This is a genomic window from Methylobacterium sp. Gmos1 (assembly GCF_053764715.1).
Window position 1 is genome coordinate 56,059 of the sequence record NZ_JBSNCC010000020.1, and the last position, 40,419, is coordinate 96,477.

At 71.4% G+C, this 40,419-nt stretch carries 41 protein-coding genes and 1 tRNA gene (1 of these 42 only partly in view); 24 read left to right on the forward strand and 18 right to left on the reverse strand.

Going from position 1 to position 40,419, the window contains the following annotated elements; genetic code table 11:
• Positions 1 to 214 carry the beginning of a pyridoxal kinase PdxY gene (gene pdxY, locus ACS5PV_RS27035; RefSeq protein ID WP_455398427.1) on the reverse strand. It extends 635 nt beyond the left edge of the window, so only the first 214 of its 849 coding nucleotides appear in the window; it begins with the start codon at positions 212 to 214; its stop codon lies off the left edge, out of view.
• A gap of 199 nt (positions 215 to 413) precedes the next feature.
• Here pdxY and ACS5PV_RS27040 point away from each other — a divergent pair, with 199 nt between their 5' ends.
• A complete protein-coding gene (locus ACS5PV_RS27040) occupies positions 414 to 938 on the forward strand; it encodes a DedA family protein (RefSeq protein WP_455398428.1) in 525 nt (174 codons plus the stop codon).
• A 153-nt stretch (positions 939 to 1,091) separates the two neighbouring features.
• Entirely contained in the window at positions 1,092 to 2,252 is a 1,161-nt protein-coding gene (locus ACS5PV_RS27045; RefSeq protein ID WP_455398429.1) for a diguanylate cyclase domain-containing protein, read from the forward strand.
• A 113-nt stretch (positions 2,253 to 2,365) separates the two neighbouring features.
• Here the strand turns inward: ACS5PV_RS27045 and ACS5PV_RS27050 are convergent, their stop codons facing one another.
• From ACS5PV_RS27050 to ACS5PV_RS27060, 3 genes are read right to left on the reverse strand one after another with little or no spacing between them, the layout of a single operon-like run.
• Positions 2,366 to 3,370 carry an ABC transporter substrate-binding protein gene (locus tag ACS5PV_RS27050; protein WP_455398430.1) on the reverse strand — a complete coding sequence of 335 codons (1,005 nt, stop codon included), beginning with the start codon at positions 3,368 to 3,370 and terminating at the stop codon, positions 2,366 to 2,368.
• Positions 3,371 to 3,399: 29 nt separating this feature from the next.
• Positions 3,400 to 4,185: an ABC transporter permease gene (locus ACS5PV_RS27055; RefSeq protein WP_455398431.1), complete on the reverse strand. Its 786-nt coding sequence runs from the start codon at positions 4,183 to 4,185 to the stop codon at positions 3,400 to 3,402.
• A 22-nt stretch (positions 4,186 to 4,207) separates the two neighbouring features.
• Positions 4,208 to 5,035: an ABC transporter ATP-binding protein gene (locus tag ACS5PV_RS27060; protein WP_455398475.1), complete on the reverse strand. Its 828-nt coding sequence runs from the start codon at positions 5,033 to 5,035 to the stop codon at positions 4,208 to 4,210.
• A 294-nt stretch (positions 5,036 to 5,329) separates the two neighbouring features.
• Here ACS5PV_RS27060 and ACS5PV_RS27065 point away from each other — a divergent pair, with 294 nt between their 5' ends.
• Positions 5,330 to 5,812 (forward strand): MmcB family DNA repair protein, encoded by a 483-nt coding sequence (locus ACS5PV_RS27065; protein ID WP_455398432.1) that lies wholly within the window; start codon positions 5,330 to 5,332, stop codon positions 5,810 to 5,812.
• Positions 5,813 to 5,879: 67 nt separating this feature from the next.
• Here ACS5PV_RS27065 and ACS5PV_RS27070 read toward each other — a convergent pair whose 3' ends face one another.
• On the reverse strand, positions 5,880 to 6,539 hold the full coding sequence (locus ACS5PV_RS27070; protein ID WP_455398433.1) for a PilZ domain-containing protein: 660 nt from the start codon (positions 6,537 to 6,539) through the stop codon (positions 5,880 to 5,882).
• Between the two features lie 221 nt (positions 6,540 to 6,760).
• On the opposite strand from ACS5PV_RS27070, the gene ACS5PV_RS27075 reads away from it, so the two are divergent.
• Together ACS5PV_RS27075 and fhuF are read left to right on the forward strand one after the other, a co-directional pair.
• Positions 6,761 to 7,999: an MFS transporter gene (locus tag ACS5PV_RS27075; protein WP_455398434.1), complete on the forward strand. Its 1,239-nt coding sequence runs from the start codon at positions 6,761 to 6,763 to the stop codon at positions 7,997 to 7,999.
• Positions 7,996 to 8,697 (forward strand): siderophore-iron reductase FhuF, encoded by a 702-nt coding sequence (gene fhuF / locus ACS5PV_RS27080; protein WP_455398435.1) that lies wholly within the window; start codon positions 7,996 to 7,998, stop codon positions 8,695 to 8,697. Before ACS5PV_RS27075 ends, fhuF begins: the two co-directional genes overlap by 4 nt.
• A 108-nt stretch (positions 8,698 to 8,805) precedes the next feature.
• Here fhuF and ACS5PV_RS27085 read toward each other — a convergent pair whose 3' ends face one another.
• Complete coding sequence (locus ACS5PV_RS27085) at positions 8,806 to 9,021, reverse strand: hypothetical protein (RefSeq protein ID WP_455398436.1); 216 nt, start codon at positions 9,019 to 9,021, stop codon at positions 8,806 to 8,808.
• A 191-nt stretch (positions 9,022 to 9,212) separates the two neighbouring features.
• Between ACS5PV_RS27085 and ACS5PV_RS27090 the strand changes: the two genes are divergently transcribed.
• Entirely contained in the window at positions 9,213 to 10,160 is a 948-nt protein-coding gene (locus ACS5PV_RS27090; RefSeq protein WP_455398437.1) for a glycine--tRNA ligase subunit alpha, read from the forward strand.
• A 92-nt stretch (positions 10,161 to 10,252) separates the two neighbouring features.
• Complete coding sequence (gene glyS / locus ACS5PV_RS27095) at positions 10,253 to 12,367, forward strand: glycine--tRNA ligase subunit beta (protein WP_455398438.1); 2,115 nt, start codon at positions 10,253 to 10,255, stop codon at positions 12,365 to 12,367.
• Positions 12,368 to 12,771: 404 nt separating this feature from the next.
• Here the strand turns inward: glyS and ACS5PV_RS27100 are convergent, their stop codons facing one another.
• Entirely contained in the window at positions 12,772 to 12,990 is a 219-nt protein-coding gene (locus ACS5PV_RS27100; RefSeq protein WP_455398439.1) for a DUF6894 family protein, read from the reverse strand.
• A gap of 222 nt (positions 12,991 to 13,212) precedes the next feature.
• Between ACS5PV_RS27100 and ACS5PV_RS27105 the strand changes: the two genes are divergently transcribed.
• Entirely contained in the window at positions 13,213 to 13,440 is a 228-nt protein-coding gene (locus ACS5PV_RS27105) for a hypothetical protein (RefSeq protein WP_455398440.1), read from the forward strand.
• A 116-nt stretch (positions 13,441 to 13,556) separates the two neighbouring features.
• Positions 13,557 to 13,691 (forward strand): hypothetical protein, encoded by a 135-nt coding sequence (locus tag ACS5PV_RS27110; protein ID WP_455398441.1) that lies wholly within the window; start codon positions 13,557 to 13,559, stop codon positions 13,689 to 13,691.
• Positions 13,692 to 13,843: 152 nt separating this feature from the next.
• On the opposite strand, the gene ACS5PV_RS27115 is transcribed toward ACS5PV_RS27110, so the two are convergent.
• Positions 13,844 to 14,215 (reverse strand): type II toxin-antitoxin system HicB family antitoxin, encoded by a 372-nt coding sequence (locus tag ACS5PV_RS27115; RefSeq protein WP_455398442.1) that lies wholly within the window; start codon positions 14,213 to 14,215, stop codon positions 13,844 to 13,846.
• Positions 14,216 to 14,450: 235 nt separating this feature from the next.
• Here ACS5PV_RS27115 and ACS5PV_RS27120 point away from each other — a divergent pair, with 235 nt between their 5' ends.
• The gene (locus ACS5PV_RS27120) at positions 14,451 to 14,684 is read left to right on the forward strand and encodes a hypothetical protein (protein WP_455398443.1); all 234 of its coding nucleotides are present in this window, start codon (positions 14,451 to 14,453) and stop codon (positions 14,682 to 14,684) included.
• A gap of 26 nt (positions 14,685 to 14,710) precedes the next feature.
• Here the strand turns inward: ACS5PV_RS27120 and ACS5PV_RS27125 are convergent, their stop codons facing one another.
• Together ACS5PV_RS27125 and ACS5PV_RS27130 are read right to left on the reverse strand one after the other, a co-directional pair.
• Positions 14,711 to 17,260 (reverse strand): PBP1A family penicillin-binding protein, encoded by a 2,550-nt coding sequence (locus ACS5PV_RS27125; protein WP_455398444.1) that lies wholly within the window; start codon positions 17,258 to 17,260, stop codon positions 14,711 to 14,713.
• A gap of 3 nt (positions 17,261 to 17,263) precedes the next feature.
• Entirely contained in the window at positions 17,264 to 17,623 is a 360-nt protein-coding gene (locus ACS5PV_RS27130; RefSeq protein ID WP_455398445.1) for a hypothetical protein, read from the reverse strand.
• A gap of 224 nt (positions 17,624 to 17,847) precedes the next feature.
• On the opposite strand from ACS5PV_RS27130, the gene ACS5PV_RS27135 reads away from it, so the two are divergent.
• Both ACS5PV_RS27135 and ACS5PV_RS27140 read left to right on the forward strand, forming a co-directional pair.
• Entirely contained in the window at positions 17,848 to 18,282 is a 435-nt protein-coding gene (locus ACS5PV_RS27135) for a hypothetical protein (protein ID WP_455398446.1), read from the forward strand.
• A gap of 77 nt (positions 18,283 to 18,359) precedes the next feature.
• Positions 18,360 to 18,435, forward strand: a tRNA-Asn gene (locus tag ACS5PV_RS27140).
• 70 nt (positions 18,436 to 18,505) lie between these two features.
• Here the strand turns inward: ACS5PV_RS27140 and ACS5PV_RS27145 are convergent.
• Positions 18,506 to 19,411 carry a helix-turn-helix domain-containing protein gene (locus tag ACS5PV_RS27145; protein WP_455398447.1) on the reverse strand — a complete coding sequence of 302 codons (906 nt, stop codon included), beginning with the start codon at positions 19,409 to 19,411 and terminating at the stop codon, positions 18,506 to 18,508.
• Positions 19,412 to 19,741: 330 nt separating this feature from the next.
• Here ACS5PV_RS27145 and ACS5PV_RS27150 point away from each other — a divergent pair, with 330 nt between their 5' ends.
• The 5 genes from ACS5PV_RS27150 to ACS5PV_RS27170 all read left to right on the forward strand — a co-directional run bounded on the left by ACS5PV_RS27150 (position 19,742) and on the right by ACS5PV_RS27170 (position 24,614).
• Positions 19,742 to 20,821, forward strand: a complete 1,080-nt coding sequence (locus ACS5PV_RS27150) for an aromatic ring-hydroxylating dioxygenase subunit alpha (RefSeq protein WP_455398448.1) — start codon at positions 19,742 to 19,744, stop codon at positions 20,819 to 20,821.
• Between the two features lie 4 nt (positions 20,822 to 20,825).
• The gene (locus tag ACS5PV_RS27155) at positions 20,826 to 21,797 is read left to right on the forward strand and encodes a PDR/VanB family oxidoreductase (protein WP_455398449.1); all 972 of its coding nucleotides are present in this window, start codon (positions 20,826 to 20,828) and stop codon (positions 21,795 to 21,797) included.
• Positions 21,798 to 22,212: 415 nt separating this feature from the next.
• The gene (locus ACS5PV_RS27160) at positions 22,213 to 23,562 is read left to right on the forward strand and encodes an MFS transporter (RefSeq protein WP_455398450.1); all 1,350 of its coding nucleotides are present in this window, start codon (positions 22,213 to 22,215) and stop codon (positions 23,560 to 23,562) included.
• 87 nt (positions 23,563 to 23,649) lie between these two features.
• Positions 23,650 to 24,171 (forward strand): hypothetical protein, encoded by a 522-nt coding sequence (locus ACS5PV_RS27165; RefSeq protein ID WP_455398451.1) that lies wholly within the window; start codon positions 23,650 to 23,652, stop codon positions 24,169 to 24,171.
• A gap of 2 nt (positions 24,172 to 24,173) precedes the next feature.
• A complete protein-coding gene (locus tag ACS5PV_RS27170; RefSeq protein WP_455398452.1) occupies positions 24,174 to 24,614 on the forward strand; it encodes a DUF421 domain-containing protein in 441 nt (146 codons plus the stop codon).
• Between the two features lie 4 nt (positions 24,615 to 24,618).
• On the opposite strand, the gene ACS5PV_RS27175 is transcribed toward ACS5PV_RS27170, so the two are convergent.
• Positions 24,619 to 25,245 (reverse strand): DsbA family protein, encoded by a 627-nt coding sequence (locus ACS5PV_RS27175; RefSeq protein WP_455398453.1) that lies wholly within the window; start codon positions 25,243 to 25,245, stop codon positions 24,619 to 24,621.
• A gap of 188 nt (positions 25,246 to 25,433) precedes the next feature.
• Between ACS5PV_RS27175 and ACS5PV_RS27180 the strand changes: the two genes are divergently transcribed.
• Positions 25,434 to 26,675 (forward strand): argininosuccinate synthase, encoded by a 1,242-nt coding sequence (locus tag ACS5PV_RS27180; protein WP_455398454.1) that lies wholly within the window; start codon positions 25,434 to 25,436, stop codon positions 26,673 to 26,675.
• Positions 26,676 to 26,758: 83 nt separating this feature from the next.
• On the opposite strand, the gene ACS5PV_RS27185 is transcribed toward ACS5PV_RS27180, so the two are convergent.
• The 3 genes from ACS5PV_RS27185 to mtgA form a co-directional block, all read right to left on the reverse strand.
• Entirely contained in the window at positions 26,759 to 27,100 is a 342-nt protein-coding gene (locus ACS5PV_RS27185; protein WP_455398455.1) for a hypothetical protein, read from the reverse strand.
• 150 nt (positions 27,101 to 27,250) lie between these two features.
• A complete protein-coding gene (locus tag ACS5PV_RS27190) occupies positions 27,251 to 28,252 on the reverse strand; it encodes a DUF4424 domain-containing protein (RefSeq protein WP_455398456.1) in 1,002 nt (333 codons plus the stop codon).
• 328 nt (positions 28,253 to 28,580) lie between these two features.
• Entirely contained in the window at positions 28,581 to 29,300 is a 720-nt protein-coding gene (gene mtgA / locus ACS5PV_RS27195; RefSeq protein ID WP_455398457.1) for a monofunctional biosynthetic peptidoglycan transglycosylase, read from the reverse strand.
• A 134-nt stretch (positions 29,301 to 29,434) separates the two neighbouring features.
• Between mtgA and ACS5PV_RS27200 the strand changes: the two genes are divergently transcribed.
• From ACS5PV_RS27200 to ACS5PV_RS27210, 3 genes are all read left to right on the forward strand, one after another.
• The gene (locus tag ACS5PV_RS27200; RefSeq protein ID WP_455398458.1) at positions 29,435 to 30,376 is read left to right on the forward strand and encodes a polyprenyl synthetase family protein; all 942 of its coding nucleotides are present in this window, start codon (positions 29,435 to 29,437) and stop codon (positions 30,374 to 30,376) included.
• A gap of 64 nt (positions 30,377 to 30,440) precedes the next feature.
• Positions 30,441 to 31,547 (forward strand): 3-isopropylmalate dehydrogenase, encoded by a 1,107-nt coding sequence (gene leuB, locus ACS5PV_RS27205; protein WP_455398459.1) that lies wholly within the window; start codon positions 30,441 to 30,443, stop codon positions 31,545 to 31,547.
• A gap of 217 nt (positions 31,548 to 31,764) precedes the next feature.
• Entirely contained in the window at positions 31,765 to 32,343 is a 579-nt protein-coding gene (locus ACS5PV_RS27210) for an LOG family protein (RefSeq protein WP_455398460.1), read from the forward strand.
• 278 nt (positions 32,344 to 32,621) lie between these two features.
• On the opposite strand, the gene ACS5PV_RS27215 is transcribed toward ACS5PV_RS27210, so the two are convergent.
• Both ACS5PV_RS27215 and ACS5PV_RS27220 read right to left on the reverse strand, forming a co-directional pair.
• Complete coding sequence (locus tag ACS5PV_RS27215) at positions 32,622 to 33,035, reverse strand: hypothetical protein (protein WP_455398461.1); 414 nt, start codon at positions 33,033 to 33,035, stop codon at positions 32,622 to 32,624.
• 97 nt (positions 33,036 to 33,132) lie between these two features.
• Positions 33,133 to 34,023, reverse strand: coding sequence for a hypothetical protein (locus ACS5PV_RS27220; RefSeq protein WP_455398462.1), 891 nt, complete (start codon positions 34,021 to 34,023; stop codon positions 33,133 to 33,135).
• A 430-nt stretch (positions 34,024 to 34,453) separates the two neighbouring features.
• On the opposite strand from ACS5PV_RS27220, the gene ACS5PV_RS27225 reads away from it, so the two are divergent.
• Positions 34,454 to 35,488 (forward strand): aspartate-semialdehyde dehydrogenase, encoded by a 1,035-nt coding sequence (locus tag ACS5PV_RS27225; RefSeq protein ID WP_455398463.1) that lies wholly within the window; start codon positions 34,454 to 34,456, stop codon positions 35,486 to 35,488.
• A gap of 106 nt (positions 35,489 to 35,594) precedes the next feature.
• Positions 35,595 to 37,124, forward strand: a complete 1,530-nt coding sequence (gene amaB, locus ACS5PV_RS27230; RefSeq protein ID WP_455398464.1) for an L-piperidine-6-carboxylate dehydrogenase — start codon at positions 35,595 to 35,597, stop codon at positions 37,122 to 37,124.
• A gap of 110 nt (positions 37,125 to 37,234) precedes the next feature.
• Here the strand turns inward: amaB and ACS5PV_RS27235 are convergent, their stop codons facing one another.
• Positions 37,235 to 38,404 (reverse strand): M20 aminoacylase family protein, encoded by a 1,170-nt coding sequence (locus tag ACS5PV_RS27235; protein WP_455398465.1) that lies wholly within the window; start codon positions 38,402 to 38,404, stop codon positions 37,235 to 37,237.
• Between the two features lie 301 nt (positions 38,405 to 38,705).
• Between ACS5PV_RS27235 and ACS5PV_RS27240 the strand changes: the two genes are divergently transcribed.
• The gene (locus tag ACS5PV_RS27240) at positions 38,706 to 40,313 is read left to right on the forward strand and encodes an ABC transporter substrate-binding protein (protein ID WP_455398466.1); all 1,608 of its coding nucleotides are present in this window, start codon (positions 38,706 to 38,708) and stop codon (positions 40,311 to 40,313) included.
• The last annotated feature ends 106 nt before the right edge of the window (positions 40,314 to 40,419 follow it).

The window sequence follows — 40,419 nt, forward strand, 5'->3', positions numbered from 1 at the left end:
GCAGCGCCCCGCGCTCGGCGATGCCCTCGACCAGTTCCTCGATCGCCGGCCCGTCGAACACCCGGCCGCGCCAGGCGCCGTAGCCGGTGTGGTTGGAGAACTGCACCGTGTGCACCGCCCAGACCTCGACCCCGAGCCGCTGCATCGGGAAGACCGCCGAGGCGTTGCCGACATGGCCGTAGGCGACGTGGGACTGGATCGACAGGACGTTCATCGCGACACGAACCTCGCGCGGAGGGCACCTGGGACCCACGATTCCCGGAACCGGACGCGTCTGGCAACCGCCTTGGGCTCCCGAAAGCGTGCGCCCGCGAATTCACGCGACGCTCACACGTCCCATGTAACGGAAGGGGAACGCCCGCCCGGCACCCCGACTTGTCCCGCCGTCCCGCCCCCTCACGCCCAAGGCTGCCATGGATTTCGAGAGCTTGCGCACCACGGTGCTCGACTTCCTGCGCGACCACCAGGCCTGGGCGCCGGTGATCACCGGGATCATCGCCTTCTGCGAATCGCTCGCGGTGCTCTCGCTCCTGGTGCCGGCGACCGTGATCCTGATCGGGATCGGGGCGCTGATCGGCTCGGGCGCGATCCCGTTCCTGCCGGTGATGATCGGGGCGGCGATCGGGGCGATCCTCGGCGACTGGGTCTCCTACGAGATCGGCCGCTACTACAAGGACGGCGCCAAGCGGATCTGGCCGCTCAGCCGCTATCCCGAGATGGTGCGGAAGGGCGAGACCTTCTGCCAGCGCTGGGGCGCCTGGGCGATCTTCATCGGCCGGTTCATCGGGCCGGCCCGGGCGGTGGTGCCGCTCGTCGCCGGGGTGGCGCTGCTGCCGCGGTTCTGGTTCCAGCTCGCCAACCTGACCTCGGCCTTCGTCTGGGCCTTCGTCTGGCTGGCGCCCGGCGCCGGCCTGATCGACTGGCTGCGGCGCGCCTGACAACCCAGCTGCCTAAATCTAGGACGAGAGTCCGGCTGCCGAACACTTAACCGACATCTCGGGAACCCTGCCGAAACATCATGAAATGTTAAGTCGCGGTCGCAAAATGAGGCGGTGCGGTCCCGAACGGGACCGCTCTTCGGAAGCGGTTCCATGTCCGACGCGACGCCGACCTACTCACTGCCGCGCGCCGCGCCCCTGCGCTGGCTCGTGGATCCGAGCCTCGACCTGCCGGCGGAGCTGCGGGTCCGCCTGCTCGCGACGCTGATGGCGTCGCCGGGCTCGCTGGTGCTCGGCGCGGTGGCGATGGTGATGATCGAGGTGATGGCGGTGCTCCGCCACCCCGGGCCGGCCTTTGCCGCCATGCTGGCGGCGGATCTCGGCCTGCTCGGCCTGCGGCTGGTCCTGCTCCGGCGCGGCCAGCGCGCCGCGGCGGCCGGGCGTCCGGCGCCGACCGACCTCCTCATCGCCAGCAGCCTCGCCTGGGCCGGCCTCGTCGGCCTCGCCACGGTCCTGTGCGTCGTGAGCGGCGATCCGGTGCTCCAGGTCCTGGCGCCGCTGACCATGATGGGCATCCTGGCCGGCATCGTCACCCGCAACTACGCCGCGCCGCGCCACGCCCTGGCGATGATCGTGCTGTGCGACCTGCCGCTGAAGCTGATGCTGCCGCTCCATTACGGCAACCCCTGGTTCCTGGTCGGGGCGGTGCAGGGCCTGCTCTTCGTGGTCGCGATGTACGTCACCACGGTGCGGCTCAACCGCACCTACGTCGAGGTGCTGCTCGCCAGGCGCGAGGACCAGCGCCGGGCCACCCACGACGCCCTCACGGGCCTGCGCAACCGCACCGGCCTGATGGAGGACCTCGTCGCCCGGCTGCGGAGCGGCACCGACGGCCTCGCCCTGCTCTACCTCGACCTCGACGGCTTCAAGGCGGTGAACGACTGCCTCGGCCACGCCGCCGGCGACGCCCTGCTGGTGGAGGTGGCCGCCCGGATCACCGCCGGGATCCCCGGGGAGTGGCAGGCGGCCCGGCTCGGCGGCGACGAGTTCGTGATCCTGGCCGGGGGCGGGCGGGCCCGCGAGGCGGCTGTCGTCGCGGCCCGCCTGATCGAGGCCGTGAAGGCTCCCTACGCCATCGGGGTCGGCGTCGGCCTCAGCGTCGGGATCGGCTGGGCCACCCCGGGGATGACCGCCGAGGCGCTCCTTGCCGAGGCGGACGCGGCGCTCTACCGCGCCAAGGCCGCCGGCAAGGGCCGGCTGATGACCGCGGGTGCGCCCGGGCCGCGCGAGGCGGCCCGGGTCGGGTGGGCGTAGGATCGAGCATCATTCCGCCGGCCGTGCCGGCCGGTGCCGAAGTGGCTACCGGTTCGGCGGCGAAAATGATGCAATAGCAAGAAGCTAAGTAGAGCTGCACCTTGCAGCTCTACTTAGCCCATCGCCTTCCTGACGAACCGGTCCTCGACGGTGGTCGCGAGGTCGATCTTGGCGCCCTGCAACTCGGGATCGAGGGTGCGCACCAGCTCGAGCACGCTCGCCATCCCCTCCTGGGTCGGGATGCCGGTGCGGGAATAGCTCTCGAGCGAGTTCTTCACCGCCTGCACGTAGAGCGGCTTGTCGCCGAAGTGGTAGGCCGGCGGCACCGTGTCGGCGATCTCCTCGGGCGAGGCGGCGACGATCCACTTCAGCGCCTTGGCGAAGGCGTTGACGACCTTCTGGGTTCCGGCGGCGTGGCGCTCGATCCAGTCCTGCTTGGTGTAGACCACCGCCGCCGGGTTGGGACCGCCGAACAGCGCCCGGGTGCCGGCCTCGGTGCGGGTGTCGATGATGACCTTGATGTCGCCGTCGGCCTCGAGCTTGGCGATCACCGGATCGAGGTGCGAGATGGCGTCGATCTCGCCCTTCTTCATCGCCGCGATGGCGCCGGCCCCGCCGCCGACCCCGATCAGCGCCGCGTCGCTGGCCTTCAGCCCGGCCTTGATCATCGCGTATTGCGCGGTCAGCGACGTCGAGGAGCCCGGCGCCGTGACGCCGATCTTGCGGCCCTTGAGCTCGGCGGCCGACTTCACCGTGTCGGCGAGGTCCTTGCGCACCCCGATCACGATGGCGGGGAAGCGGCCGAGCTCGCACACCGCGCGCACGTCCTGGCCCTTGGCCTGCATCCGGATCGTATGCTCGTAGGCCCCCGTCACCACGTCGACCGAGCCGCCGATCAGCGCCTGGAGCGAGCGCGCGCCGCCGCCGAAATCGTTGATCTCGGCCTCGACCCCCTCCTCCTTGAAGAAGCCCTTCCGCTCGGCGATCGTCAGCGGCAGGTAGTAGAGGAGCGGCTTGCCGCCGACGCCGATGCGCACCTTCACGGTGTCGGCCCGGGCCGGGACCGCGGGGCTGAGCGCCAGGGCGGCGGCGCCGGCGAGGAAGCTGCGGCGTTGCATGGGTGTTGTCCTCCCGTAACTCTGTTCTCTCACCCCTGGCCGCCGGCTTGCGGGCGCCAGACGAGGAGGCGGTTCTCGATCAGGGTGACGACCGTGTCGATCACGATGACGAACACGGTCAGGATCAGCATGCCGGCGAACACGCCGGTGACGTCGAACACGCTCTCGGCCTCGTGGATCTTGTAGCCGAGCCCGGCCGAGGAGCCGAGGTACTCGCCCACCACCGCGCCCACGAGCGCGAAGCCGACCGCCGTGTGGAGCGAGGAGAACATCCAGGTCAGCGCCGAGGGCCAGTAGACGTGGCGGAGGAGGCCGCGCTCGCTCATCCCGAGCATCCGGGCGTTGTTGAGCACCACCGGGCTCACCTCGCGCACGCCCTGGTAGACGTTGAAGAACACGATGAAGAACACCAGCGTGAAGCCGAGCGCCACCTTCGACCAGATGCCGAGCCCGAACCACAGGGCGAAGATCGGCGCCAGCACCACCCGCGGCAGGGCGTTCGCCGCCTTGATGTAGGGGTCGAACACCGCGGCGAGCAGCGCGTTGCGGGCGAACAGGAAGCCGAAGGCGATGCCGCCGGCCGCGCCGAAGACGAAGGCCAGCACCGTCTCCTGCAGCGTGATCCACAGGTGGCCCCAGATCTCCGGGTTCGTCATCTCCATCCAGGTGCGCTTGAGCACATCGACCGGGGTCGAGAAGAAGAACTGGATCTGCTTGGGCGCGCCGAGGATCGGGTACACGGTCAGAACGTGCCAGATCGCGAAGCCGACGAGGCCGACGAGGATCTGCAGGGCGAGGAGGCCGAGGCGGTTCACGGGGTCGCTGTCTCCGAAGGAATCACGCGGGACCGCCCGCATAGGCGCGGGAGACCTCGACCCGCAGGCACGACCAGATCTCCTTGTAGAGGGCGTGGAAGTGCGGCTCGAGGCGGATCTCGCTGATGTCGCGCGGACGCGCCAGATCGACCGTGAACTGGCCGACGATGCGGGCGGCGGGCCCGGCCGAGAGGACCACCACCCGGTCGGCGAGCGCGATCGCCTCCTCGAGGTCGTGGGTGACGAACATCACCGCCTTGCGGTTGGCCGCCCACAGCTCCAGCAGGAGGTTGCCCATGATCTGCCGGGTCTGCGCGTCGAGCGGCCCGAACGGCTCGTCCATCAGCAGGATCTCGGGATCGCGGATCAGCATCTGGGCGAGCGCGACGCGCTTGCGCTGGCCGCCCGAGAGCATGTGCGGATAGCGGTCGACGAAGGCCGAGAGCCCGACCTTGGCCAGCCAGTCGCGGGCCCGCGCCAGCGCCTCGGCGCGCGGGACCCGCTGCGGCTCCAGCGCCACCGCGACGTTGTCGAGGGCGGTCTTCCACGGCATCAGGGCGTCGGCCTGGAACAGGTAGCCGGCGCGGGCATTCAGCCCCGACAGCGCCGAGGAGAACACCGTGACGCTGCCGGAGGCCGGCTTCAGCAGGCCGGCGGCGGCGTTGAGCAGCGTCGACTTGCCCGAGCCGGTCGGCCCGACCACCGCCACGAACTCGCCGGGGCTCACCCCGAGGTCGATGCCCTCGACGGCGACGTAGCGTTTGCCGCCCTTCAGGGTGAAGGCGATGCTGACGTCGGCGAGCCGCACCGCGTCGCCGTGGGCGAGCGCCGTGCCGCCGACGAGGCGCATGCCGGCCCGACCGGCCTTCTTTCCCTCGGCGGCGCTCTGCCCCACCATGCCTCTCCCTCCCGTCGCCCGGCCGTCTCGCGGAAGGACTCGGGCGCGGCCGACCATCGGCGAGCGCGCGCGCGAGATCAACCGCTACGTCCGTCGCGCCGGCCGGTTTCGCGCTGCCCGCGACGCCCGTCGACGCGGCTGCGCCGCCTGCGACACGGGCCGCAGGTGACAACGCGGGCGTGAGCTGGTCCGATGGCGTTCCCGATTCGGTCCCGTGCAACCTGTCAGAAGCGCCCGTCCACAGCCTTGTCCGCCGCCCTCGCCCTCTCGCTTCCCGTCGACCGCCGCCAATCGCCGACCGCGCTCTCCGTGCAGCGGGGCGTGCGGCGCCTCTTCGCCGAGCTCGGATTCGTCACGATCCCGGAATTCACCCTGGCCAACGGGCGGCGCGCCGACCTGATCGCGCTCGGCGGTTGCGGCAAGCTGACGATCATCGAGATCAAGTCGAGCGTCGCGGATTTCCGCGCCGACCGGAAATGGCCCGACTACCGCGACTTCTGCGACCGGTTCTACTTCGCGGTGCCGGAGACCCTGCCGGTGGAGATCCTGCCCGAGGAGACCGGGCTGATCGTCGCCGACGCCTTCGGGGCCGAGATCCTGCGCGAGCCGCCGGAGCATCCCCTCGCCGGCGCCCGCCGCAAGGCCGTGACCCTGCGCTTCGCCCACGCGGCGGCGGGCCTGCTCCACGCGCTCGCCGATCCGGGCTCGATCCGCGAGGGCGCGCTGTAGATCTCTGATCGTGCCGCATACCTTCGACGAACCGGTATCCCCTTCGTCGGACAATGCCCCGGGGGCGCTACAGAACCAGGGTCTCGTCGAACCGGTCCGGCGACAGCGGCAGCCGGAACTCGACCGCGACGCCGCCCCTGAACCGGCGCACCACCCGGGCGGGGGTGCGGCCGACGGTGAGGGCGGATTCGAGCGGCAGCTCGATCTCGCAGGCGAGCGCCGCGCCGGAGAGCGAGACGTCGATGAGGCGGGCCATGACCTCGCGCCCGTCCTCGAGCCGCAGGGTGGCGGCGGCCTGGCGCGGCACCACCCGCTCGTGCCGGCGGTCCTCCGGCAGGCCGAGCGCCGCCCGGTTGGCGAGCCAGGTCAGCTGCGAGGCGATCTTGTCGCGCTTGCGCGCCGTGGCGGCGATCTCGACCGCGACGCCGTCCGGCAGCACCCGGGCGATCGTGCCCTCGATGCGCCCGACATGCTCGAGATAGATCACGATGCGCTCGCCGACCGCACCACCTCCTGCGCAGGCGAGGCGCACCCCGCCGGGGGAGATGTCGACGGTCCGGCACGGGTATTCCTGCCGGTCGGCGAGCATGTAGCGCCCGAGCAGGGCCACGGCCACGCGGTGGTGCCGGCGCTGGTCCGGCGCCGGCCGTCGGGCGAGGGCCCGTACGCCCGAGAGCACGGCGCGGCCCGCCGCGCTCGCGGGTTCGCCGGCCAGTTCCCCCGCCATGACGCTCGACCCTCCCGGCGCTCAACGGACCGCCCGCGGCAGCCTGCATGGGAACGGTTAAGCAATCGCCGTTTAGGCACCGCCCGCCCCGGCTGTGGCGGGCGCCGGCCTTGCGCGCCAGGCCTCCTCCCCGTAAGCTCAAGCCCCTGAACATAAAGATGAATTAGTTTGATTCCAAAGTACCGTCCAGCCGCCGCGGCCGGCCCGGGCACGCCCCCGCCGTGACGCAGGCCGTCGCGCTCGGGAGCGCCCGCGGGCTCCTCGCGGCGTCGCGCCCGCTCCTCCCGTTCTTCTGCCTGTACGTGACCTTCGGGGCCACGCTCGGCTTCCTGTCGGGCGGGGCGCCGCTGATCCTGCGGGCGCGGGGCCTCGACCTCGCCGAGGTCGGGCTGTTGCAGCTCATCAACCTGCCGGTCGGGCTGACCTTCCTGTGGGCGGCCCTGCTCGACCGGGTGCGCCTGCCGTTCCTCGGCCGCCGTCTCGGCTGGATCGTCGCGGCGCAGGGCGCGACGGTCGCGCTGCTGGCGACCTTGAGCCTCGGCGAGCACTGGCCGCTCCCGGCGCTGCTGGCGCTCGCCATCGCCACCTGCGCCTGCACCGCCACGATGGACATCGCGCTGGAGGCCCTGGTGGTCGAGACGGTGCCGGCGGAGCGGCGGGCCTTCGTCGCCTCGGCCAAGCTCTGCGGCGCCTCGCTCGGCGGCATCCTGGGGGTCGGCGTGCTGGTCGGCTCCTACGACGCCCTCGGCTGGCCGGCGGCGCTGCTCGCCTGCGCCGGGCTCGACGCGCTCTGCCTGCTGCCGATCCTCGCCTATCCGGAGGCGCGGCTCCAGGGGGCCGGCGGCGTGCCGGAGCGCTGGTCGGGGTCGCTCGCGCGGCTGCGGGCGCTGGCGGGCCGGATCGGGGCGCTCGGCGCCTACTTCGCCGCCGCCTACCTCATCGCCGGTCCCAACACCCTGGCGCTGCTCGATCTCGGGGTGCCGCTCGGCCGGGTCGGCTTCCTCACCGGCACCGTCCTGCCGGCGGTCAACCTGGTGATGGCGCTGATGGCCGGCGGCCTGGCGGCGCGGTTCGGCACCGTGCGGCTGATCGGGATCGGCGGGACCGGGGTGCTCCTCGCCGGCGGCCTGATGGCGGCGGCCTGCCTCGTTCGCGCCGAGGGGCTGGCCGTGGCCGCCACGGTCCTGAACTACGTCTTCGGCGGCTTCCTCGGGGTGCCGGTGTTCAACATGATCTATCGCTGGGCTGAAGGACCGCGGCCCGCCACCGACTACGCGCTCCTGTTCGGCGCCGCCTTCTTCGCGGCGATGCCGCTGCGGGTCGCATCACCCGCGCTCGCCGGCTGGGCCGGCTGGCCGGGCTACTTCACGGCGGCGATGCCGCTCTACGCCGCGGCGCTCGCCTGGCTGGCGCTCCAGGTCGCCCGCACCTTGCGGGCCGATCGCGCGAGGCCGCGATGATCCCCGATCTCGCCTCCCACGTACCGGATTCGCTCGGCACCTATCGCGACGGCGTGGCGGCGGGGAGCGGCGGGGCGGCGACGCCCCTCGTCGCCCTGCGCGATCCCGCGGTGTTCGACGCCACGCTTTCGGCCTTCGCGGCCGGGCTCGGCGTGAGCCCCGGCACCGCCGACCGGCGGGCGCTGGTCTCGTACTGGAGCCAGTTCTACCTTGCGCCGCTCGCCACCCCGGCGATGACGGCGCTGGTGCGCCTCGGGCGGCCCCTGCCGCTCGCCTTCGCGACGACGAGCCTCGAACTCGACGCGGCCGGCCGCCCGGCTCGCTTCCTGGTGTGTCCCGGGGCGCAGGAGGGAGCCTGCGCCGGGCTGTCCGGCCTCGTCGAGGACCACCTGCGGCCCTTCGTCGAGCTGTGCTGCGCGCAATGCGGCATCGCCCCCCGGGTGATCTGGGGCAACGCGGCGGTGATCCTCGACTACGTCGCGCGCGAACTCGGCGAGCCCGAGACCCTGGCCCGCCCCGAGGTCGCGACCTGCCTCGGCTGGTGCGCCGAGGTCGCCTGCCCCCTCAGCCCGCTGGCGCAGGCGCTGCGCGACCGGCGCCGGCGCACCTGCTGCCTGCGCCAGCGCCTGCCGGGGGTGGCCTCCTGCGGGGATCTGTGCCCGCTCCGGGAGGACGGGCGATGCTGCGGGGCCGCCTAAGCAGATGTCGCCGAAGTGGTTACCGGTTCGGCGCCAAGAATCTGCGACGAAGCAAGAACCTGAGCGGCGTCCAATAGCCGTTGCGACCTGGGACGCCCCGGGACGGCCTCACCGCCCGCAAGCGGGGGCCGCGTAGCCCGCATAGACCACCCGCACCGACCGGCAGGCCGGGGCCGGCGCCTCGGCGGCGGCCGGCGTCGCGACCGCCGCGACGGCGGGCACCGACTCGGCCTGCGGCGCGCCCGAACCCGCCCGCACCACCAGCGGGGTCGCGACCAGGGACAGGAGCGCGGCGGCGGCGACCAAGGTCAGGCGGTGGGTCACGGACAGTCTCCCTCAAGTCTTGCGCCCCGGCGGGCGTCGCGATGCTCCGATCTGTACTGTCAACGAGCTTGACCGTTTTTCGGTTCCGGCCCCGCTTGGGGTTCGTGCGCGGACGCACCCGCGCTTGACTCGGGCGCCGCCGGTTCCCAAGGGTCGCGGCCAGATCCGCCCGAGCCGCAAGCCGTACCACCATGACCGACGCCGACCTCCAGCCGACCCGCTCGTTCCAGGGGCTGATCCTCACGCTCCAGCGGTTCTGGGCCGCGCAAGGCTGCGTGATCCTCCAGCCCTACGACATGGAGGTGGGCGCGGGCACGTTCCATCCGGCCACAACCCTGCGGGCGCTGGGCCCCAAGCCCTGGAAGGCGGCCTACGTCCAGCCCTCGCGCCGGCCGAAGGACGGGCGCTACGGCGAGAACCCGAACCGGCTCCAGCACTACTACCAGTTCCAGGTGATCCTGAAGCCGAACCCGCCGAACCTCCAGGAGCTCTACCTCGATTCGCTGAAGGCCATCGGCGTCGATCTCGGGCTGCACGACATCCGCTTCGTCGAGGACGACTGGGAGAGCCCGACGCTCGGCGCCTGGGGCCTCGGCTGGGAATGCTGGTGCGACGGGATGGAGGTGAGCCAGTTCACCTACTTCCAGCAGGTCGCCGGCTTCGAATGCGCCCCGGTGGCGGGCGAGCTGACCTACGGCCTCGAGCGCCTGGCGATGTACGTCCAGGGCGTCGAGAGCATGTACGACCTCAACTTCAACGGCCGCGAGGGCGACGAGAAGGTCACCTACGGCGACGTCTTCCTGCAGGCCGAGCAGGAATATTCGCGCCACAACTTCGAGGCCGCCGACACCGAGATGCTCTTTCGGCAGTTCCGCGACGCCGAGGCCGCCTGCCGCGCCTACCTCGCGGCCGGCGAGCCGGGGCCCGACAGCAACGATCCGCGCCACCGCATGGCGCAGCCGGCCTACGACCAGTGCATCAAGGCTAGCCACGTCTTCAACCTGCTCGACGCGCGCGGGGTGATCTCGGTCACCGAGCGCCAGAGCTACATCCTGCGGGTGCGCGAGCTGGCCAAGGCCTGCGGCGAGGCCTGGCGGCGCACCGACGCGGGTGGGCTCGCCGAGGCGCCGGCCGCCTGACGCCTGCGCCGTCACCCGCCCTCGATCATCCCCTCTTCATTCATCCTCTCTTCATTCCTGGCCCTCCCGCGGGAGGACCTTGAGGCCGCCCGATGCCCGACCTGCTGCTCGAACTCTTCTCCGAGGAAATCCCCGCCCGCATGCAGCGGCGCGCGGCCGAGGACCTGCGCAAGCTCGTCACCGACGCGCTGGTCGAGCGCGGCTTCCTCTACGAGGGCGCCAAGGCCTTCGCGACGCCTCGCCGCCTCGCCCTCCATGTCGCCGGCCTGCCGCCCCGCGGCCAGGACGTGCGCGAGGAGCGCAAAGGGCCCCGCGTCGGCGCCCCCGAGGGCGCGGTGCAGGGCTTCCTGAAGAGCTCGGGCCTCGCGAGCCTCGACGAGGCGAAGATCGTCTCCGATCCGAAGAAGGGCGAGTTCTACGTCGCGGTGATCGAGCGGCCCGGCCGGGAGACGATCGAGGTGCTGGCCGAGATCATCCCGGCGATCGTCAAGAGCTTCCCCTGGCCGAAATCGATGCGCTGGGGCGCGGCCTCGCGCGAGCCGGGCTCGTTGCGCTGGGTGCGCCCGCTGCACTCCATCGTCGCGAGCTTCGGCCCCGAGACCGAGACGCCCGACGTGGTGCCCTTCGCCCTCGACGGGGTCGAGGTGGGCTTCACCACGCGGGGCCACCGCTTCATGGCGCCGCAACCGATCGAGGTGCGCCGCTTCGCCGATTACCTGCCGGCGCTGGAGCGGGCCTTCGTGGTGCTCGACACCGAGCGGCGCAAGGACATCATCCTGCACGACGCCCGCGACCTCGCCTTCGCTCGCGGCCTCGACCTCGTCGAGGACGAGGGCCTGCTGGAGGAGGTGGCGGGGCTCGTCGAGTGGCCGGTGACCCTGATGGGCGCCTTCGACGAGCGCTTCCTCGCAATTCCCCCGGAGGTGATCCGCGCCACGATCCGGGCGAACCAGAAGTGCTTCGTGCTGCGGGGTTCCCCGGGCCCGGAAGGGCGCGAGCGCCTGGCCAACGCCTTCATCCTGGTGTCGAACCTGGTGGCGTCGGACGGCGGCGCGGCGATCGTCGCCGGCAACGAGCGGGTGGTGCGCGCGCGCCTCTCCGACGCGGCGTTCTTCTGGGAGACCGACCGCAAGGTGCGGCTGGAGGATCGGCTCCAGAAGCTGGAAAGCATCGTCTTCCACGAGAAGCTCGGGACCCAGGCCAAGCGGGTGGAGCGCATCGCGGCGCTGGCCCGGGCGCTGGCGCCGGTGGTCGGGGCCGACGCGGCCCTGGCCGAGCGCGCCGCGCGGCTTGCCAAGGCCGACCTCGTCACCGAGATGGTCGGCGAGTTCCCCGAATTGCAGGGCCTGATGGGCCGCTACTACGCCGCCGAGCAGGACGAGGACCCGGCGGTCGCCGCGGCGATCGAGGAGCACTACAAGCCGCTCGGACCCAGCGACCGGGTGCCGTCCGAGCCGGTCTCGGTGGCGGTGGCGCTCGCCGACAAGCTCGACACGCTGGTCGGGTTCTGGGCGATCGACGAGAAGCCGACGGGGAGCAAGGATCCGTATGCCCTGCGGCGCGCGGCGCTCGGGGTGATCCGGCTGATCCTCGCCAGCGAGGCGCGCCTGTCCCTGCGGGCGCAGATCGCCGCCGCGGCGGCCGGCCACGGCCAGGCTTCGGATGGCTTTGCCGGCGACCTCCTCGCCTTCTTCGCCGACCGGCTGAAGGTCTACCTGCGCGACCAGGGTGCCCGCCACGACCTCATCGACGCCGTGTTCGCACTTCCTGGCCAGGACGACCTCCTGATGGTGGTGCGCCGGGTCGAGGCGCTCGGCCGCTTCCTCGACACTGAGGACGGCCGGAACCTGCTCGCCGGCTACCGCCGCGCCGCCAACATCCTGCGCATCGAGGAGAAGAAGGACGGCCGCGCCTACGACGCCGCCCCCGACCGGGCCCTCCTGAGCCTGCCCGAGGAAGCCGCGCTCGCCGACGCCCTGCGGGCGGCCGGCGCCGAGGCGGCCCAGGCGGTGGCGGCGGAGGATTTCGAGGGGGCGATGCGGGCGCTCTCGGCCCTGCGCACGCCGGTCGACGCCTTCTTCGACAAGGTGACGGTGAATGCCGAGGATCCGGCCTTGCGCGCCAACCGCCTCGCCCTGCTCAATGCCCTGCGGGCGGCGACCCGGGAGGTGGCCGACTTCTCCCGCATCGGCGGCGAGGGCCGCTGAGGTTTATTAACATAGGATGCGTTGCACTGGGGCCTCAGCATTGCGCCGGGGAACGGTTTAACGAATTTTTCATTGTTTGCCGGCGCCGAGAACCGGTACAAACTGTGCCGGTTCGATTCTCATCGACGGAAACAGTGCGGCGCGAAGCGTCGGCGGAGGAAGACGGCCCGCGCCGCGAGGTGCCGCGGACGGTCGTTCCCTCCCGCCCGGCCGCCGAACCGCGGACGTGAAGGCAGGAGGCAGCCACGATGTCGCTCGGCGGTAAGGCTCGACCCAAGGAGCAGGCGGCTCCCCCGACGCCGGACGCATCGGTGCCGCCGGCAGTCGGCCGGGACGAGGCCGGGACGGGCGCGCGGATCCGCGCGCATGTGCGGCAGGTCCTGCAACAGGCGGGATCCCGCGCCTCAGCCGAGGGGAATTGAGCGCACCAGCCGGCCGGCCCCGTCGCGGATCTCGAGCTGCCATCCCCCACCGAGGAGCGGCAGCTCGCCGTTCGCCCGCATCTCGGCGATCACCGCCCGCGCTTCGGCCTCGGCCTGGTCCGGCGTGTCGGCCTCGACGCCCGTCGGGTCCTCGATCGCACGCGCCGGACCGACCAGGTTGAAGAAGTAGCGCTGCGTCATGAGGCTGACCACGGTCGGGAGACGGGGCGGGCGCGAGGGTGATCCCCGGACGTTACCAGCCCGGTTCCGGGCTGGCATGTCAGGGAAAAGGCGAGTTGCCACCGAAAGCGTGAGCGATTCCGCGCCTGCCGCGTTCCTCCGAAGGGAGAGGGCGGCCGCCCCCCTGCTCCTGCCGCCCCGGGGCGGCCGAGGTCCCACGGCGCGGCGAAGGCAGGCCGACGAATGCAGCACGATTCCACCCGGGCGACCCCCGGCAAGCCCGGCCATCCGGAGAAGCCCCTGGCCTCGGCCCGCAGCATCGGGCTGACCCTGCTCGGCGTCGTGATCGGCAGCGCCGGCTACTACGCCTCCTGGCGCTTCCAGACCCCGATCGGCACCCTCGGGGGCATCGCCGGCCTGGCGCTGTGCGTGATCGGCACCAGCCACGGGCACGAGAGCCACGGGCATTAGGACAACCCGTCGCCGGTCGATGGATGCCCGCTCCTGCGGCAAAACGCGACCGGGGCGCGGGCGATCCCACGGGCCCCGAGGGGCGTTGGCCCGGACCATCCGACGAGGAGATTCCGATGAGCGCCAATTCCCCCGAGCACCGCACCGGCCACGACGTCGACTCGGTCGACCAGGTCAGCAGCGTCACGCTGCTCGGCTTCGCCGTGGTCGGCGCGGCCCTGACGGTGGCGATCAACGCGATGCTGATCTGAGCGGTGGGCGGCGGGGTGAGCCCGGCGGCGCCCCGCCGCTCCTGCCCACCGGTGAGTGCGGCCAAGGGCCGACGGTCGCGTCGGCGCGTTCTCCGCCTCGGACCTCTCACGTCCCTCCTGTCGCATGCCGTGGAGCCGGTCTCGCGGGGCGTTCAGGCGCTCCGACGAACCGCCGGCTTCGAGCCGGACCGTGCAGCCGCGGCGTTCCGCAACACGTCCTCGGTCCACTGCGCCAGACTCTTGCCGGCGAGTTCGGCCTCCCGGGCGGCCTGGGCGTGGACCTCCGGATCGATGCGCACCATGAGCTTGCCGGAGAAGGCTTTCTCGGGTGCCTTGCCGATCCGCGCGCAGGTCTCGACGTAATCGTCCACCGCTTCGTGGAAGGCGTTCGTCAAGTCCGGCACGCTCTCGGCGTGGAAGCCGATGATGTCGTTGATTCCGGCGATGCGGCCGACGAACGCGCCGTCCTCGGCGCTGAACTCGACCCGGGCGACGAAGCCCTTGTAGGTCAGGGTATTGTTCATGGTGTCACCCCGATCTTCATCAGACATTCGCGGGCATCCCGCACCTGATACCAACGGTCGTTGCAAACGACCTTTGGTTCCGTTCTCGAATTTTCGCCAAGCCTCTGGCTTGGCATCGAAAATTCGAGATGGGTCAACGGCCTGATGCGTCAGCATCTTAGGCCGCTGGTATGACAAGGCTTGGCCGCCCCCCACTGACCGCTCTTGCCTGGAGCGGCACCGCCTGGTCGCCGAAGTGACGCTGCCCGGCAAGGCGGTGGTCGGCCCCGAGAGCCTGGACATCACGATGGCGTTCGGCTGCACCACGACCCGGTCGCGGACGGAGACCGGCGCCCTGTCGACCGGCGTCGAACTCCCGAATGTCGAGGCGCTTGAGACGCGGTTCGGCTTCGGCGCCATCGAGGGCCCGACGGGCACCCGCAGGCCGCCGTCGCGGACCGGCTCAAGGCGTCGCTCGCCCCCCGCCTGACGGCCAGCCAACCGCGAGCCGGACCGTCAGCGCCGCCAGATCCCGATCCGGTTCGAGCGGGCCTGCTCCTCGGCGGCGAGCAGGTCCGGGGTGGCGTCGGCGCTGGCGCGGCCGCCGCCGTTGAACAGGATCAGCTCGGACAGGTCCTGCCCGTCGAGGGAGCAGCGATAGGCGCCTCCCTCGCCCGCCGGTGCGCAGGCGACGTCGCGGCGGCGCAGGTAGCGGCCGAGCTCGCGGGCGTTGCGGCCCGACAGCCCGTCGACCCCCACCAGCCGCACCGTGCGCCCGTCGAAATCGAGGGTGCCGGTATCGACCACCGCCGGGTTGCCGCGCAGCACCGCGCGGCCGTTCGGATCGCGCGCGCGCGGATCGGCGTCCGGTTCGGCGATGCTCGCGGTCTCGGGCCGCGGCGCCGGCGGGACGCCCGGCACCTGCCGGGTCGCCTCGGGCCGCGCCGCCTCACCCTTACCGGCCTCTGACTTGCCCGCCTCGGATTTGGCCGCCTTGGCCCGGGCGGCGAGAGCCTGGGTGACGAAGTCGTGCCAGATCAGGGCCGGCATGTCGCCGCCGGTGACGCCGGCCATCGGCGCGTTGTCGTCGTTGCCGAGCCAGACCCCGACCACGAGGTCGCCGGCGAAGCCGATGAACCAGGCGTCGCGGCTGTCCTGGGTGGTGCCGGTCTTGCCGCCGGCCGGCACCGAGACCCGGGCGTTCTTGCCCGAGCCCTCGCGCACCACGGCGCTCAGCAGGTCGAGCATCGCGGTGCGCGCCTGCTGGTCGCGGGCGGGGGTCGGGGGGGCCTGCGGCCGGGTGTAGAGCGCCTGGTCGCGGGCGAGGATCTGGCGCACCGTGTAGGGCTCGATGGTCTCGGCGCCCGCCGCCACCGCCGCGTAGGCGCGGGTCATCTCGAGAAGCGTGGTCTCGGCCGCGCCCAGCGCGAGGCTCGGCAGGTTCGGCAGGTCCGAGGTGACGCCGAGGCCGCGCGCCGTCTCGATCACCGCCGGCATCCCGACCGCCTCGGCGAGCTGCACCGCCACGGTGTTGATCGAGTGCGCGAAGGCGGTGCGCAAGGTGACCGCGCCGCGGTAGCGACCGCCGTAATTCTCCGGCTCCCACTCGCCGACCTGCGTCGGGCGATCCACCATCGTCGAATCGGGCCGATACCCGTCGCGCAGGGCCGTCAGGTAGACGAACAGCTTGAACAGCGAGCCGGGCTGGCGCTTGGCCTGGGTCACGCGGTTGAACTGGCTGTCGGCGTAGTCGCGCCCGCCGACCATGGCGAGGATCGCCCCGTCCGGAGCCATCGCGACGAGCGCGCCCTGCGAGACCTTGCGCCGCTCGCCGTCTTGGTCGAGGCGGCGGGCGATCACGCTCTCGGCGATGTTCTGGAGCGTCAGGTCGAGGGTGGTGCGCACGGTGGCGTCCGCCGGCCCGGTGCCGATCAGGGTGCGTACCGAATCGGCGACGTTGTCGACGAAGTAGTTGGTGCCGACCGGCGTCTCCGTCGGCACCCGCACGGTGGCGGGCGCGCGCTTGGCCGCGTCGGCCTCGGCCTTCGTGACCGCGCCGGTCTCCACCATCGCGTCGAGCACCTGGGCGGCGCGGCCGCGCGCCCCGTCGAGGTTGCGGTGGGGGGCGAGCTGCGAGGGCGCGCGGACGAGACCGGCCAGCATGGCGGCCTCGCTCAAGCTCAGGTCCTTGGCGGGCTTACCGAAGTAGCGCTGGGCCGCCGCGTCGGCGCCGTAGACGCCGGCGCCGAAATAGGCGGCGTTGAGGTAGCGGGTGAGGATCTCGTCCTTCGGCAGCTGCGCTTCGAGCCAGAGCGCGAGCACCGCCTCCTGGACCTTCCGCTTCAGGGTGCGGTCCTGCGACAGGTAGCTCATCCGCACGAGCTGCTGGGTCAGGGTCGAGCCGCCCTCGCGGGTGCCGCCGGCGGCGGCGTTGCGGAAGGCCGCGCGGATCAGGCCGCGCAGGTCGACGCCGTGATGCTCGTAGAAGCGGCGGTCCTCGATCGCCACGATCGCCTTGGCGAGGACCGGCGGCACCTCCTTGGGCGAGAGCTTCGCCCCCTTGATGACGCCGCGGGTGGCGAAGGCCTGCCCGTCGGCGGCGCGCACCACGAGGGCCGAGGCGGTCGGCTCGACCGTGAGCCCGCCATTCACCGGCAGGGTCGCGAGCGCGTAGACCGTGTAGGCGAGGACGAGGCCGACCGCGACGGCGGCCGCCAACCCCGTCACCCGCAGCCACGGCACCCGCCGGGCGCGGGCAGCGACCGGGCGCCAGGCCGCCGCCGTCGCGGTGGCGGCGGCCTTGGTCGCCGGGTGGTCGGCGAGGCGGGCAGCACCCGCCCGCGCCCGCGAGAAGCCCGACCGCGCGGCCGGGCCGAGGCGCGCCCCGAACCCGGCGGCGGCGCGGGAGAACCCCGCGAACCGCCCTTGCGGCGGCGCTCCCTTCGGCGCGTCTCCCCGCGGGGCGGAGGCTTGTTCCCCTGGGGCGGAGGCTCGCGCCGCCCCGCCGAGGTCGAGCCAGTCGCGGGGGCGCCCGTCGGGCCCGGGTTCGGTCGGCCGCTCGCTCAAGGCTCAGCGCCCGGCCTGGCGCGGCTCGACCCAGCGCACCGGCCGGGCGGCCGGGCGGCTGAAATGCAGCCGGCGGACGCCGTGGCGGTGGCCGCGATAATGGTGGCGCCCGTAATGGCGGCGATGGTGCCAGTGCCGCCGGTGGTGCCAGTGGCGGCGGTAGTGGCGGCGATGGTGCCAGTGGCGGCGATGCCAGTGCCGCCGGTGCCAGTGGCGGTGGCGCCGCCAGCGCACGGTCTCGACCGTGGAGGGCTGGTCGAGGGCGGTGGTGACCGCGGCGGTCGGCATCAGCGGCGAGGCGCCGGCGAGGCCGCCGAGGCCGGTGAGGAGGAAGAGGGCCAGCAGCAGGGAACGAATGCGCATCGGGGCTCCGGGCGGGATCGAGACGGGGTCGAAATCCGGGCGGGACCGGCGCGGTCCGGCACGCAAGTGCCGTCGCCACGCGCGGGAATGGAACTCAACGCCAAGCTCTGCCGTTCCGTTCCCGGTCGGAACACCCGCGCCCGCTCGAAGCCTGGCTGTTCCGCGCGGATGCGTTAGGTTGTAAGCGTCACGAGGTCCTTCGCGGTGAAGAGAGGCGAACAGCCATGCGGCCGGGCATGAAGCGGCTCTATCGGTGGACGGCGGCGGCGGCGCTCCTGGCCGGCGGCGTCAGCGCGGCGGAGGCCGGCTGCGTCCGGCGCGTCATCAACCGCTCGCCCTACTTCGCGGTGGCGAGCCGCAACGGCGGCCCGAGCGTCGGCATCCCGCCGCATTCCTCGCGCTCGATCCGCATGCTGGCGCCGGGCCGGGTCGACATCGCGGCCCATTGCGCCGCGCGGGGCCCGCGCGGGCGCCTCGTCCCGGTGGGGCCGCCGGTGGCGCAGGACAGCTACACGTTCACGGCGGTTCTCGACCGCTGCTACTACGACCTCGGCGTGATGCGCCTCGGCCTCGGCGCCACCGAGCCGTTCGTGCTCAACAACCCCCGCGACGGCGACCTCGTGGTCGGCCCGTTCGGCCCGGCCTGCCCGCCGCGCTGAGCCGCCATATCGGGGTTGCGCTCCCCGAGTGAACTGGCTAATAAGCCCCCGTCGGCACCGAACAGGGCCGGCAGCGTTCCCCGATAGCTCAGTTGGTAGAGCAGGCGACTGTTAATCGCCTTGTCGTAGGTTCGAGTCCTACTCGGGGAGCCACTCTCCTTCTCCTGACAATCGATCCGGATGCCGTGGCCTGCTCCGATAGGCCGGCGATGCCGTCCGGCCGTCAGGCCCCCTCCCCTCGACTCGCCCGCCTGAAGGCCGCCGGACTGAGTGCCGCGCGGGCCGAGAAGAAGCGCGAGAAATACGCCGGATCGTTGAAGCCGAGATCGAAGGCGATCTTCGAGACCGGCAGCGTGGTGTAGATCAGGCTGCGCTTGGCCTCGAGCATCAGCCGGTCGTGCAGGATCGCCTGCGGCGAGCGCCGCACCGCCTCCGTGCAGGCGGCGTGCAGCCGGTCGGGGCTGACCCCGAGCGCGGCGGCAAAGCGCGCCACCGGCCAGCCCTCGCGCAGATGCGCCTCGACGAGGCGGCGGAAGCGCCGGTGCAGGTCGGCCCGGGCCAGCGCCGCCGGCTCGGTGATCGCGCGGGCGGCGCGGGTGCGAAGCACGCCGACGACCAGGAGCTTGACCAGAGCCGCCACCGCGCTCGCCGCCCCCGGCAGGGCGCCGGCAGCCTCCCGTCCGAGCGTCTCGACGAGGCCCGCGAGGTCGAGGTCGATCTCCTCCGGCGAGCCGAGACGCCCGCTGAACGCCGCCTCGGCGGTGGCGCGCAAGGGCGCGGCCTCCGGATCGGGATCGAGCACCGCGGCGAGGAAGTCGTCGGCGAGCGACAGCACCACGCCGTCGGTGCCGGGCCGGAACGAGAAGGCATGCACCACGCCGGACGGCACCCAGACGAGCCAGGGGGCAGAAAACTCCTCGCGCCGCGCATCGAGCGACAGGGCGCCGTCGCCGCGCGTGACCACGAGCCCCTGCGTCAGCGCGCCGTGGCGGTGGGGCGCGATCTCCCAATCGTGCAGGGCCGCGCTGGTGCCGATCCGCTCGGCATGGACGAAGCTCGGCACCGTGGTCTCGGCGGTCTCGCCGTAGAGGCGAAACACCGGAATCGGCCGCTCCCGCCGCGTCTGCATCGCTTAGCTCCTCCCGGGCCGAGGGTAGGGCGCGGCGCCGGATCCGTCCAAGAAATTCCGGGGAGCGTCCATGGCCGGGACGCGCCGCCCCGGCTAGCGTCGAAGCATCGAACCGGACCAGTTCCAAACCACTGATCCGGCTGGCGAAACTCTTGTGCGGCGCAACACGTCCGAGGCACGCGCGGATCTCCGGCGAGGACCGGGGCCCGCGACCCGATACGGCCAAGTTCTCGACACGGCCAAGTCCTCGATACGGCCAAGTCTCAGCATCGCACACGAAGGGCTTCCGCGCGGCGACCAAGACCCGCGAGGCCACCACGGGAGGAAACGATGAGCGACAAGGGCTTTCCCCTGAACGCCTGGTACGCCGCGGCCTGGGATCACGAGATCGGCCGCGCGCTGACGCCGCGCCGGATCTGCGACAAGGACGTGGTGCTCTACCGCCGCACCGACGGCACCGTCGCGGCGCTGGAGGATGCCTGCTGGCACCGGCTGATGCCGCTGTCGCTCGGCCACCTCAAGGGTGACCAGGTGATGTGCGGCTATCACGGCCTCGTCTTCGACGTGACCGGCCGCTGCACCTTCATGCCGGCGCAGGAGACCATCAACCCCTCGGCCTGCGTGCGCGCCTTCCCGGCGGTGGAGCGCTACCGCCTGATCTGGCTCTGGATGGGCGACCCGGCGCTCGCCGATCCCGACCTCGTGCCGGACTTCCACTGGAACAGCGACGCGCCGTGGGTCGGCGAGGGCGGCACCTTCTACGGCCTCAAGTGCAACTACCGGCTGGTCATCGACAACCTGATGGACCTGACCCACGAGACCTACGTGCACGCCGGCAGCATCGGCGACGAGGCGATCACCCGCAGCCCGTTCGAGGTGACCCACACCGATCGCTGCGTGACGGTGGAGCGCTGGATGGAGAACATCGAGCCGCCGCCGTTCTGGGCCCGCAACCTCGGCAAGCCCGGCCACCACGTCGACCGCTGGCAGATCATCCGGTTCGAGGCGCCGACGGTGGTGGCAGGCGACGTCGGGGTGGCGATCACCGGCACCGGTGCCCGCCAGGGCGACCGCTCGCAGGGCGTCAACGGCTTCTTCCTCGCGGCGATCACCCCGGAGACCGCGACGAGCTGCCACTATTTCTGGAACTTCGTGCGCACCTGGCGCACCGACGACGAGGAGCTGACGAAGGCCCTCACCCTAGCCCACGTCAACGACGGCAAGGGCGTCTACGACCAGGACCACGCCGTGCTGGAGGCCCAGCAGCGGGCGATCGACCGCCAGCCGCGCCAGCCGTTCTACAACCTCAACATCGATGCCGGCTCCCTGTGGGCCCACCGCCTGATCGACGGGATGATCGCCAGGGAGGCGCCGTCGGAGGCAAAGCCCGTCGGCGTGGCGGCGGAGTAGCGCCATGGCCGCGACCGACTGGCACCCCGCGCGGCTTCGCGCCACCCGGGCGCTGACGCCCGACATCCGCCTCCTCGAGATCGAGCCCGCGACGCGCGGCGCGCCGGCGGCGCCCGGAAGCCATCTCGGGGTCGCGGTGATGATCGGCGGGCGGCCGGACACCCGCTCCTACTCGCTCCTCGATTCCGGGGCGGACGGGGTCTACCGCATCGCCGTGAAGCGCCTTCCCGACAGCCGCGGCGGCTCGGCCTACATGCACGGCCTGGAGCCGGGCGCGCGGCTGAGCATCTCCGGCCCGCGCAACCATTTCGGCCTCACCCTGGGCAGGCCCGGCTATCTCCTGGTTGCCGGCGGCATCGGCATCACCCCGCTCCACGCCATGGCGCTGGCGCTGCATCAGGCCGGCGCCCCGTTCCGCCTGCTCTACGCCGCCCGCACCCGGCAGGACCTGGCACTGGCCGAGAGCCTGCGGGCGCGGATCGGCGACCGGCTGGAGGTCTTCCTCGACGAGGAGAACCGGCGCATCGACCTGGCGCGGGCGATCGCCGATCTGGCCCCCGGGGCCGAGGCCTATATCTGCGGGCCGCTCGGCATGATGGAGGCGGCGCGCCGGGCCTGGGCCGAGGCCGGCCGCCCGGCGCAAGGCCTGCGCTTCGAGACCTTCGGCACCGGCGGCCGCCACGCCACCGAGCCGTTCACCGTCCGCATCCCGCGGCTGTCGAAGGAAATCGTGGTCCCGCGCAACCAGACCATGCTGGAGGCCCTGGAGGCGGCGGGCGTCGGCATGATCCACGATTGCCGGCGCGGCGAGTGCGGGCTGTGCACGGTGAAGATCCTGGAGGCCGACGGCACGGTCGACCACCGCGACGTGTTCTTCAGCGAGGCGCAGAAGGCGACGAACGCCCAGCTCTGCACCTGCGTGTCGCGGGTGGTCGGCGGGGGGATCACCATCGATACGGCGGACCGGGCGGGGTGAGCCCGACAGTTCGGTCGACGTGTCGTCTGTATCGTCCATGATGGAACGTTCCGGGCACCGACGGACGGACGAACCCGTTTTGCCCGCCCTTTCCCGGACGACTGCAACGAAGTGGAAGGAGATCCGGGATCCAGCAGAGGAAGTGCCGCGAAGCGGCTCTGTATGCTGCACCGTTGCAGACATAAAGACGCTTCGCGACTTTTTGCGCTGGATCCCGGATCTCCTTCCGCTGTCGCTCCAGTCGTCCGGGAAAGGGTGGAGCTTGAACAGATCGCCGCCTATGTCCTGTCGCTGGGGTGCACCGTGGATGTTCTGACCTGATGGGTCTGACGGGCAATCGCGGAATGAGGCGACGTGCGCCGCCACAATACAGATTCTCGAAAAAAGACGACCACGACATCCGGGAGGAAACACCATGTCTGACCCCACCGACCCCCGCGCCGCGATCCGACAGGGCGCCATGACCACGTTCCAGGTCGCGGCCGTGGCTGTCTGCGTGCTGATCTGCGCCCTCGACGGGTTCGACGTGCTGGTGGTCGCCTTCACGGCCGCCTCGATCGCCAAGGACTTCGCCCTGAAGCCCACCGATCTCGGCCTCCTGTTCAGCGCCGGCCTCGCCGGGATGGGGCTCGGTGCCCTGCTGATCGCGCCCTTGAGCGACCGCCTCGGCCGGCGCACCACCGTGCTCGTCTGCCTCGCCATCCTGTGCCTCGGCATGCTGGCGGCGGCCGCGACCCGGACCCTCACCGAGCTCGCCCTGGTGCGGCTGTTCACCGGGCTCGGCATCGGCGGCGGGCTCGCCACCGTCAACATCGTGGTCGCCGAGTACGCCACCGACCGCTGGCGCAACCTGTCGATCTCGCTGATGTCGCTCGGCTATCCCCTCGGCGCGACGCTCGGCGGCGCGTTCTCGGTCTACCTCATCGCGTCCTACGGCTGGCGCTCGGTCTACGTCTTCGGCGGGATCGTAGCGCTGGCGCTGGTGCCGGCGGTCCTGGCCTTCCTGCCCGAATCCCTCGACTACCTCATCGCCCGCCGCCCGGCGGGCGCGCTGCCCAAGGTCAACCGGGTGCTGGCGCGCCTCGGGCGCCCGGCGCTCGACGCCCTGCCGGCGCCGTCGCGGGCGGAGGCCGAGACCGGCGCCAGCCTCGCGGCCATCGCCCGCCCGCCCTACCGCGGCCGGACGCTCGCGGCCTGCGCGGCGTATTTCTGCGTGATGACGACCTGCTACTTCTTCCTGAGCTGGACCCCGAAGGTGCTGACCGAGCTGGGCTTGAGCGTCAGCGGCGGCATCTCGGGGGCGATGCTGATGAATCTCGGGGGTGCTGCCGGCTGCCTGCTGTTCGGCTTCCTCGCCCGCCGGGCCGGGACGCGGCGGCTGGCCGCCGCCTTCATGGCCGGCCTGTTCCTCGCCGCCACCGCCTTCGGCCACGTGCCGGCGACGCCGACGGCTTTGCTCGCCGCCACCCTCGCCATCGGCTTCTGCCTCTACGGCTCGATCAACGCGATGTACGCGGTGGTGCCGCCGATCTTCCCCGCCCCGGTGCGCACCACCGGGACAGGGCTCGCCATGAGCGTCGGCCGCCTCGGCGCCGTCACCGGCCCGGGCCTCGCCGGAATGCTGATGGCGGCGGGCTGGGAGCGGCCGGATTACTGCGTGGCGCTCGCCGTGCCGATGCTCGCCGCCGCGCTCGCCCTGCGCTGGGTCGCGGCGCGGGAGCCGGCGCCCGCGGCGGTTCCCGCGGGGGCACCCGCCCGGGCGTGACGCAAGGGCGATGGCCGTCTGACGCGGGGGCACTATGTCGTCGCGGGCAACCCGGCCGGACCGGGACGTCCGCGACGAGGGCCCCCCGTGAAGGTCACCCATGACGACCCGCCGATGCGCGAGGAGATCGCGGCCGGCTTCTATCCCGCCTTCGAGGATCGCTGGCGCCGGGCGGAGCTCGCCGGGCGCTGGCTGATGCTGGCCTTCGTCCTCGTCTGCGCCCTCGGGTTCCTCGGACGCGGGCCCTTCAGCGAGCACACCCGCGCCAATGCGGACGGCTCGATCGTGATCCACTACGAGCCGGTGGCCCGCTTCGGCGCGCCGACGATCGTGCGCCTCGACACGCGGGTGCCGCCCGGCGGCGACACGGTCGCGGTGACGATCGCCAAGGAGCTCGTCGATCTCTTCGGCCTCGAGAGCATCACGCCGCGGCCGCAGACCTGGCAGGTCGCCGGCGGCGGCATCCGCCTCGTCTTCCCGGTCATCAAGGGCGAGAGCCACGCGGTGATCCGCTTCACCGGCTCGCCGAGCTTCCGCGGCGGCGTGAACCTCACCGCTCGCCTGGATCAAGGCGAGACCCTGTCCTGGTCGCAATTCGCGGTGCCCTAGAGATGAACACCGTCCTCAAGGCCGCCGCGGCCTACGTCATCGTGCTGTTCGTGATCCGGCTGATCGGGCGCCGCACCGCGAGCCAGCAGGCGCCGATCGACATGGTGGTGCTGTTCCTGTTCGGCGGCCTCTCGGTCAGCGCCGTGCTCGGCGACGACCGCTCCTTCGTCGGCGCGATGAGCGCCCTGTTCACCGTCGGCCTGATGCACGTCGCGGTGTCGTGGCTGAAGCTGCGCTTCGTCTGGTTCGAGCGCATCGTCGACGGCACGCCGATCGTCGTCTTCCGCGACGGCCGCTGGAACGAGACCGCGATGCGCCGCCTGCGCATGCAGCAGGCCGACATCCGCACCGCCGCCCGCCAGGAGAAGATCGACGACCTCGACAGGGTCGCCGTCGCCATCATCGAGCGCGACGGCACGGTGTCGATCCTGGAGAAGAAGTAAGCTTTCAGCGCAACCCCGCCGGCCGCCCCCCCACCGCCCAGTCCAGCGCCTGTTCGAGCCGGTCGTTGCCCCAGAACAACTCGCCGTCCTCGGTGAGGAAGCTCGGGGCGCCGAACAGGCCGCGGGACTTCGCCTCCTCGCCGATCGAGCGCAGGCGACTCTTCACCGGCTCCTGGGTCGAGGCGCGGATCAGCGCCGGCCCGTCGAGGTCGAGGCCGTTGAGGAGGGCGGAGATCGCCGCCGGCTCGGCGATCGATTCGCCGCGGGCGAACTCCGCCGCGTAGACCGTCCGGACAAAGGCGCCGATCCACGGCTCCTCGGCGCCGTGGACCGCGACCCGCGTCGCCGAGAGGCTGTTCTGCGGGAAGCTTCCCGGCCGCACCACCGGCGGCAGGCCCAGGCGGGCGGCCTCGCGGGAAAGGTCCCGCCACATGTGGCGGCCCTTGGCCGGGTAGAGGTTGAACGGCGAGGAGGTCCACCCTTGCGCGGCGAAGACCGGCCCGAGCAGGAACGGGCGCCAGCGCACCGCGACCCCGGCCGTCTCGGCCAGGGCCTCGATCCGCATCGCGGCGAGGTAGGAATAGGTGGATGCGAACTCGAACCAGAATTCGAGCGTGGGCCGGCGCGGCATCGCACCCCTCTCGCGTTGGCAGGTCCCGGCACCTTCGCGTCCGCGGGCGCAGGCCACAAGCGCCGCCCCGGGCGTCGCATCGCCACGGGCGGGCAGGGGAACTTTGGCAGCGCTGTTGCACGGGGCCGGGGCGGGCTGTTAAGCCCCGGCGCATTCGCCCGTCCCCCATCGCTTGAGGCCCGCCCCGCATGTCCGACCAGCCCCAGAAGCGCGTGAAGAAGGTCGTGCTCGCCTACTCGGGCGGCCTCGACACCTCGATCATCCTCAAGTGGCTCCAGACCACCTACGGCTGCGAAGTGGTGACGTTCACCGCCGATCTCGGCCAGGGCGAGGAGCTGGAGCCGGCGCGCCGCAAGGCCGAGCTGCTCGGCATCAAGCCGGAAAACATCTACATCGAGGACCTGCGCGAGGAATTCGTCCGCGATTACGTCTTCCCGATGTTCCGGGCGAACGCCCAGTACGAGGGCGTCTATCTCCTCGGCACCTCGATCGCGCGTCCGCTGATCGCCAAGAAGCAGATCGAGATCGCCGAGAAGGTCGGCGCCGATGCCGTGTCCCACGGCGCCACCGGCAAGGGCAACGACCAGGTCCGGTTCGAGCTCGGCTACTACGCGCTGAAGCCCGACGTGACGGTGATCGCCCCCTGGCGCGAGTGGGACTTCCGCTCCCGCGAGTCGCTGCTGGCCTTCGCTGAAGCCCACCAGATCCCGATCGCCAAGGACAAGCGCGGCGAGGCGCCGTTCTCGGTCGACGCCAACCTCCTGCACGCCTCCTCCGAGGGCAAGGTGCTGGAGGATCCGGCCCAGGACGTGCCGGACTACGTCTACTCGCGCACCCTGTCGCCTGAAGAGGCGCCGGACACCCCGACCGTCATCACCATCGGCTTCGAGCGCGGCGACGCGGTCTCGATCGACGGCGAGGCGCTGTCGCCCGCCACCCTTCTCGCCAAGCTCAACGAGCTGGGCCGGGCCAACGGCATCGGCCGCCTCGACCTCGTCGAGAACCGCTTCGTCGGCATGAAGAGCCGCGGCATGTACGAGACCCCCGGCGGCACCATCCTGCTGCCGGCCCACCGGGCGATCGAGTCGATCACCCTCGACCGCGGCGCGGCGCACCTCAAGGACGAGCTGATGCCGCGCTACGCCGAGCTGATCTACAACGGCTTCTGGTTCTCGCCGGAGCGCGAGATGCTCCAGGCCCTGATCGACAAGAGCCAGGAGATGGTCACCGGCACGGTGCGGCTGAAGCTCTACAAGGGCGGCGTTCACGTCATCGGCCGCGAGAGCCCGAACTCGCTCTACGACCAGGACCTCGTCACCTTCGAGGAGGGCGCGGTCGCCTACGACCACCGCGACGCGGCGGGCTTCATCAAGCTCAACGCGCTGCGGCTGCGCACGCTCGGCCAGCGCAAGCGCAAGCTCGGCGCGTAATACGAAAATGGCCCGCTCCGTCGCCGGAGCGGGCCTCGCGAGCGGACGGTGCGGCCGGCACGAGGCCGGCCGCGAAACGCGTCCTACTCCTCGTCCTCGTCGTCGATGTCGACGAGGAACAGGATGTCGACGTCGTCCTCCTCGTCCTCGTCGTCGGTCTCGCCCTGGCTATCGTTGGCGGCCTGGGGCTCGTCCTCGTCCTCGAAATCCTCCTCGTCCATCGAGTCCTCGAAGGTCTCGACCTCGTCCTCGGTGGCGGGGCGCAGCTTCAGCGACTCGGGCTTGCCCGACCACAGCGGCCGGCCGTCGCTCTTCATGGTGCGCAGGTCGTCCTTGAAGCCCTCGACCTCGAGAAGCTCCCGGGCCCGTTCCTCGTCCGACCGGATGATGGCGACGGGCGTGCCGTCGATCTCGAGAGTGAACATCGTGCTTCCCTTGTAAGGAACGCGCCGCGAAAGGCGGCGGGGCCGGTGTTACGGGGGGAAAGGCCGCCGCGCCAGCCCCGTTCCGGGCGGCCTGACGGGAAAGTCGCGCGTGGGCGGGAAGGTTCGCCGGCTCGGCGGCCTTCCGCGAACCTACCGGATCCCGAGCAGCGCGTCGTCGTTGGCGACGATCAGGATGCGCAGGTCGTCGTCGGGCACGTAGTCCCTGGCCTCCCACACGAAGGTGGTAGCCCCCGTCTTGCGCACGCCCTTGCGGCAGAAGCTCACCAGCGCCGTCGGGCTGCCCTTGTCCACCGTCAGGGTGAAGCGGCCGATGCGCCCGGCCCAGTTGCGCGCGGTGGTCACGATGTAGGGCACCTCGACCGCCCGGGTCAGGCCCTGCCCCTTCATCGGCGAGGCGGCGATCAAGCGCCGCACCCCGGCGAGGCCGGCATCGTCGAGGCAGTAGCGGGCCCGGTAGGCGGGCGTCTTCGCCTCGTCGGCCGCGAGCAGGTGGTTGCCCTTCACGGGCGTGTAGGTGTGCGAGACGCGAAGCTCGCGGCCGGGGGGAAAGGTCTGCTCCCAGTGGAACTTGGCCTCGCTTCGCCACAGGAATTCCGGCATGTCCCCGGGATCGGACATCAGGCCGGCCTTCGCCAGGTCGCGCTGCACCTCCGGCTTGAGGCGCTTCACCGCCGCGTCGAGGTCGTTGCGCCGCAGCGGGTTGAGCGGCAGGCCGTGGCGGGTGAGCAGATCGGTCACCTCGCGCTGGCCGAGATAGGCCCGCTCCTCCAGTTGCGGCGTCACCGGCACGCCGTCCACCGTCACCGTGAAGCCGACGAAATTCGCCCGATCCTCGAAGGGAAGGCTGAGGGCGCTCGTCGAGAGCTGCGCCCCGTCGATCGCCGGCAGCGGGAAGGCGATCCGCAGGGTCTTCGCCGCCGCCGCGCCGTTGCGGAAGACGTAGTCGACCGCGATGCGGTCGAGGCCGATGCGCAGGTCCTCGCTGGCGAGCGTGATGTCGGGGTCGCGCATCAGCACCAGGCCGCCGGCGTCGAGGGCGGCGGCGCTGTCGTTGGCGCGGGCCGGCACAACCGCCAGGGCACATGTCAGGACGCATGCGGCCAGAACCGATCGAACCCCGCCGCCCGTCATCGCCGTCTCCCGTGCTCTGCAAGGCCCCGCTTACGGCAGATTTGGCGATGTCCGCAATCGATACCCGAGGTTTTTCTGGCCTTACGCCTCAAAAGGAAGTCGCGGGATCCCCTCTCCCGTGTGGGAGAGGGGTAGGGGTGAGGGTGGAGACGGTGCCGCGAGAAGACTGAACTGTTCCGCTGCCAGCACGACGGTCATAGCTTTACACGGAAGCGCGCCACCCTCACCCCCGGCCCCTCTCCCACACGGGATAGGGGAGATGCGCTCTACTTTCCATGTCTCTAGAGAAGCTGAAACGTTCCAGCGGGGACGGCAAGATCATCAGACTTCACGGCCGCACGCACTGGCTCAACCCCCCGATCCCCGCCGTCCGCCCCTGAATCCGCCCGGCGAGCGCCCGCAAGGCCCGGGTGGGGCGCCGCGGGTTGCGCAGGATCGGGTTCGGCAGGGCGGCGACCAGCAAAGCCGCCTCTCCCTTCGTGAGGTCGCGGGCGGACTTGCCGAACCAGTGCCGGGCGGCGGCCTCGGCGCCGAAGATGCCCTCGCCCCACTCGGCGACGTTGAGGTAGATCTCCATCGTCCGGCGCTTGCCCCAGACGACGTCGACGAGGAGCGCAAGCGGGATCTCGAGCGCCTTGCGCAGGTACGAGCGGCCCGGCCACAGGAAGACGTTCTTCACCGTCTGCATCGTCACCGTCGAGGCGCCGCGACTCGGGCCGTCCTCGTCGTCGACGACGCTCCACAGGGCGTCCCAGTCGACGCCGTTGTGCAGGCACAGGCGCTGGTCCTCGGAGGCCACGACCCCCTGGACCAGGGCCGGGGCTATGGCCTCCAGCGGCACCACCTCGCGGGTCACCGGCTGGAGCGTGGCCCAGCGGCCGAGCATCAGGGTTGAGGGCGGGGTCAGCGCGCGATAGACGAGCGCCAGGACCAGGACGAGGACGACCGCCATGACGGGCACCAGGAGCACGGCGCGCCAGATGCGCCGCCCGCGTGCCCGGACCGGCGGCGCGCTCGCCGGGACCAGGCCCCGCAGCGGCTGCGGCACGCCCCCGTGGCTGTCCGCCGTGACGCGCGGCTCCTGAATTCGATCCTCCTCTCGGCGTGCCCGTCGGCGAGGCCACCATGACGTCAACGCGGGCCCCGCAGGATACGACGCCGGGCCGTCCCCAGGAAAATACGATGGCCGGCACCACAGGATACCCGCAGGCAGGCGATTTCACGGCGCGGCTCTCGGCCGTGGCCAAGACCGTCGAAGGCTTCCTCGCCGAGCGCCTCGGCGACGCGGTGCAGGCGGGCGAGATCGCCCGGCCGCCCCGGCTGATGGAGGCGATGCGCCACGCCGTGCTCAACGGCGGCAAGCGCCTGCGCCCGTTCCTCGCCATCGAGACCGCCCGGATGCTCGGCGGCCCGTTCGAGGGCGCCATGGCCGCCGGCGCCGGCGTCGAGCTGGTGCATTGCTACTCGCTCGTCCACGACGACCTGCCGGCGATGGACGACGACGACCTGCGCCGCGGCCAGCCGACCGTGCACAAGAAGTACGACGAGGCGACCGCGATCCTGGTCGGCGACGCCCTCCAGACGCTGGCCTTCGAGATCGTCGCCGATCCGGCCTGGCAGGCCGACCCGCTGGTCCGTTCCGAGCTGGTGCTCGGCCTCGCCCGGGCCTCGGGCCTCGGCGGCATGGTCGGCGGCCAGCTCCTCGACCTCGGGGCGGAGGGGCGCTTCGGTCCGGCCAACCTCGACGTCGATGCAACCCTCCAGCTCCAGGCGATGAAGACCGGCGCGATCCTGGCCTTCTCGGTCGATGCCGGGGCGCTCGTCGGCGGCGCCTCGCCCGAGGAGCGCCGCGCGCTGCTGGCCTACGGCCGCGCGCTCGGCCAGGCCTTCCAGGTCGCCGACGACATCCTCGACCGCGAGGCTTCGTCCGAGGCGATGGGCAAGCGCACCGGCAAGGACAAGGACGCCGGCAAGGCCACCCTCGTCGACCGCCTCGGCCTCGACGGGGCGCGCGCCGAGTGCGAGCGCCTGGTCTCCGAGTGCGAGAGCGCGCTCAAGCCCTGGGGCGAGGCCGCCGCGACCTTGTGCGAGGCCGCCCGCTTCACCGTCGCGCGCAAGTCGTAAGAACTCAGGTCCCGGCGGGGGACCACGTCCTCCGCCCCCTCCCCTCCTGTCAGAAGGTCACGCCATGGCCACGCACAAGATCCTGCTCCTGCCCGGCGACGGCATCGGCCCCGAGGTGGCGCGGGAAGTCTCCAAGGTCCTGGCCTGGTTCACCCGCGCCGGCATCGCGCAGTTCGAGACCGAGACCGACCTCGTCGGCGGTGCGGCGATCGACGCCCACGGCGTGCCGCTCTCGGAAGCCGCGATGGACCGCGCCAAGGCCGCCGACGCGGTCCTGTTCGGCGCCGTCGGTGGGCCGAAATGGGCCGGCGTGCCCTACGCCAAGCGCCCCGAGGCGGGTCTCCTGCGCCTGCGCAAGGATCTCGGCCTGTTCGCCAACCTGCGCCCGGCGATCTGCTACCCGGCGCTCGCCGAGGCCTCGGCGCTCAAGCGCGAGCTGGTCGAGGGCCTCGACATCGTCATCGTGCGCGAGCTCACCGGCGGCGTCTATTTCGGCGAGCCGAAGGAGATCGTGACCCTGGAGGACGGCCAGAAGCGCGCGGTCGATACCCAGATCTACACCACCGGCGAGATCGAGCGCATCGCCGCGGTCGCCTTCGACCTCGCGCGCAAGCGCCGCAACAAGGTCGCCTCGGCCGAGAAGCACAACGTGATGAAGACCGGCGTGCTGTGGAAGGAGACCGTCACGAAGCTGCACGCCGAGCAGTACGCGGATGTCGGCCTGGAGCACGTGCTGGCCGACAACTGCGCCATGCAGCTCGTGCGCAACCCCAAGCAGTACGACGTGCTCGTCACCGACAACCTGTTCGGCGACATCCTGTCGGACGTGGCGGCGATGCTGACCGGCTCGCTCGGGATGCTGCCCTCGGCCTCGCTCGGCGCGGTCGAGAACGGCACCCGGCGCGCCCTCTACGAGCCGGTCCACGGCTCGGCCCCCGACATCGCCGGCCAGAACCTCGCCAACCCGATCGCGATGATCGGCTCGCTGGCGATGGCGCTGCGCTACTCCTTCGGCCTGATCGAGGCCGCCGACCAGCTCGAGAGCGCCATCACCCGCACGCTCGCCAGCGGCACCCGCACCCGCGATATCGCCGGGCCGGGCACCAACGCGGTCGGCACGACCGAGATGGGCGACGCGATCGTGCGCGAGCTCCAGGCGCAAGGAGGCTGAAGGGCCGGTTCGACGGCTTGGTATAGTTGACCCCCACCTGCGACCTCATCCTGAGATGCCGGAGCGTAGCGGAGGCCTCGAAGGAGGGCTCCAGCTCGCTCGGAGACTCCTGGAGGCCTCCTTCGAGGCTCACTGAGTTCGCACCCCAGGATGAGGTCGCGGGTAGGATGACGATCGATGCGGGCGGCCTTCGCGGCGGCCGACGAGGAGAACCACCATGCGCCTGTGCGTGTTCTGCGGCTCCAGCGACGGGGCCCGCCCGCTCTACCGCGAGGCGGCGACCGCGCTCGGGCGCCACTTCGCCGAGGCCGGGATCGAGCTGGTCTATGGCGGCGGCAAGGTCGGGCTGATGGGCGCGGTCGCCGACGGCGCGCTCAGTGCCGGCGGCCGGGTGACCGGGATCATCCCGAAATCCCTCGTCGAGAAGGAGACGGCGCATCTCGGGCTGACCGAGCAGCACGTCGTCGCCTCGATGCACGAGCGCAAGGCCATGATGGCCGACCTCGCCGAGGGCTTCGTGGCGTTGCCCGGGGGCCTCGGCACCTTCGAGGAGATGTTCGAGGTCTGGACCTGGGCCCAGCTCGGCTACCACGCCAAGCCGCTGGCCGTGCTCAATGCGGGCGGCTTCTTCGACGGGCTGCTGGGCTTCCTCGACACTGTCGTCGCCGAGGGCTTCGTGCGCGAGCCGCACCGGGCGATGCTGATCGTCGGCACCGAGCCGGCGGACCTCGTGGCGCGGATCCGGGCCTACGAGCCGCCGCGGGTGATCAAGTGGGTGAAAGCGGGGGAGCGGTAGCCTCCTCGCCACCCTCCCCTGTCCCGGACGACTGGAGCGTCAGCGGAAGGAGATCCGGGAACCAGCGCAAGGAGTCGCGAAGCGTCAGCCTGTCGGCAACCTTGCAACGGGCTGAGCCGCTTCGCGGCACATCTCCCCTGGATCCCGGATCTCCTTCCACTTCATTCCAGTCGTCCGGGAAAGGGGGGCGCTCAAGGCTGCATCGTGGTGCATCGAGTTCCACAAACGAAAACGGGCCCCTCGCGGGGCCCGTCGACGTCCGGCTGCTGCGTGCCGGCTCAGTACCCGTAGCGCGCCCGTGACAGCGGCGAGGTCGGGTCGAGGTAGTCGATCGCCGAGAGATCGACCGTGACGGCGCTGCGGCGGGCGCCGATGAACGGGCCGTTGGTGATCGGGTCGGGCAGGATGCCGGCGCCGCCGAAGCGCTCGCGGTTGGCGATGTAGGGCGGCGAGTTCAGGTAGGACGCGGTGATGAAGTGCGGGTTGGTGGCCGGGTTGCCGGTCGCGCCCGAATTGGCCTCCACCACGTTGCCGGCGTCGAGCCAGCTGCGCGGACGCACGCGGATCGCGAGGCCCTGGCCGTCCCGGGTGCTGCGGATGACGTAGCTGTCCTGCGCCTGCGAGGAGGCGGTGCCGGCGCCCAGGGCCGCGAGGGAGAGAAGCCCGGTCAGGGCGAGAGTCTGGAAGCGCATGACGCACCTTTGATGAACGTCGCCAGGGTAGCGCCGTACTCGTTAAGAAACGGCGCCGTTGTGGAAAGAGACGTGCGAGCGCGGCCGAGGTTCCCGCTCACGGCGAAGCTGGTCGCGAATGCCGCACTCTCGCCGCATTCGTTCGAACCGGCCTACGGGGTGCCGGCACCGCCGCGGTGGTGGCCGGGTCCTCCGGCGGGCAGGCCGCGGATCGGGGTTGCGCCAGCATCGCGGTGACCTTCGTGGCAACCTGGGCCCCCGGCAGGGTGTCGAGGCGGTCGACCGTGCAGGCCAGGGCCTGCGGCTCAGGCAGCTGTCCGAGCGGCGCGCAGAGCCAGCCTTCGAGCCGCAACGGCGCGTTGAGGCGGAACGCCGTGCAGGCGCGCCGCCCTTCCGCATCGGCGAGGGTCGCGTCGACGGTGTCCAGCGCCCCGAACCGCGTCGAAAGCTGCCCGCGCTCGCCGGTGCGCACCACCGAGAGGCCGCCGGCCTCCGCCGCGCGGCGAGCCAGGGTCACGAACAGGCTCCCCTCCCCGTCCGGCTCGGCGGCCTCGACAGCGACGAGGCGCAGAAACGGCGCCTCCTGCACCGCGAAGGTCCCGGCGGTCAGCATGTCCTCGCGCAGGCCCGCCATCGTCCGGGCGCGGCCGGTCGCCTCGCCGAGGCGGTAGCGGTCGGCCGCGGCGTCGCTCCAGGCGGGAGCGGCGACCGCGGGCGCGGCGTAGCGCGGCACGAAGGCGGCCTGCTCCTTGAGCGGCGGGTCGGCGAGGCGCCGCTCGCTCGCGAGCACGCTCAGGAGCGCGATCACGGCCGCAGCGCCGACCGTCCGCCCGGCGACGCGCCGGCGCCAGGAGCGCCGCGGGGTCGCGCGGGCCAAGGGGCGGGCTGAGGGCCGCGGAACCAGCGGCTCGACCGGGCCGATCTCCCGGGCGAGCGCGTGAACCGCCCGCGCCAGGGCGGCGTCGTCGAAGTCCGGCCTGTGCCGCACGGGGTCGCTCCTCCGGTCGCGCGTGGACGCCGGCCCCAGGACTCGCATCGCATTTTCGCGATTTGGTTGATCCGCGCCGGCTTGTCCCCGGCCCGGCCGAGTCAGGGTGAACGAGGCGCTAACGAGTGACGGGATGCGAAATCTGTTGCCGGACGCCGATGCCGGCCCTTGACAGGCGGGCACGTTCGGGCTGTTGCTTCCCGCGCTCGCGCACCCCATCTCGGGTGTCGCCTTCTTCCGGGGACTGACCGCGCCATGCGGCCTGTGTCGACCACGACGAAACGCAAAGCCACGACGGCGATTACCGCCGCCGGCTGAAGCCTCGCGTCGTCCTCGGATCCCTCCCCGTCCGTGGCGGGCGGAGGCCGGGCTCCTTCGAGCCCGCCTGAGATCGTCCGGGGAGGGTCAAGTCCGAACTGGAGCGATTGAGATGGGTTACAAGGTTGCCGTCGTCGGAGCCACCGGCAATGTGGGCCGCGAGATGCTCGACATCCTGGCCGAGCGCGCCTTCCCGGCCGACACCGTGGTGGCGCTCGCCTCCCGCCGCAGCCTGGGTCAGGAGGTCTCCTTCGGCGACAAGACGCTGAAGGTCCAGGCCCTCGACCAGTACGACTTCTCCGACACCGACATCTGCCTGATGTCGGCCGGCGGCGAGACCTCGAAGGAATGGTCGCCCCGCATCGGCCAGCAGGGTTGCGTCGTCATCGATAACTCGTCGGCCTTCCGCTACGATTCCGACGTGCCCCTGATCGTGCCCGAGGTGAACGCCGACGCGGTCGTCGGCTTCACCAAGAAGAACATCATCGCCAACCCGAACTGCTCCACCGCGCAGCTCGTCGTGGCCTTGAAGCCCCTGCACGAGGCCGCCACCATCAAGCGCGTCGTCGTCGCGACCTACCAGTCGGTCTCCGGCGCCGGCAAGGAGGGGATGGACGAGCTGTTCAACCAGACCCGCGCGGTGTTCACCGCCGGCGAGGTCAAGACGCAGAAGTTCACCAAGCGCATCGCCTTCAACGTCATTCCGCACATCGACGTCTTCATGGAGGACGGCTCCACCAAGGAAGAGTGGAAGATGGTGGCCGAGACGAAGAAGATGCTCGACCCCAAGATCAAGCTGACGGCGACCTGCGTGCGCGTGCCGGTGTTCATCGGCCACTCGGAGGCGGTGAACGTCGAGTTCGAGCGCCCGCTCTCGGCCGAGGAAGCGACCCAGATCCTGCGCTCGGCGCCCGGCATCCTGGTCGACGACAAGCGCGAGCCCGGCGGCTACATCACCCCGCACGAGGCGGCGGGCGAGGACGCGACCTACATCTCGCGCATCCGCGAGGACATCACGGTCGAGAACGGCCTGTCGTTCTGGTGCGTGTCGGACAACCTGCGCAAGGGCGCGGCGCTGAACACGGTCCAGATCGCCGAGGTGCTGGTCAACCGCAAGCTGATCCAGCCGAAGCAGAAGGCGGCGTAAGAGCCGCCGCTGTGCAACGGGATCGAATCCGTTAAGATCGTGAAATCCTGTCCGGCCCGCCTCCCCCGAGGCGGGCCGTCTTTCGTCAGACGCGGAGATCTTTGCCATGGCCCCGACCGTCCTGTCCGTCCGCGACGACACCCTGGCGGTGCTGGAGCGCCTCGGCGTCCCGGCCTCGGCCTTCGCGGAGGACGGGCTCCCGGCGCGCTCGCCGATCGACGGCGGCGTGGTGACGGCCTTGCGCCAGACCACGCCCGAGGAGGCCGAAGCCACGGTCGCGGCGGCCCACCAGGCCTTCCTCGCCTGGCGCCGGGTGCCGGGCCCGCGCCGGGGCGAGCTGGTGCGGCTGCTGGCTGAGGAGCTGCGCGCCCACAAGGACGATCTCGGCCGGCTGGTGACGCTCGAGGCGGGAAAAATCCTCTCGGAGGGCCTCGGCGAGGTCCAGGAGATGATCGACATCTGCGACTTCGCCGTCGGCCTGTCGCGGCAGTTGCACGGGCTCACCATCGCCACCGAGCGGCCGGACCACCGCATGATGGAGGTCTGGCATCCGCTTGGGCCTTGCGGGGTCATCACGGCGTTCAACTTCCCCGTGGCGGTGTGGTCGTGGAACGCGGCGCTGGCGCTGGTCTGCGGCGATCCCGTCATCTGGAAGCCGTCGGAGAAGACCTCGCTCACCGCGCTCGCCGTCCAGGCGCTGGCCGCGAAGGCGGTGAAGCGCTTCGGCCCGGACGCACCGGACGGCCTGCTCGGGCTCATGATCGGCGGGCGGGAGCTGGGCGAGCGCCTGGTCGAGGACGAGCGGGTGGCGCTCATCTCCGCCACCGGATCGACCGCGATGGGCCGGCAGGTGGCCCCGAAGCTCGCCGCGCGCTTTGCCCGGGCGATCCTGGAGCTCGGCGGCAACAATGCCGCCATCGTCGCCCCGTCCGCCGACCTCGATCTCGCCTTGCGCGCCATCGCCTTCGCGGCGATGGGCACCGCCGGCCAGCGCTGCACCACCCTGCGGCGCCTGTTCGTGCACGACTCGGTCTACGACGCCCTCGTGCCGCGGCTGAAGGCGGCCTACGGCTCGGTGCGGATCGGCGATCCGCGCGACCCCGCCACGCTGATCGGCCCGCTGATCGACGTGGCCGCCGCCGACGGCATGGCCCGCGCCCTCGACGAGGCCCGCGCCATCGGCGGCACGGTGCATGGCGGCGAGCGCCTGCGCGACATCCGCGGCGACGGCGCGGCCTATGTCCGCCCGGCCCTCGTCGAGATGCCCGAGCAGGCCGGCCCGATGCGCCGCGAGACCTTCGCGCCGATCCTCTACGTGACGCGCTACGCCGAGCTCGACGAGGCGATCCAGGCCCAGAACGCGGTCGCGGCCGGCCTGTCCTCCTCGATCTTCACGAAGGACCTGTCCGAGGCCGAGATCTTCCTGTCGGCGTCGGGCTCCGATTGCGGCATCGCCAACGTCAATATCGGCCCGTCGGGCGCCGAGATCGGCGGGGCCTTCGGCGGCGAGAAGGAGACCGGCGGCGGCCGCGAGGCCGGCTCGGATTCCTGGAAGGCCTACATGCGGCGCGCCACCAACACGATCAATTACGGCAAGACCCTGCCGCTGGCGCAGGGCGTGACGTTCGAGGTGTAGGGCGCGTCCCCACGCTCGTCCGACGGTCCCTGCACCGTCCGTCGTCATCCCGGGTTCCGCCTTCGCGGCCCCGGGATGACGGACGGAACGTCAGAATCGCCGGCGGATCCTCACGCCGCCGGCATCGCCCGCTCGATCACCCGGGCGAACAAGGACACGCCGTAAGGAGCGGCCTCGTCGTTGAAGTCGTAGGCCGGGTGGTGCAGGCCGGCGCCGGGGCCGGTGCCGAGGAAGATGTAGGCGCCGGGGCGCGCGTTCAGCATGTAGGAGAAGTCCTCCGCGCCCATCATCGGCTGGACCGCGCGCTCGACCGCCCCCTCGCCCGAGACCTCCGCGGCGATGTCGGCCATGAACATCGCCTTCTCGGGATCGTTGGCGGTCACCGGGTAGCCGCGGCCGTAATCCACGGTCGCGGTGGCGCCGAAGGCGGCGGCGACGTTGGACGCCACTTGCGCGATGCGCGCCTCGCAGGTGTCGCGCACGGTCTCCGACAGGGTGCGCACCGTGCCGTTGAGGATCGCGAATTCCGGGATCACGTTGAAGGCATCGCCGGCCTTCACCTGGGTGATCGAGATCACCGCCGAGGAGACCGGGTCGAGGGTGCGCGACACGATCGATTGCAGGGCGGTGACGACGTGGGAGGCGACCAGCACCGGGTCGATGCAGTCGTGCGGGGCCGCCGCGTGGCCGCCCTTGCCGTCGATCCGGATGGTGATCCGGTCGGCCGCCGCCATGATCGCGCCGGGGCGGATCGCGAAGCTGCCGAGCGGCAGACCCGGCTTGTTGTGCAGGCCGTAGACCTCCTGGATGCCGAAGCGCTCCATCAGGCCGTCCTTCAGCATCACGTCGGCGCCGCCGCCGCCCTCCTCCGCCGGCTGGAAGATCACGATCGCCGTGCCGTCGAAGTTGCGGGTCTCGGCGAGGTACTTGGCGGCACCTAACAGCATCGCGGTGTGCCCGTCATGGCCGCAGGCGTGCATCTTGCCCGGCACGGTCGAGCGGTGGGGCACGCCGCTCGTCTCCTCGATCGGCAGGGCGTCCATGTCGGCGCGCAGGCCGATGACCTTGCCCGAGCCGGTGTCGCGGCCGCGGATCACCCCGACGACGCCGGTTTTTCCCAACCCCGTCACCACCTCGTCGCAGCCGAAGGCCCGCAGCCGCTCGGCCACCAGGCCGGAGGTGCGGTCGAGGGCGAACAGCAGCTCGGGATGCTGGTGGAAGTCGCGGCGCCAAGCCGTGATCTCGTCGGAGAGGGCGGCGACGCGGTTGATGACGGGCATGTGACAATACGCTCATGTCGAGGCAGGAACTGACAGGCAGGATGCAACAGGCAGACCAGCGCCCGGTCAACTCCCTTGCGCGGTTGGCGAATGTCGCAGGGCCGGCGCCGGGCGCATGGCCCGGGGGGCGGTTGGCCCGGGACTTGTTAGGCCTGCGTGATCGTTCCACGCCGTCCCGCCGTCTGGCGGGACGGGGTGGGATGATGCATCATTTTTCATCATTTCGGCGTCGCCTGCGGCGCCGGAAGATGCTCTAACGCGCTTGGACGCGCCTTTGGTCCCCCGCGGAGTGCACCCGTCGATGTCGCCTGTGAAGTTTCGTCCGCTGCTGGCCGGCCTCGCCGCCGCCACCGCCCTCATGGGCTTGAGCGCCGTGCCGGCCGCGGCCGCCAACACCTTCCGGTTCGCCTTCCAGGGCGACCTCAAGTCCCTCGACCCGTACACCCTGAAGGAAACCTTCACGATCGCGGCGCACGGCGCGGTCTACGAGTCGCTCGTCACCCGCGACAAGGACCTGAAGCTGGTCCCGGGCCTCGCCGAGTCCTGGGAGACCCCGGAGCCGACCCGCTACCGCTTCAAGCTGCGAAAGAACGTCAAGTTCCACGACGGCTCGCCCTTCACCGCCGACGACGTGATCTTCTCCGCCGAGCGGGTGCGGGCGCCGGGCTCGAACTTCCAGACCAACGTGCCGGCGGACGCCACCTTCGTGAAGGTGGACGACCACACCGTCGACATGGTGCTGAAGAACCCCAACCCCATCGCCCTGTACCAGTTCGGCGGCTGGTACATCATGTCGAAGACCTGGGCCGAGAAGCACGACGCCCTCAAGCCCACCCCGGTCGCGGCCTCGACCCCGAGCTACGCGGCGCTCCACGAGAACGGCACCGGCCCGTTCACCATCACCGAGCACCAGCCCGGCGTGCGCACGGTGTTCAAGAAGTTCGACGGCTACTGGGGCAAGGTCGAATCGAACCTCGACGAGGCGATCTTCACCACGATCAGCAACGACGCCACCCGCGTCGCCGCGCTCATCTCGGGCGAGGTCGACTGGGTCGATCCGGTGCCGCTCCAGGACCAGAGCCGCGTCAGCTCGAGCCCCAACGCCGTGGTGGTGAACGCGCCCGAATTGCGCACGATCTATCTCGGCATGGACCAGACCAGCGACGAGCTGCGCGGCTCCAACGTCAAGGGCAAGAACCCGTTCAAGGACGTGCGGGTGCGCGAGGCGTTCTTCCGCGCCATCGACGAGGACGCGATCGTCAAGCGCGTCATGCGCGGCCAGGCGACCGCGGCCGCCCTGCTGATCGCCCCGCCGCTCTTCCCGCTCGCCGGCGACTTCAAGCGCCCGGCCTACGACCCGAACAAGGCCAAGGCGCTGCTGGCGGAAGCCGGCTATCCCAACGGCTTCGAGGTGCCCCTCGACTGCCCGAACGACCGCTACGTCAACGACGAGGCGATCTGCCAGGCCGTGACCTCGATGCTCGCCCGCGTCGGCGTCAAGGTGAACCTGATCGCCCAGCCCAAGGCGAAGTACTTCGCCAAGATCCTGAAGCCCGCCTTCGACACCTCGTTCTACATGCTGGGGTGGACGCCGTCGTCGATGGACTCGCACAACATCCTGTACGAGATCACCGGCTGCCGGAACGACAAGTCCTCGCCGCGCGGCACCACCAACCTCGGGAACTACTGCAACCCGAAGGTCGATGCGCTGGCCGACAAGATCGAGCGCGAGACCGATCAGGAGGCCCGCAACCTGATGATCAAGCAGGCCTACGAGATCATCATGAACGACTGGGGCTACATCCCGCTCCACCAGCAGGCGCTGGCCTGGGGCGTGTCGAAGAAGGTGAAGCTGGTGCCCCGCGCCGACAACCAGATGATGCTGTACTGGGTGTCGAAGGAGCAATAAGCACTTTCAGAGCTAACCCCTTGTAAGGACGGGCACTTCCCCTCCCCCTTGTGGGGAGGGGTCAGGGGTGGGGGTGGTGCCGGATAGACCGCTGAGCTTTACGCGG

Coding starts and splice junctions, on each gene's coding strand:
- ACS5PV_RS27115 (WP_455398442.1), bottom strand. CDS start 14,215: ATGAACAATACCCTGACCTACAAGGGCTTCGTCGCCCGGGTCGAGTTC.
- ACS5PV_RS27175 (WP_455398453.1), bottom strand. CDS start 25,245: ATGCCGCGCCGGCCCACGCTCGAATTCTGGTTCGAGTTCGCATCCACC.
- ACS5PV_RS27060 (WP_455398475.1), bottom strand. CDS start 5,035: ATGCGCCTCGTCGGCGGCACGGCGCTCGCCCACGGCGACGCGGTGCGG.
- ACS5PV_RS27050 (WP_455398430.1), bottom strand. CDS start 3,370: ATGCAACGCCGCAGCTTCCTCGCCGGCGCCGCCGCCCTGGCGCTCAGC.
- amaB (WP_455398464.1), top strand. CDS start 35,595: ATGGCCCCGACCGTCCTGTCCGTCCGCGACGACACCCTGGCGGTGCTG.
- ACS5PV_RS27110 (WP_455398441.1), top strand. CDS start 13,557: ATGAGCGCCAATTCCCCCGAGCACCGCACCGGCCACGACGTCGACTCG.
- ACS5PV_RS27040 (WP_455398428.1), top strand. CDS start 414: ATGGATTTCGAGAGCTTGCGCACCACGGTGCTCGACTTCCTGCGCGAC.
- ACS5PV_RS27225 (WP_455398463.1), top strand. CDS start 34,454: ATGGGTTACAAGGTTGCCGTCGTCGGAGCCACCGGCAATGTGGGCCGC.
- ACS5PV_RS27090 (WP_455398437.1), top strand. CDS start 9,213: ATGACCGACGCCGACCTCCAGCCGACCCGCTCGTTCCAGGGGCTGATC.
- leuB (WP_455398459.1), top strand. CDS start 30,441: ATGGCCACGCACAAGATCCTGCTCCTGCCCGGCGACGGCATCGGCCCC.
- ACS5PV_RS27235 (WP_455398465.1), bottom strand. CDS start 38,404: ATGCCCGTCATCAACCGCGTCGCCGCCCTCTCCGACGAGATCACGGCT.
- ACS5PV_RS27215 (WP_455398461.1), bottom strand. CDS start 33,035: ATGCGCTTCCAGACTCTCGCCCTGACCGGGCTTCTCTCCCTCGCGGCC.
- ACS5PV_RS27150 (WP_455398448.1), top strand. CDS start 19,742: ATGAGCGACAAGGGCTTTCCCCTGAACGCCTGGTACGCCGCGGCCTGG.
- glyS (WP_455398438.1), top strand. CDS start 10,253: ATGCCCGACCTGCTGCTCGAACTCTTCTCCGAGGAAATCCCCGCCCGC.
- ACS5PV_RS27180 (WP_455398454.1), top strand. CDS start 25,434: ATGTCCGACCAGCCCCAGAAGCGCGTGAAGAAGGTCGTGCTCGCCTAC.
- ACS5PV_RS27185 (WP_455398455.1), bottom strand. CDS start 27,100: ATGTTCACTCTCGAGATCGACGGCACGCCCGTCGCCATCATCCGGTCG.
- ACS5PV_RS27160 (WP_455398450.1), top strand. CDS start 22,213: ATGTCTGACCCCACCGACCCCCGCGCCGCGATCCGACAGGGCGCCATG.
- ACS5PV_RS27130 (WP_455398445.1), bottom strand. CDS start 17,623: ATGCGCATTCGTTCCCTGCTGCTGGCCCTCTTCCTCCTCACCGGCCTC.
- fhuF (WP_455398435.1), top strand. CDS start 7,996: ATGATCCCCGATCTCGCCTCCCACGTACCGGATTCGCTCGGCACCTAT.
- ACS5PV_RS27105 (WP_455398440.1), top strand. CDS start 13,213: ATGCAGCACGATTCCACCCGGGCGACCCCCGGCAAGCCCGGCCATCCG.
- ACS5PV_RS27190 (WP_455398456.1), bottom strand. CDS start 28,252: ATGACGGGCGGCGGGGTTCGATCGGTTCTGGCCGCATGCGTCCTGACA.
- ACS5PV_RS27135 (WP_455398446.1), top strand. CDS start 17,848: ATGCGGCCGGGCATGAAGCGGCTCTATCGGTGGACGGCGGCGGCGGCG.
- ACS5PV_RS27100 (WP_455398439.1), bottom strand. CDS start 12,990: ATGACGCAGCGCTACTTCTTCAACCTGGTCGGTCCGGCGCGTGCGATC.
- ACS5PV_RS27210 (WP_455398460.1), top strand. CDS start 31,765: ATGCGCCTGTGCGTGTTCTGCGGCTCCAGCGACGGGGCCCGCCCGCTC.
- ACS5PV_RS27045 (WP_455398429.1), top strand. CDS start 1,092: ATGTCCGACGCGACGCCGACCTACTCACTGCCGCGCGCCGCGCCCCTG.
- ACS5PV_RS27240 (WP_455398466.1), top strand. CDS start 38,706: ATGTCGCCTGTGAAGTTTCGTCCGCTGCTGGCCGGCCTCGCCGCCGCC.
- ACS5PV_RS27070 (WP_455398433.1), bottom strand. CDS start 6,539: ATGGCGGGGGAACTGGCCGGCGAACCCGCGAGCGCGGCGGGCCGCGCC.
- ACS5PV_RS27145 (WP_455398447.1), bottom strand. CDS start 19,411: ATGCAGACGCGGCGGGAGCGGCCGATTCCGGTGTTTCGCCTCTACGGC.
- ACS5PV_RS27200 (WP_455398458.1), top strand. CDS start 29,435: ATGGCCGGCACCACAGGATACCCGCAGGCAGGCGATTTCACGGCGCGG.
- ACS5PV_RS27155 (WP_455398449.1), top strand. CDS start 20,826: ATGGCCGCGACCGACTGGCACCCCGCGCGGCTTCGCGCCACCCGGGCG.
- ACS5PV_RS27170 (WP_455398452.1), top strand. CDS start 24,174: ATGAACACCGTCCTCAAGGCCGCCGCGGCCTACGTCATCGTGCTGTTC.